The sequence below is a fragment of the Larkinella bovis genome (genome assembly GCF_042655385.1).
In the GTDB taxonomy this organism is placed as follows: domain Bacteria; phylum Bacteroidota; class Bacteroidia; order Cytophagales; family Spirosomataceae; genus Larkinella; species Larkinella bovis.
Window position 1 is genome coordinate 922,745 of sequence record NZ_JBHSMA010000002.1, and the last position, 57,671, is coordinate 980,415.

46 protein-coding genes and 1 other RNA gene (2 of these 47 running past the window's edge) are annotated in these 57,671 nt (G+C 51.7%); 24 read left to right on the top strand and 23 right to left on the bottom strand.

Annotated elements, in window-relative coordinates:
- On the bottom strand, positions 1–314 hold the start of the coding sequence (locus ACFPMF_RS10970; RefSeq protein ID WP_379844415.1) for an oxidoreductase. 718 nt of this gene lie to the left of the window's left edge; the window shows 314 of its 1,032 coding nt (coding positions 1–314); the start codon lies at positions 312–314; the stop codon falls past the left edge of the window.
- A gap of 126 nt (positions 315–440) precedes the next feature.
- On the opposite strand from ACFPMF_RS10970, the gene tsaE reads away from it, so the two are divergent.
- From tsaE to ACFPMF_RS10985, 3 genes are all read left to right on the top strand, one after another.
- Positions 441–851 (top strand): tRNA (adenosine(37)-N6)-threonylcarbamoyltransferase complex ATPase subunit type 1 TsaE, encoded by a 411-nt coding sequence (gene tsaE / locus ACFPMF_RS10975; RefSeq protein ID WP_379844418.1) that lies wholly within the window; start codon positions 441–443, stop codon positions 849–851.
- Between the two features lie 111 nt (positions 852–962).
- Positions 963–2,174, top strand: a complete 1,212-nt coding sequence (locus ACFPMF_RS10980) for an alanine dehydrogenase (protein WP_379844421.1) — start codon at positions 963–965, stop codon at positions 2,172–2,174.
- Positions 2,175–2,247: 73 nt separating this feature from the next.
- Complete coding sequence (locus ACFPMF_RS10985) at positions 2,248–2,655, top strand: hypothetical protein (protein WP_379844424.1); 408 nt, start codon at positions 2,248–2,250, stop codon at positions 2,653–2,655.
- Between the two features lie 122 nt (positions 2,656–2,777).
- Here the strand turns inward: ACFPMF_RS10985 and ACFPMF_RS10990 are convergent, their stop codons facing one another.
- From ACFPMF_RS10990 to thrA, 3 genes are all read right to left on the bottom strand, one after another.
- Positions 2,778–4,289, bottom strand: coding sequence for a capsule assembly Wzi family protein (locus tag ACFPMF_RS10990; protein ID WP_379844427.1), 1,512 nt, complete (start codon positions 4,287–4,289; stop codon positions 2,778–2,780).
- A gap of 197 nt (positions 4,290–4,486) precedes the next feature.
- On the bottom strand, positions 4,487–5,416 hold the full coding sequence (locus ACFPMF_RS10995; protein ID WP_379844430.1) for a homoserine kinase: 930 nt from the start codon (positions 5,414–5,416) through the stop codon (positions 4,487–4,489).
- 157 nt (positions 5,417–5,573) lie between these two features.
- Positions 5,574–8,036, bottom strand: a complete 2,463-nt coding sequence (gene thrA / locus ACFPMF_RS11000; RefSeq protein ID WP_379844433.1) for a bifunctional aspartate kinase/homoserine dehydrogenase I — start codon at positions 8,034–8,036, stop codon at positions 5,574–5,576.
- 283 nt (positions 8,037–8,319) lie between these two features.
- Here thrA and ACFPMF_RS11005 point away from each other — a divergent pair, with 283 nt between their 5' ends.
- The 5 genes from ACFPMF_RS11005 (at position 8,320) to ACFPMF_RS11025 (ending at position 12,985) form a co-directional block, all read left to right on the top strand.
- Entirely contained in the window at positions 8,320–9,423 is a 1,104-nt protein-coding gene (locus ACFPMF_RS11005; RefSeq protein WP_379844435.1) for a vWA domain-containing protein, read from the top strand.
- Between the two features lie 8 nt (positions 9,424–9,431).
- Complete coding sequence (locus ACFPMF_RS11010) at positions 9,432–9,632, top strand: hypothetical protein (RefSeq protein ID WP_379844438.1); 201 nt, start codon at positions 9,432–9,434, stop codon at positions 9,630–9,632.
- A 5-nt stretch (positions 9,633–9,637) separates the two neighbouring features.
- Positions 9,638–10,027, top strand: coding sequence for a type II toxin-antitoxin system death-on-curing family toxin (locus tag ACFPMF_RS11015; protein ID WP_379844440.1), 390 nt, complete (start codon positions 9,638–9,640; stop codon positions 10,025–10,027).
- A 92-nt stretch (positions 10,028–10,119) separates the two neighbouring features.
- A complete protein-coding gene (locus ACFPMF_RS11020) occupies positions 10,120–11,652 on the top strand; it encodes a P-loop NTPase family protein (protein WP_379844442.1) in 1,533 nt (510 codons plus the stop codon).
- 277 nt (positions 11,653–11,929) lie between these two features.
- On the top strand, positions 11,930–12,985 hold the full coding sequence (locus ACFPMF_RS11025; RefSeq protein WP_379844445.1) for a porin family protein: 1,056 nt from the start codon (positions 11,930–11,932) through the stop codon (positions 12,983–12,985).
- Positions 12,986–13,041: 56 nt separating this feature from the next.
- Here the strand turns inward: ACFPMF_RS11025 and ACFPMF_RS11030 are convergent, their stop codons facing one another.
- A complete protein-coding gene (locus tag ACFPMF_RS11030) occupies positions 13,042–13,362 on the bottom strand; it encodes a heavy metal-binding domain-containing protein (protein WP_379844448.1) in 321 nt (106 codons plus the stop codon).
- A 368-nt stretch (positions 13,363–13,730) separates the two neighbouring features.
- On the opposite strand from ACFPMF_RS11030, the gene ACFPMF_RS11035 reads away from it, so the two are divergent.
- Complete coding sequence (locus ACFPMF_RS11035; RefSeq protein ID WP_379844451.1) at positions 13,731–14,282, top strand: lipocalin-like domain-containing protein; 552 nt, start codon at positions 13,731–13,733, stop codon at positions 14,280–14,282.
- A 496-nt stretch (positions 14,283–14,778) separates the two neighbouring features.
- Here the strand turns inward: ACFPMF_RS11035 and ACFPMF_RS11040 are convergent, their stop codons facing one another.
- The 3 genes from ACFPMF_RS11040 to ACFPMF_RS11050 form a co-directional block, all read right to left on the bottom strand.
- On the bottom strand, positions 14,779–15,456 hold the full coding sequence (locus ACFPMF_RS11040) for a uracil-DNA glycosylase family protein (RefSeq protein WP_379844453.1): 678 nt from the start codon (positions 15,454–15,456) through the stop codon (positions 14,779–14,781).
- A gap of 101 nt (positions 15,457–15,557) precedes the next feature.
- A complete protein-coding gene (locus tag ACFPMF_RS11045; protein WP_379844455.1) occupies positions 15,558–16,376 on the bottom strand; it encodes a serine hydrolase in 819 nt (272 codons plus the stop codon).
- Positions 16,373–17,314, bottom strand: a complete 942-nt coding sequence (locus tag ACFPMF_RS11050; RefSeq protein WP_379844457.1) for a 2-hydroxyacid dehydrogenase — start codon at positions 17,312–17,314, stop codon at positions 16,373–16,375. The genes ACFPMF_RS11045 and ACFPMF_RS11050 overlap by 4 nt, the downstream gene beginning before the upstream one ends.
- Before the next feature lie 139 nt (positions 17,315–17,453).
- Between ACFPMF_RS11050 and pdxA the strand changes: the two genes are divergently transcribed.
- Together pdxA and ACFPMF_RS11060 are read left to right on the top strand one after the other, a co-directional pair.
- The gene (gene pdxA / locus ACFPMF_RS11055; protein ID WP_379844459.1) at positions 17,454–18,605 is read left to right on the top strand and encodes a 4-hydroxythreonine-4-phosphate dehydrogenase PdxA; all 1,152 of its coding nucleotides are present in this window, start codon (positions 17,454–17,456) and stop codon (positions 18,603–18,605) included.
- A gap of 6 nt (positions 18,606–18,611) precedes the next feature.
- Positions 18,612–19,502 carry a YicC/YloC family endoribonuclease gene (locus ACFPMF_RS11060; protein ID WP_379844462.1) on the top strand — a complete coding sequence of 297 codons (891 nt, stop codon included), beginning with the start codon at positions 18,612–18,614 and terminating at the stop codon, positions 19,500–19,502.
- A 43-nt stretch (positions 19,503–19,545) separates the two neighbouring features.
- Here ACFPMF_RS11060 and ACFPMF_RS11065 read toward each other — a convergent pair whose 3' ends face one another.
- Positions 19,546–20,604, bottom strand: a complete 1,059-nt coding sequence (locus ACFPMF_RS11065; RefSeq protein WP_379844464.1) for a saccharopine dehydrogenase C-terminal domain-containing protein — start codon at positions 20,602–20,604, stop codon at positions 19,546–19,548.
- 68 nt (positions 20,605–20,672) lie between these two features.
- Between ACFPMF_RS11065 and ACFPMF_RS11070 the strand changes: the two genes are divergently transcribed.
- Positions 20,673–21,272 carry a DNA-3-methyladenine glycosylase gene (locus tag ACFPMF_RS11070; protein ID WP_379844466.1) on the top strand — a complete coding sequence of 200 codons (600 nt, stop codon included), beginning with the start codon at positions 20,673–20,675 and terminating at the stop codon, positions 21,270–21,272.
- Positions 21,273–21,307: 35 nt separating this feature from the next.
- On the opposite strand, the gene ACFPMF_RS11075 is transcribed toward ACFPMF_RS11070, so the two are convergent.
- The gene (locus ACFPMF_RS11075; protein ID WP_379844468.1) at positions 21,308–23,224 is read right to left on the bottom strand and encodes a CocE/NonD family hydrolase; all 1,917 of its coding nucleotides are present in this window, start codon (positions 23,222–23,224) and stop codon (positions 21,308–21,310) included.
- A gap of 159 nt (positions 23,225–23,383) precedes the next feature.
- Between ACFPMF_RS11075 and ACFPMF_RS11080 the strand changes: the two genes are divergently transcribed.
- Positions 23,384–25,723, top strand: a complete 2,340-nt coding sequence (locus ACFPMF_RS11080) for a TonB-dependent siderophore receptor (RefSeq protein WP_379844470.1) — start codon at positions 23,384–23,386, stop codon at positions 25,721–25,723.
- A 9-nt stretch (positions 25,724–25,732) separates the two neighbouring features.
- Positions 25,733–26,893, top strand: a complete 1,161-nt coding sequence (locus tag ACFPMF_RS11085) for a PepSY-associated TM helix domain-containing protein (RefSeq protein WP_379844472.1) — start codon at positions 25,733–25,735, stop codon at positions 26,891–26,893.
- Between the two features lie 83 nt (positions 26,894–26,976).
- Here the strand turns inward: ACFPMF_RS11085 and ACFPMF_RS11090 are convergent, their stop codons facing one another.
- Positions 26,977–28,596 (bottom strand): hypothetical protein, encoded by a 1,620-nt coding sequence (locus ACFPMF_RS11090; RefSeq protein WP_379844475.1) that lies wholly within the window; start codon positions 28,594–28,596, stop codon positions 26,977–26,979.
- Positions 28,597–28,672: 76 nt separating this feature from the next.
- Positions 28,673–29,383 (bottom strand): hypothetical protein, encoded by a 711-nt coding sequence (locus ACFPMF_RS11095; RefSeq protein ID WP_379844477.1) that lies wholly within the window; start codon positions 29,381–29,383, stop codon positions 28,673–28,675.
- A 201-nt stretch (positions 29,384–29,584) separates the two neighbouring features.
- On the opposite strand from ACFPMF_RS11095, the gene amaB reads away from it, so the two are divergent.
- Positions 29,585–31,126, top strand: a complete 1,542-nt coding sequence (amaB, locus tag ACFPMF_RS11100; RefSeq protein ID WP_379844480.1) for an L-piperidine-6-carboxylate dehydrogenase — start codon at positions 29,585–29,587, stop codon at positions 31,124–31,126.
- A gap of 60 nt (positions 31,127–31,186) precedes the next feature.
- Here amaB and ACFPMF_RS11105 read toward each other — a convergent pair whose 3' ends face one another.
- On the bottom strand, positions 31,187–32,152 hold the full coding sequence (locus ACFPMF_RS11105; RefSeq protein ID WP_379844482.1) for an aldose 1-epimerase: 966 nt from the start codon (positions 32,150–32,152) through the stop codon (positions 31,187–31,189).
- A gap of 299 nt (positions 32,153–32,451) precedes the next feature.
- Here ACFPMF_RS11105 and ACFPMF_RS11110 point away from each other — a divergent pair, with 299 nt between their 5' ends.
- Together ACFPMF_RS11110 and ACFPMF_RS11115 are read left to right on the top strand one after the other, a co-directional pair.
- Positions 32,452–33,552: an acyloxyacyl hydrolase gene (locus ACFPMF_RS11110; RefSeq protein ID WP_379844485.1), complete on the top strand. Its 1,101-nt coding sequence runs from the start codon at positions 32,452–32,454 to the stop codon at positions 33,550–33,552.
- Between the two features lie 134 nt (positions 33,553–33,686).
- On the top strand, positions 33,687–34,520 hold the full coding sequence (locus tag ACFPMF_RS11115) for a hypothetical protein (protein WP_379844488.1): 834 nt from the start codon (positions 33,687–33,689) through the stop codon (positions 34,518–34,520).
- Positions 34,521–34,523: 3 nt separating this feature from the next.
- Here ACFPMF_RS11115 and ACFPMF_RS11120 read toward each other — a convergent pair whose 3' ends face one another.
- The 4 genes from ACFPMF_RS11120 to ACFPMF_RS11135 all read right to left on the bottom strand — a co-directional run bounded on the left by ACFPMF_RS11120 (position 34,524) and on the right by ACFPMF_RS11135 (position 37,639).
- On the bottom strand, positions 34,524–35,348 hold the full coding sequence (locus tag ACFPMF_RS11120) for a TIGR02757 family protein (protein WP_379844593.1): 825 nt from the start codon (positions 35,346–35,348) through the stop codon (positions 34,524–34,526).
- A gap of 64 nt (positions 35,349–35,412) precedes the next feature.
- Positions 35,413–35,634, bottom strand: coding sequence for a hypothetical protein (locus ACFPMF_RS11125; protein ID WP_379844491.1), 222 nt, complete (start codon positions 35,632–35,634; stop codon positions 35,413–35,415).
- 110 nt (positions 35,635–35,744) lie between these two features.
- Positions 35,745–36,788 (bottom strand): LysM peptidoglycan-binding domain-containing protein, encoded by a 1,044-nt coding sequence (locus tag ACFPMF_RS11130; protein WP_379844493.1) that lies wholly within the window; start codon positions 36,786–36,788, stop codon positions 35,745–35,747.
- Positions 36,785–37,639: a hypothetical protein gene (locus tag ACFPMF_RS11135; RefSeq protein WP_379844496.1), complete on the bottom strand. Its 855-nt coding sequence runs from the start codon at positions 37,637–37,639 to the stop codon at positions 36,785–36,787. The genes ACFPMF_RS11130 and ACFPMF_RS11135 overlap by 4 nt, the downstream gene beginning before the upstream one ends.
- A gap of 102 nt (positions 37,640–37,741) precedes the next feature.
- Between ACFPMF_RS11135 and kdsB the strand changes: the two genes are divergently transcribed.
- Positions 37,742–38,473 carry a 3-deoxy-manno-octulosonate cytidylyltransferase gene (gene kdsB / locus ACFPMF_RS11140; protein ID WP_379844499.1) on the top strand — a complete coding sequence of 244 codons (732 nt, stop codon included), beginning with the start codon at positions 37,742–37,744 and terminating at the stop codon, positions 38,471–38,473.
- A gap of 245 nt (positions 38,474–38,718) precedes the next feature.
- Positions 38,719–40,275 carry a T9SS response regulator signal transducer PorX gene (gene porX, locus ACFPMF_RS11145; protein WP_379844501.1) on the top strand — a complete coding sequence of 519 codons (1,557 nt, stop codon included), beginning with the start codon at positions 38,719–38,721 and terminating at the stop codon, positions 40,273–40,275.
- Between the two features lie 72 nt (positions 40,276–40,347).
- On the opposite strand, the gene ACFPMF_RS11150 is transcribed toward porX, so the two are convergent.
- Positions 40,348–41,028, bottom strand: a complete 681-nt coding sequence (locus tag ACFPMF_RS11150; protein ID WP_379844504.1) for a cell division ATP-binding protein FtsE — start codon at positions 41,026–41,028, stop codon at positions 40,348–40,350.
- 103 nt (positions 41,029–41,131) lie between these two features.
- A complete protein-coding gene (gene fsa, locus ACFPMF_RS11155; protein ID WP_379844507.1) occupies positions 41,132–41,791 on the bottom strand; it encodes a fructose-6-phosphate aldolase in 660 nt (219 codons plus the stop codon).
- A gap of 411 nt (positions 41,792–42,202) precedes the next feature.
- Here fsa and ACFPMF_RS11160 point away from each other — a divergent pair, with 411 nt between their 5' ends.
- Both ACFPMF_RS11160 and ACFPMF_RS11165 read left to right on the top strand, forming a co-directional pair.
- Entirely contained in the window at positions 42,203–42,973 is a 771-nt protein-coding gene (locus ACFPMF_RS11160; protein WP_379844509.1) for a tetratricopeptide repeat protein, read from the top strand.
- Positions 42,974–43,082: 109 nt separating this feature from the next.
- A complete protein-coding gene (locus ACFPMF_RS11165) occupies positions 43,083–43,424 on the top strand; it encodes a transmembrane 220 family protein (RefSeq protein WP_379844511.1) in 342 nt (113 codons plus the stop codon).
- 170 nt (positions 43,425–43,594) lie between these two features.
- Here the strand turns inward: ACFPMF_RS11165 and ACFPMF_RS11170 are convergent, their stop codons facing one another.
- Together ACFPMF_RS11170 and ACFPMF_RS11175 are read right to left on the bottom strand one after the other, a co-directional pair.
- On the bottom strand, positions 43,595–44,596 hold the full coding sequence (locus ACFPMF_RS11170; RefSeq protein WP_379844514.1) for a peptidase associated/transthyretin-like domain-containing protein: 1,002 nt from the start codon (positions 44,594–44,596) through the stop codon (positions 43,595–43,597).
- Between the two features lie 251 nt (positions 44,597–44,847).
- Positions 44,848–48,183 carry a ThuA domain-containing protein gene (locus tag ACFPMF_RS11175; protein WP_379844596.1) on the bottom strand — a complete coding sequence of 1,112 codons (3,336 nt, stop codon included), beginning with the start codon at positions 48,181–48,183 and terminating at the stop codon, positions 44,848–44,850.
- 228 nt (positions 48,184–48,411) lie between these two features.
- On the opposite strand from ACFPMF_RS11175, the gene ACFPMF_RS11180 reads away from it, so the two are divergent.
- Positions 48,412–49,044: a hypothetical protein gene (locus ACFPMF_RS11180; RefSeq protein WP_379844516.1), complete on the top strand. Its 633-nt coding sequence runs from the start codon at positions 48,412–48,414 to the stop codon at positions 49,042–49,044.
- Between the two features lie 37 nt (positions 49,045–49,081).
- Positions 49,082–49,453: a transfer-messenger RNA gene (gene ssrA, locus ACFPMF_RS11185) on the top strand.
- Between the two features lie 199 nt (positions 49,454–49,652).
- On the opposite strand, the gene ACFPMF_RS11190 is transcribed toward ssrA, so the two are convergent.
- Positions 49,653–52,655: a hypothetical protein gene (locus ACFPMF_RS11190; protein WP_379844518.1), complete on the bottom strand. Its 3,003-nt coding sequence runs from the start codon at positions 52,653–52,655 to the stop codon at positions 49,653–49,655.
- 422 nt (positions 52,656–53,077) lie between these two features.
- Here ACFPMF_RS11190 and ACFPMF_RS11195 point away from each other — a divergent pair, with 422 nt between their 5' ends.
- Positions 53,078–53,542, top strand: a complete 465-nt coding sequence (locus tag ACFPMF_RS11195; protein WP_379844520.1) for a hypothetical protein — start codon at positions 53,078–53,080, stop codon at positions 53,540–53,542.
- A gap of 91 nt (positions 53,543–53,633) precedes the next feature.
- Here the strand turns inward: ACFPMF_RS11195 and ACFPMF_RS11200 are convergent, their stop codons facing one another.
- On the bottom strand, positions 53,634–57,671 hold the 3' portion of the coding sequence (locus ACFPMF_RS11200; RefSeq protein ID WP_379844523.1) for a tape measure protein. Its footprint extends 939 nt past the window's final position; 4,038 of the gene's 4,977 nt are visible here — the last part of the coding sequence; its start codon lies beyond the right edge, outside the window; the stop codon is at positions 53,634–53,636.

Genomic DNA, 57,671 nt, shown 5'->3' on the forward strand with positions numbered 1-57,671 from the left:
CGTGCCTGGTCGGACGTATTGGCGAACGGTTTTTCAATCAGTACGTGTTTGCCGGCTTCGAGCGCGGCTTTGGCGTACGAGAAATGGGTATCGTTGGGTGAACCGACAATGACCAGATCGATGGCCGGATCGCGGAACAAATCTTCGTGGCTGCGAACGGTTTGAATCGACGGATCGAACGCTTCGGCCTCGTTGCGGTGCCGTTCGACGACTTTGACGAGTTTAAAATGGGGATTAACGGAGAGGAAAGGGGCGTGAAAATACCGGCCCGACAGGCCGAAACCAATTAAGCCCACCTGGATCGTACGAGACATAGGAATAGGAAGCGAAAAGTTGAGGGGCGAAGTTGCCGAATTTTGGCCAGAAGGTCAACTCTGGGCAGGAACCTGCCGGAGACGAAGAAAAATGCTATCTTTGGAATTGGAATTTATTTCGTGAAAATGACCCTGCACCTTCGGAGTCTTGCTGAGTTGGAAATCGTTGCCGGACAATTGATTGCTGCCGGGCGCGATCGTCCGGTCTGGTTATTTGAAGGGGCGATGGGGGCCGGCAAAACAACGCTGATCAAGGCCATCTGCCGGGGGCTGGGCGTTCGAAATACCGTCCAGAGTCCAACTTTTTCGATTGTTAATGAATACGTTACAGATTCCGGTGAACCGGTTTATCATTTTGATTGTTACCGGCTGCGCAACGAGGATGAAGCGCTGGATAGCGGTTTGGAGGAGTATATTGATTCGGGCGAGCGCTGTTTGATCGAATGGCCGGAACGAATTGCCGGACTGTTACCGCCCGATGCCTGGACGATTCACCTCCGGGTCGAAAACGACGAACGCGTAATTGAAACCAATTGACTCAGAATATGGATTAGTACTGACGGACGCGCCCATCGTTTGCAAAAATTCTGACCGGTTTTTGCAGCATCTGGCCATTCGTTGCTCCTGATTCATAAAATCCCGTTTATAGTGACAGGGTTTGAACAATTAGCAAAACAAACGGCACTCTATCCGCAGGAAGCTCCTGCTGCTGTCAAAAAACAAAGTGGTAGCCTGATGATTGGGCTGCCCAAAGAGGTCTCGTTGCAGGAAAACCGCATCGCTCTGACGCCCGAAGCCGTAGCCATTCTGGTGCGGCACGGCCACGAAGTGCTGGTTGAAAAGGGCGCAGGAGCAGGCGCTAAGTTTTCGGATAACGACTACAGCGAAGCCGGGGCCATCATTGCCCCATCGCCCAAGGAGGTGTACGATGCCAACCTGATTCTGAAGGTAGAACCGCTGGTCGATCAGGAGTTCGACTACCTCAAAACCGGCAGTACGCTAATTTCGGCCGTTAATTTGCCCAACCACGATAAGAAATATTTCGAACGGTTGAACAGCAAGAAAATTACGGCGCTCGGGTATGAATACATCGAAGATAAAGTGGGTGGAATGCCAGTAATCCGGGCGATGAGCGAAATTGCCGGAAGTACGGTGATGCTGATTGCCGGTGAATACCTGAGCAGTGCCAACAACGGCCGGGGGGTCATTCTGGGCGGAATTACGGGCGTGCCGCCGACGAAGGTCGTGATTCTGGGGGCGGGTACGGTCGCGGAATATGCTGCCCGAACGGCCCTGGGCTTAGGAGCCGAAATTAAGGTGTTTGACCAGCATATCTACAAACTCCAGCGGCTGAAATACGCCATTGGGCAACATATTTATACCTCCATTATCGAAACCGATACCTTGTCGGAAGCCATTCAGCGGGCCGATGTGGTGATTGGAGCTATGCGGGCCGATGACGGACTGAGTCCGGTGGTGGTGACGCAGGATATGGTGTCGCAGATGAAGCTCGATGCGATAATTATCGACGTGTCGATCGATCAGGGCGGTAATTTTGAAACCTCCCGCATGACGACGCACAAAGACCCCATCTATAAGTTCCAGAACGTAATTCATTATTGCGTACCGAATATTGCTTCACGGGTGGCCCATACGGCCAGTCTGGCGTTGAGCAACATTTTTCTGCCTTTCCTGTTAAAAACCGGGACGATTGGTGGGATCGAAGAAATGATGTTTGCCAACCGCTGGTTTATGAAGGGCGTGTACAGCCATAACGGTCTGCTAACCAATGCTTACATCGCCAAAAAATTCAACATGCGGTTCAAGGATTTAAGCCTGCTGCTGGCCGCACGAATTTAACAGTCGTTTAAAGTTTGACGTTTAGCGTTTAAGGTAACACGTCAAACCTTTAAACTTTAACGTTAAACGAAACATGATTCACCATAGCAACGAAAACACGCTTCTTGACGACGCGAACTCGCCGGAGATAAACCGGAAGCTGATGAGCGCCGTTTCAGCGGATTTTATCAAAGTGGCCGATACCTTGCGGGAAGCGTCGTACCAGATTCGGAAACGTGGTTTTTCCGAAAACCCGGTTTTTATCGTTACCCGCCAGATTGTCGATATCGGGCAGTTGCTGCTCGGACCGAACGAACTGGCCGGAAACACCTGGACCTACCGGGCGTCGCTGCTCGACGAGTTTGTGCAACGCCGGCTGGTGGGCGAGGAGTCGGTTGAATTGTTCAAGGAAAACTACAAAAACCCGGACGAATACTGCTGCCTGTTCGTGATCGACGGCGATTTTGCCGGTTTTATCTTCATTCCGTTTCCGGAGGATTAAGGGCGGGAACACGGTTTTCGGTTTATCCCGGGCCGCCGATACCGTGCGGTTTCCCGCCGGGACTGACGCGTTCGTATTCGCCTGCGTCAGCTACTGAAAACCGGATACCGTAAACCAATTTTCTATTTCCCGATCCGGTATTTGCAATACGCCCAGGTTTTGCGGATTCCGGCGTAGACGGCTCTGCTGTTGGGGAATAAGTCGCCCTGGTCGGCGGCTGCGGAAAAGGTGACGAGCATACCGCGCTGGTTCAGCGGTAATTCCAGCATCATGAGGGTTGAAAACTGGCGGATGGTGCCGGGAAAGGGAATATCATACGTCCCGTAGTTTTCGCTGTAGGAGAATTTAAACTGAAAACCGCAATTTTGGGCAAATTTTCCCTGGATTCCCGTATGATAGGCCCGGACGCGGTTATTCGTGAAAAAACCGTACTGTGCCAGATTCGGCCGGGTGTCGGTAACAGGCGTGATGAAGGGCGTACCAATGGTGCGGCCAAAATACGACCAGCCGTCGCGGTACTGCCCGTGGTTGAAGTAATTGTCGCGTCCCCGGAGTTTATCGGGATCGGCAAAGACGCTACCGCCCTGGCTTTTTGTGTACAGAAATTCAACCACCGCGCCGGTAATCCGCAGGCCGGAAGGGGCCGGATTCAGGTTCCGAAACCGCAAACCCGTCAATCCATCTTCAATATTGGATAAATAGTACAGGGAGCCGTCTTCGTAAATAAACTGGTGGTAAAGGAGCAGCGACAGTTGCCTGGAACGGTATTCAAGGCCCAGATCAATGGTGCCCAGGTGGTTGCCAATGCGGTTTTCGCGGTCAAATTTGCTGTAGCGCGTAGAATCGACATTGACTAACCGCCCCAGGCTATTTCCCATGATCACATAGAGGTAGTCCTGGAACCGGGCCGGAAACCGGCCGTTTTTTACCATCGATTCCGGTAAGTCCTTGGTAACTCCTCCCCATTGCACCTGGTGATTGAACCCGGCGTAAAGTTTGACCGGCCAGCGGGGTTTCCCCAAACGCGCATACAACGATTTCTGGTGCAGATAGTACTGCTGGACTTTCTGCTGGTTCCCAAACCAGCCGTGGGCGAAATTCCCGCGGAACGAAAGAATTCCCCTCGTAAAACCGATCGGCGTGTAATCGGGTAAACTGATCTGCACTTTCGGCAAGGGGAGGGCATTGCCCGACCAACTGTAGGAGCCCGAACTCAGGGTAGAATCGACCAGACCACCTACTTCCCGTCGGCGTCCGGCCAGAATTTCAAAGATGCCCGCCCGTATTTTCACGTATGCTTCGGGGAGGATTAATTTGTTTTTTGCTTGTGCATCAAAATTATAAACCGCATCAAAACCGTATCCTATGCCAAATTTATCCTGGTGTTTGGGCGAAGTAAAATCGGAGAGGGGGTAATACCGGTAATCCTGGTGAAGCCCGGCCCGGATGGTCGCAACGGGAATGATGTTGGGAACAATCCCGTATTGGTTGGTCCGAAACCAGAATGGGGTCTGTTTGGCCGACGAATAAAAACCGCCCAGTTCGGCAAAAAAATGGCTGGGCCGGGTTTCAATGACGGGCTGGCTAAAACTGAGCAGCGGGCAAAATAGAAATAGGAGTAGTGCTCTGATCATTGCTCATCGGAATAAGGGATTATGCCGTATGGAGCACGGAAGGGAGCTATACCGGGAATTGTATCAATAATGACCTGATAATCAGTGTATTGATGGATACAATAAATCGTGGTCAGCGAATAAACGATCCGCAGCTTTACCCTGGAATGTACAAACGACAATGATTTGTGTATGTACAAAAATTGTTCCAGTTTTGGTTAGCCAAGTACTTTTGGCCCTTCCTGATTGATGCCTGAAACGTAGAGTTCGCTCCCGATTCCGACCGTATGGAAGGCCGCCTGCATGCTGTTGCCGACTCGTTGGGCGGTTTCGTAATCCCGGCTAAGGGCAAACATGGAAGGACCTGACCCCGAAATGCTGCAGCCCAGGGCACCGGCTTCGAGGGCGGCCTGTTTGACTTCGCTGAACTCGGGAATCAGAATGGCCCGGATCGGTTCGATGATCACATCGACCATCGAGCGGCCGATCAGATCGTAATCCGGTTTCATTAGTCCCGCAATCAGCCCGGCGACATTGCCCATCTGAATGATGGTATTTTTCATCGAAACCTCGTTTTTCAGGATGTGCCGGGCGTCTTTCGTATTGACTTCAATCTCCGGATGGACGATGGTGGCGTAGAGCTGGGCCGGCGTATTGATGGTGATGATATCCAGTGGACTATAGCTCCGAATAACCACAAAACCGCCCATCAGTGACGGGGCCACATTGTCGGCATGGGCCGAACCGCAGGCCAGTCGTTCGCCCTCCATCGCAAACGGAAGCAGATCGACCTGTTTGAGCGGGCGGCCCATCAGTTCGTTGATGGCAAAAACACCCGCAACCGCACTGGCGGCACTGGAACCCAGTCCACTGCCGAGTGGCATTTTTTTGTGCAGGATTACTTCAAGTCCCTGGTCGGAGTCGATGTGTTGCAGGTACGTCTGAATGGCAATCCCGGCCGTGTTGCGCTCGGTTTGCTTGGGCAAACGGCCTTCGTCGCCGACGATGGCTTTAATCCGGACACCCGGCTGCCGGCTTTTTCGGACAATGATTTCGTCGCCGGGACTATCGACAGCAAAACCGAAGATATCAAATCCACAGGCGACATTGGCGACTGTAGCAGGGGCAAAGACTTTTATTGACTCCACAGTAGTTGAGTTATTGCATCGGCAATAACGATTTCAAAGTTGGACTGACTGACGGGCAGCCAGAGGGTTTCATTTTTTGCCGAACCCGTATCCTTCGACACGGGGCAGCACGGTTTTTAGGCTATGCCAAAGATACAAAATCAGTCGGCTATTTAGTTCACGCTAAATAACTACCGATGCTGACCACATCGGCGAATACACCGGTTGCGGTCACTTCCGCGCCCGCGCCGGGGCCTTTGATCACCAGCGGCCGTTCCTTGTACCGTTCCGTCGTGAACGAAATGATGTTGTCGGCGCCCGAAAGGGAATAAAACGGGTGGTCGAAACCGACCGACCGCAATTCGATCGTTACCTTGCCGTTTTCAAACGTGGCTACGTACCGCAGTTTTTCGTTCCGGCTTTCGGCGCCCTGCAACAGGGTTTCGAAGTAGGCATTGTTGCGCTCCAGTTCGTCGAAAAAAGCCGGAATACTCGGGGCCTGGATGCAGCTTTCGGGCAACAGGTTATTGATCGTCACATCCGATGGTTCCAGTTCAAAACCGGCTTCACGGGCCAGAATCAGAATCTTGCGGGCCACATCCATGCCGCTGAGGTCTTCGCGCGGGTCGGGCTCGGTGAATCCTTTTTCTTTTGCTTCCCGGACCACGGAAGCAAAGGAAACACCCGGCTGGAAGGTGTTGAAAATATAGGATAAAGTCCCGGACAGAATGGCTTCGATTTTCAAAAACCGGTCGCCGGACGTCATCAAGCCCTGCAGGGTGTTGATAATCGGCAAACCGGCTCCGACGTTGGTTTCGTACAGAAACTTAACCCCCCGCCGAACGGTCGCCCGTTGCAGCCGTTTGTAGTCGGCATACGAACCGGAATTGGCCACTTTATTCGGGGTGACAATCGAAACGTTGGCGTTCAACAGGGGTTCGTAAAACAACGGAATGTCTTTGTCCGCCGTACAATCGATGAACACGCTGTTGGGCAGGTTGTAATCTTTCAGCTTGTCCACGAAAGCCGGTAAGGAGGTGGTGACGCCCTCCGTATCCAGCCGTTCTTTCCAGGTGCCGAGGTCGATGCCTTTCGGATCAAGCAGCATTTTTTTGGTATTCGAAACGCCCACCAGACAAATCCGCAGGGATTTTTCGGTGCGGAGGTATTCGTACTGGGCCTGAATCTGTTGCAGCAACGTCCGCCCGATCAGCCCCGCGCCTACCAGATACAGGTTCAGAATCCGGGCCTCCGACTGGAAAAAGACGTTGTGCATGGCGTTTAGGGCCTTCGAGAGGTTGTTCTTGTTGATCACCACCGAAATGTTAATTTCGGACGATCCCTGCGCGATGGCGATGATGTTGACCCCGTTTTTGCCGAGCACCGAAAATAGTTTCCCGGCAATCCCCGAGCTTTTTTTCATGCCTTCACCGACGGTGGCAATGATCGACAGATCGCGCTCGATGCTGATGTTGTCGATGTGGCCGTGTGTGATTTCGGTCGCAAATTCGGCTTCCAGAATTTCCCGAACCCGGTCGGCGTTGCGGGGTTCGATGGCAAAACAGATCGAGTGTTCCGACGATGCCTGCGAAATCAGAATGACGCTGATTTTATAAGCCGCCAGTGTGCTGAACAGCTTGGCCGACACCCCGGCTACCCCGATCATCCCGCTGCCCTGGATATTGACCAGCACAATGTCGTCGATCGACGAAATCCCGGTAATCGTGAAATCGCGCCGATCGGCGGTACGGCTGATCACCGTGCCTTCATGATCGGCGTTGAAGGTGTTCAGAATCCGGATCGGAATGTTTTTGGCAAAAGCCGGTTGCAGCGTCGGCGGATAGATAACCTTGGCCCCGAAGTGGCTCAGTTCCATCGCTTCGGCGTAGGTAATCGTCGGAATATTGAACGCGTTCGGTACTTTGCGCGGATCGGCCGTCATCATGCCGTCTACGTCGGTCCAGATGTCGATATAATCGGCGTTCAGGGCCGCTCCCAGAATGGACGCCGTGTAATCGGAACCGCCCCGACCGAGTGTGGTGGTTTCGTTATTGGCCGTTGAACCGATGAAACCCGTAACAATGGCCAGGTCCGTGCCAATGGTTGAGAAATAATCGTGGATCAACTGCTGCGTAGCCACTTCGTCCACTTCGGCCATACTGAACTGGGCGTCGGTTTTAATCAGTTGCCGGGCGTCGCAAAACCGGGCCGGAACCCCCTTGCTTTTCAGGCATTCGCTGATGACCAGGCAGGACAGGCGTTCACCAAAACTCATGACCAGGTCCATCGTCCGGTCCGACAATTCGCGGATCAGCGAAACCCCCCGCAGCAAATCTTCCAGTTCGTTGACGATGCCGCGAACGGTGGCAAACACCTTGCTCTGTTCCTTGATCGGAATCAGCCCCTTGATGACGTTGAAATGCCGGTCTTCAATGCCCCGAATCAGTTCGAGGTAATCCGGATTGTTGGTAGCGGCCATGCGACCAATTTCAATCAACTGATTCGTGACACCACTCATGGCCGACAAGACAACGGCCCCGATCGTGTCACCGTTCTGGCGGTGGTTAAGAATGATGGCAATAACTTTCTTGATATTCTCAACTGACTTTACGGATGTTCCGCCAAATTTCAATACGTTCATACAGTGGGATCTTAGTAGGAATGATGGATTGCCTGAACGGCCTTAGGGCAGCAATCCGGTTTTTCGTCTTGATGATGAAGGGAAAAGGAGCGCAAATATAGGGAAAAACCGGCTTTGGTTTTGCAAGAAAACCGGAACGAAAACGACCGGCGAACGGAAGCGGGTGTTCGCCGGACGGGCCGGTCATAAAATTGCCGGAAATTTCGTAGATTCACTAAGCGAACAAATCCACCAAACACGCTGTTCTCTCATTACCGACTGCGGTTCACGATACACCCAATTCATGAAAGGTTTTCAATTTTCCCGCTATACTCCGCCTGAAAAAAAAGAGGGCAGCAAATTCGATCAGTTGCTCAATATTTTTCAGCAACTGCTCCTGATGACGTCGGGGAATGTGGAGCAGGCCCTGGCGTACCTGAACGATCTCGATCGTCGGTACGGGCTGACCGACGACCAATACGGCATCGGCAATTTTGTCGAGGAAATGAAAGAAAAAGGCTACCTGACCGAGCAGAACGAAGACGGAACGCTCGTGATGACGGCCAAGAGTGAACAGACCATCCGGCGGTCGGCGCTGGAAGAGATTTTCGGAAAACTGAAACGATCGAAATCCGGCGGTAACCACCACACCCCGTACACGGGCGTGGGCGACGAACTGAGCAGCGACCTGCGCGATTTCCAGTTTGGGGATACGCTCGAACAGATTTCTATGACCGAGTCGATTCGTAATGCGCAGATTAACAGTGGGGTAGAGGAGTTTACGCTGATGGAGCGCGACCTGGAAGTGGTGGAGAAAGAGCAGAAAACCCAGACCTCGACGGTGCTGATGATCGACGTCAGCCACTCCATGATTCTCTACGGTGAAGACCGTATTACGCCCGCCAAGAAAGTCGGGATGGCACTGGTGGAACTGATCAAACAGAAATACCCGAAAGATACGCTGGACATTATCGTCTTCGGAAACGATGCCTGGCAGATTCAGGTGAAGGATTTACCGTACCTGGAAGTAGGCCCGTACCACACCAATACCGTAGCCGGGCTGGAACTGGCGATGGATTTGCTGCGTCGTCGGAAGAACAAGAACAAGCAGATCTTCATGATCACCGACGGAAAACCGACCTGTCTGAAAGAAGGCATCAAATACTACAAAAACAGCTTCGGGCTGGACCGGAAGATCGTCTCCAAAACGCTGACGCTGGCGGCCCAGTGCCGGCGTCTCGACATCCCGATCACCACGTTCATGATTGCCTCCGATCCGTACCTGAAGCAGTTTGTGCACGAATTCACGAAAGTGAACAATGGCCGGGCCTATTACAGCAGTTTGCAGGGACTGGGGAATATGATGTTTGAAGATTTCCAGCGAAACCGCCGGAAGAATATGAAATAACGACAGCTATGATGACTATTCAAATCCCTTTGGAAGAAGCAGAAATAACTCGGTTAGAGCAAAAAGCACAGTCGCTCGGTTATGAGTCGGTAGATGAGTTAATTCAACAAACGGTGTATCGTTTACTGGAAACAGAAGAGGAGCATAAGGCGCGTTTAATGCAGTATATTGTAGCTAAAAATGCTGAATTGTATCGACGTTTGGCCTAGCGTATATGACTTATCCGAATGTTGAGGATATTGTTTTGCTTCATGGGATTATCATCCAACAATCTGGTGGGCTCGCTGGCATTCGCGATCAGGGTGGGCTGGAAGCTGCGGTTACTCAACCTAAGATGACCTTTGCAGGCGAAGATCTCTATCCGACAATTATTGAAAAGGCATCGGCCCTCTGTTTTTCACTGGTAATGAATCATCCGTTTATAGATGGTAACAAGCGAATTGGACACGCTGCGATGGAATTCTTTTTAATGCGCAATGGATATGAAGTGAGGGCTGATATAGATGAACAGGAGCAGATAATTTTGGATTTAGCCGCTGGTCTATTGGATCGCGAGACGTTCACTCAATGGTTAAAGAAACGGATTGTTGTACTTACTTATTAACACAACCAGGAGATGGTGAAAGAAAAACTAATTCCGGGTGATCCCCGTTATCCCAGCATAAGCCACCATTTCCGACGCTACCCAACGATTTCATGAGCTATTCATCCCTGAAGAGTAAAGAGTTACTAAAAATAAAAACCCTGGGCGAACTGAAAGCCGCCGGTTATAAACCCAAGTCCATTAAACAGGAACTTCGCGACAACCTGATCGAGAAAATCAAGGCGAAGGAGGTTGTTTTTCCGGGCATCTGGGGCTACGAAGACACCGTCATTCCGGATGTGGAGCGGGCCATTCTGTCGATGCACCACATCAATTTGCTGGGTTTACGGGGACAGGCCAAAACCCGGATTGCCCGGCTGATGGTCAATTTGCTGGACGAATACATCCCAGTGCTGGAAGGCTCCGAGTTGAACGACGATCCGCTGCAACCCCTCTCCCGGTTTGCGCACGACCAGATTGCCGGGAAAGGTGATGCCGCTCCGGTTACCTGGCTGCACCGTGACGATCGCTATACCGAGAAGCTGGCGACGCCCGATGTGTCGGTGGCCGACTTGATCGGCGATGTCGATCCGATCAAAGCCGCTACCCTGAAGTTGCCCTATTCCGACGAACGGACGATTCACTTCGGCCTGATTCCCCGGTCGCACCGCTGCATCTTCGTCATCAATGAGTTGCCGGATTTGCAGGCCCGGATTCAGGTGTCGCTGTTCAATATTTTGCAGGAAGGCGATATTCAGATTCGCGGTTTTAAACTGCGCCTGCCGCTCGATATTCAGTTTGTGTTTACGGCCAATCCGGAAGATTATACCAACCGGGGCAGCATCGTGACGCCCCTGAAAGACCGGATCGACAGCCAGATCGTGACGCACTATCCGAAGTCGCTGGCGGTGGGTAAAAAAATTACGCAGCAGGAAGCCATCGTCAAAACCGAGCAGAAAGGCATGGTGAAAACCAACGACCTGATTACCGACCTGATCGAGCAGGTGGCCCTGGAAGCCCGTGAAAGTGAGTATGTTGATGCTAAAAGTGGCGTCTCGGCGCGGTTGACTATTGCGGCCTTTGAAAACCTGCTGTCGGCGGCCGAACGCCGGGCGCTGTTGAATGCCGAAAAAGATACCTACGTCCGGATTTCGGACCTGTACGGCGTCATTCCGGCCATTTGTGGGAAAGTCGAACTGGTGTACGAAGGCGAAGTGGAAGGTCCGGTCATCGTGGCCCAGAACCTGATCGGAAAAGCCATTCGGACCCAGTTCCTGAACTACTTTCCGAACCCGGAAAAAGCCAAAAAACAGAAGGGCGGCAATCCTTACAAAAAAATAACCGACTGGTTCGGCGACGGCAACGTCATCGAATTTCTGAATGACCTGCCCACCCGCGACTACGAAAACCGCCTGCGGGCCATCGACGGTCTGGACGATGTGGTGGATTCGCTGCATCCGCGGCTGAGCCGCTCCGAAAAACTGTTCATGATGGAATTTGCCCTGCACGGGCTGGCCGAATATTCGCTGGTTGGCAAGAAAGCGATGGACACCGGCCAGCAGTTTAAAGACCTGCTAGGCAGTATGTTCAGCCCCGGAAACTCCTTCGGGGAAGACGATGATGACGACGACGAAGACAGGTTTTGAGAGAGTTAAGAGTTATAAGTTAAGAATTAAGAGTTAAGAGTTGGCTTCGCAGGAATAGAATGCGTCAGCCAACTCATAACTCATAACTCTTAATTCTTAACTCTTCAAAAAAGGCAGTTCGCAGCGCGGGCTGCCTTTTTTGTTGTCGTGAAATGCTACAGGGAAACTACGCAATTCGAAAATCACGTAGTTTTTCTCTAGTCACGCCATATCCAGCGATATAATTTTGCAGCATCAGTAACAACAAATACACATCTACTTAAGCGTCATCACCCCAATGAAAGCATCCTTATTTACCGTCTGTCTGGTCGCCGTTGGTCTGCTGGCCGAAGCCCAGACTGCGAAGCCAAAAACCACGGCAGCCAGTAAGCCTGCCACGGCGACTGTCCAGAAGAAACCGGTGGCAGCAACCGCGCAGAAGAAAACCACGACGACGGCCAAACCAAAAACCACCGCGACGGCGGCTAAAAAACCGGCTCCGAAACCGGTCGTAGCCACAACCCCCGCACCCGCCCCGACGGAAGTTGCTTCAACAACGGCCGTGGCTGAATCCGAACCGGTGCTGGCGCAGCAGTCGGTTGCCGAAACCAAACCGGTGGCGGAAGTAACCGAAAAAGAGTCAACGAAACAGCCTAAAAAAACAAAAGCTGAAAAAGCAGCCAAACCCGAAAAGGTGGCAAAAGTGAAACCGGAAAAACCGGCAAAGGAGAAAACCAAATCGTCATCTTCCGGAAGCGGTTTGTCGGTTGGGATTCGCGGAGGGGTTAACGCGTTGCTGAACGAATTTATCCCGACGGAAGACCTGGAAGGGGCTACCGGACAATCCGAAACCGCCCCCGGTTTTACGGGTGGGGTCGTTATTAACTACGGCATCGGCAATGTTTTCTCTATTCAGCCGGAAATCCTGTACACACGTCGTTCCATGAAATTTGCGGGTGAAGAGGTGGGGCAAAAATATTCCCTGCAGGCATCGGTCAACACCGTGGAGGTGCCGCTTCTGCTGAAATTATCATTTGGTCGGAAAACCCGGTTTTTCATCAATGCAGGTCCGTATGCCGCCTATGCGCTGGACGCCCGTGTGAAGTTTGTCGTGGATGGCCAAACCATGGTGGACGAAACCCAGAAGCTGACGAAAGACGACGACCGGCTTGAATACGGTGTTACCGGTGGCCTGGGCGTATCGATTCCGGCGGGTCCCGGTTCGTTACTCATCGAAGGGCGCTACCACTACAGTTTGGGCACCGATGCCGACCCGAAACCAACCGATTATGTGAGCCAGCAGGTGGCTACGTTTTCCGTAGGGTATCTTTTCCCGCTCGGACGCAGACGATAAACTCCACGGCATCTGCTGCGGTTTTCGAAAACCGCAGCAGGCGGAAACCGGACCGGTTACTCAATCACGACCGCCGTTCCGTTGGCGCTGACCATCAGCAGCCCGCCGTTTCCACCGATTGTTTGATAATCCAGATCGACGCCAATGATGGCATTGGCACCCAGCCGCTGGGCCTGCTCGATCATTTCTTTCATGGCAATGCTTTTGGCTTCGCGCAATGCCTGTTCATACGCGGAGGATCGGCCGCCCTTGATGTCGCGTACGGTTGCAAAGAAGTCCTTGATAAGATTGGAACCAATAATGGCTTCCCCGTTGGCCAGACCGAGGTATTTAGTGACCCGTTTGCCTTCGATGGATGAAGTAGTTGTTACCAGCATAAGTTGATCTGAGTGTAACCGCCTGATGACTCCTGATTTTGAGATGACGCGGTAAGCCAAAATTAAATACCGGGAGTAAACGGTTTTACAGAGTTACACAGAAGATAATTTTTTAAGTATGGGGTATTTGTTTTCCCGTACAGGCGGTAATCGGTAACAGTGGGTTAAGAGAGCGAAACCGCCTATCCGGTTTTTGCATTGCCCGTGAACGAAACGAAGTACCAAACCGTACAAACATTTCATCCCGCGGATGTAACTGTTGAAACCTAAAGATACTCATTTCATAAGAAAGCCACTGGCTGACCGCACCAATTTTGCTCAATTTTGAATCACAAACCAATTTTTTAAACAAATAACAAAAAACACCCATGAAAACAACAACACTTTTGAACCGCATTAACTTTCGTTTTAACTGGTCGCTGGCACTGTTAGTAGCCCTGCCGCTGTGGTTTGCCAGCTGTAGCAAAGACAAAGACGCCGATGGCAACCCGGATGTGAAACCGAATTCAGTAGAGGGAAGCTGGAAAATTTCGGGTATGAAACTCAATGTGCAGGTCGATCTGGGGAATGGGACGAAAACAAATGACTTTTTCGTGATGATGAAAGCGATTCCCGGTTTCGACGGCGATGCGCTGATTGCCTGTCTGACGGATACCAAGATGACGTTCAACGGAAATGGTACGATTACGGGAACACCCTCGCCAAAGTGCAATTTTGATGGCGCTGATGATTATAATCCGATCGAAGACAAATCAACCTGGAAAGTAGACGGAAATAAGCTGACGATTACCAGCGGAGGGGTTCCGGAAGTTTACGATCTGGTGATCGACGGAAACACCATGAAACTGTCATCCCCCATCGAAGATATGAATGATGACGGTAAAGAAGACATTATGACGATGGAGTTGAAGAAAGCATAAATAAACTCAGTTGTTAGAACAAAACCGCCTGCCGAGTCATCGATGGGCGGTTTTTGCTATAAACTGACTAAATCAGGTGTAGTGGTCCTATAGATGCGCTGCAGATGATACTTATCAAAAACTTGACTTATCTTAAGGATAGAGCTCGTTCAACAAGCTATTTTTTATTCCCCAAACCTCTCCATATTGATTGAGAGGAGTTTGGGGAATAAAATTGATGATAACTTAAAGTTACAGTATTGTACTTTTTAAATATTCTCAAAACCGGCAAACTGTAGCGAATGTTGTGAACCTTCACACCCCCAGCAATGTCGCAAAGTAGCTGTCAGTATGGGAATTTTCAGGGGCAAAAGAATTTCAATTTAGCAGCCTGTCAGCCGATTTTGCATTTTGAAGTGAAACGAAGAGGACTTGGGGCCGCATTCTGCTCAGGACTCAATTGTAATAAACTTGACTGGCTCTGAAAATGGGTTGGCTGTTTTTGAATATAACCAGGTTAGAGAATGCAATCCGCCAGCGTCCTCACATACGTGTCCACGTACGAATCCATGTCCCGGCTGCGGTATTGGAGGATGTAGCGCGGGTGGTCGAGGGTGACAATCCGGCCGAAAAAACCGTGTTGCTGGTTGAGTTTTTGCAAGAACGCTTCGTTTTTGCGGCCCAGACAAACCGCCACATTCCGGTTGCAGCCAAACGTAAGCTGTTGCCGGACCGCTGAAACAATGTCCGGCCAGAGGGTGGCGGTGGTGGCTTTGTCGTCGTAAAAATTGTAATTCTTCCCGCCTTTTACCAGCGCCAGCGGAAAAAGGGAGGTGAGGAAAAACCGCCCGTAAAAGGCTTCGGCACCCCCAAACGCTTCGACAATCTGGTACACAAATCGGCTTGACAGCTCCGGCGTGGGCGGCAGGTTGTTGTCGATACCGCAGTATTTTTGCAGGTTCTGGGGCGTTGTAAACGAGATGCCGGTGACGCCCGCGCCAAACCGGCCGGGGTTGATGCCCAGGATGTAAACCCGGGGCGTTGGATCGGCAAAAAAGCGGGAATAAAACGCCCGGACGATGGCCTGCACGTCCGGCTGACGATACGGATTCAGCGCACTGACACCCGGCGGCAGGCTGGTCGGTTCGCTCAGGTTCAGGTAATACGGAATGGCGCGGTCGGCGAAAGTTTCCACAATGATGCCGTTGCTAGGTGGATCTGGAATGGTCCGGGTTGTTAGCAGCCGTCTGGCTGTACACTAGAAACTAAAAATCACACCGCTGGTTTGAAACGGAGTTACTGATACTGGTTATAACAAATCCGGGCAATGTCGCCAATGATCCGTTCGGCCTCCGGGGTGGTGGTTCCCTGCACAAAAACCGCTAACAGAAACGGCTTGGTCACGTAAAAAAGGCCGACATCACCCCGCACGTACGTCAGTTCGCCGGTTTTGTGCGCAATAATGGCTGATTTGGGTAAAAAACGCCGAAATGTGGTGGTATCCTGATTGGCTTTTAAAATGTCGATCATCTGGGCGCAAAGCGCCGGCGTCGCCACGTCGTTCCGGTAAATCTTCTTCAATAAAAGATTCATTTCGCGGGCGGTCACCCGGTTTTCGCGCCCTTGTCTAGCCGCCAGCGTATCCATCATGACCCGGTTTAAGCGGCTTTCGGTCAGGCCCAGGTTCCGCATACGCTGGTTGATGGCATCCATGCCCAACGCCCGAATCAGGATGTTGGTGGCCGTATTGTCGCTATGGGTCATCATCAGCGTCAGCACCTCGCGGTAGGTGAGTTGGCTTTGGGCGGGGTAGGTCTGCAAAACGCCGGAACCACCGGTTTTTTCGGCTTCCTGCAACACATGAATTTGCGCCAGATCGAACCGGTTGGCCTTTACCTGCTCCATGGTTTCGATCATGATCGGGATTTTGATGACGCTGGCCGAGGGCGTTACTTCGTCGGCCAGGTGGTCGAAACGGGAACCATCCGTCAGCGATTCCAGGGCTACGTGGACGCGCGCCGGGGCAGGTACTTTTTGCAGGTAAGCGGTCAGTTGTTCAGGAAGTGTCTGGGCGGTTGCCAAAGTGGGTAGAAGCAGAAAAAGGAGCCGTTTCATCGTAACGCTTTCAGTTGGCGAACCAGCACTTCATTGATCCGGACGTAGCTTTCGTGCGTCCACCCCGCCACGTGGGGGGTCAGCAACACCTTGTCCGAATGCCGAAGATAGTCAAAAGCGGCCTGTTGATCGGGGGTCAGCTTCGCTAATTTTTCGTTTTCCAGTACATCCAGACAGGCCCCGCGCACCTTACCGCTTTCCAGTCCGCGGACCAGGGCCGAGAGCGACACCACTTCGCCCCGGGCAATGTTAATCAGGTAAAACGGTTTTTCGAACCGGGTAATGAAGGCATCGTCGATCATCATCCGGGTTTCTGCCGTGAGCGGAATGTGCAGACTCAGCACGTCAGCCTCTTCCATGATTTGTTCCAGTTCTGCTTCCTGGGCGTAGGCTCCACCGTAGTGGGTCAGGTATTTATCGTAACACAATACCCGGCAGCCAAAACCGCTGAGCCGCCGGGCGGTGGCGTGCCCGTTGTTCCCAAAACCGACAATCCCGACCGTCAGGCTACCGAGTTCGTAGCCTCGGTTTCCTTCGCGGTCCCAGAGGCCCTGCCGTACCTCGCGATCGGCTTTGGCAAGGTTGGCCAGGAGGCCCAGCAGCATCCCAACCGTATGTTCGGCCACGGCGTCGCGGTTGCCTTCGCCCGCGTGGAAAACCCGGATGTTGCGGGCTTCGGTGATGCCGAGATCGATCAGGTCCAGGCCCGCACCGGCGCGTCCGATAAACTGCAGGCGGTGGGCGGCTGCTAACACTTCCGCATCGACGGTTGTTTTACTCCGGATCACCAGACCGTCGTAGTCGCCGATTTGCTGAATTAAGTCGGTGCGTGAAATTTTGGGGTCATACCGGTAACGAAATCCTGCCTGATCGAGCATCGAAAACAGGGAAGGATGCATCTCGTCGGCAATCAGGATTATGGGTTGTATCTGGGACATCCGTAGGGATTTTGTAACTTGCGGAATCATTCTTAACTAACGATGAATAATGAACAATGAAAAATAACGTTTCTGGGTTCCAGTACGATTAAAACTTCATTGTTCTACTCATTTGAAAAAGGCGAAACTACTAACTTAAATGGAACCGCGCCAATCGGAGAAGCAGCACGAACGTCAACCGGAACCCCAACCGCGTCGGCCCGTCATTGGGATCACGCTCGGTGATTATAATGGCATTGGGCCCGAAGTTATCCTGAAGTCCCTGCAACACAATCGGTTGCAGAAAATTTGTACACCGGTTATCTACGGTTCCATGAAGGTGCTGAACCGGTACAGGAACATGTTGCAGCAGGGTGGTTTATCGCTCAAAGACTGGAACCTGAACGGAATTCAGCACGTCGGACAAGCCAACCCGAAGTTTACCAACGTCATTACCTGCTGGAATGAGCAGGGTGGGGGCGACCGGCAGAATCAGGAGGTGCAGCCGGGCAAAGTGACGCCCGAAGCCGGGCAGGCCGCGCTGGCGTGTTTGCAGCGGGCCACCGAAGACCTCAAAGCCGGGCATCTGGACGCGATTGTAACGGCACCGATCAATAAACACAACATCCAGACGGAAACCTTTACCTTTCCGGGCCATACCGAATATTTTGCCGAAGCCTTCGGGGTGAAAGAGAACCTGATGTTTCTGGTGAGTGAAACCCTGCGGGTGGGGGTTGTAACGGGTCACATTCCGGTGGGACGCGTCCGGTCGAATATCACCAAGGACAAAGTTTTGCAGAAGCTGCAATTGATGCAGCAGTCGTTGCGGGGTGATTTCGGGATTCGGAAACCGCGCATTGCGGTGTTGGGTCTGAATCCGCACGCGGGGGAAGAAGGCTTGCTGGGCAATGAAGAACAGGAAATTCTGAAACCGCTGATTCAGGAACTGCGCAACAAGGGCCAGTTGATTTACGGACCGTTTGCCGCCGACGGTTTTTTCGGCACCCGTTCCTACCGCAAGTACGATGCGGTGCTGGCGATGTACCACGATCAGGGATTGATTCCGTTCAAAACCATCGCGTTTGACGAAGGTGTCAATTTTACGGCCGGAATGCCGTTCGTCCGGACGTCGCCCGACCACGGGACGGCCTACGATATCGCCGGGAAAAATCAGGCCGACGAAACGTCGATGACGCAGGCCATTTACGTCGCCTGCGATGTGGCTAAGTACCGGAAGGAAATGGCGGAAATTGAGAAAAATGCCCTGAGTAAGAAAACAATCAGTGGAAAAATAAGTGAGCAGTCTGCTTAACACACTATGCTAAAATCGATGACGGGATTCGGTAGCGCAACCCAGGAAGCCAACGGGTTGACGGTTACTGCCGAAGTGAAAACGTTAAACTCCAAGTTTCTGGATATTTATTGCCGGCTGCCGCGCGTATACTCCGATAAAGAGGTTGAATTACGAAATCTGCTCACTCAGCGGCTCGAGCGCGGCAAAGTCGAGCTATCACTGAATGTAACCCGCCTGACCGATATTCGCCCCGGGGTAACGGTCAACCGGCCGTTGGTGGAAGCGTACGTGAACGATCTGCGGAACACGTCGCAGTCGTTGCTGCTCGATGTGTCGGACAGCGATCTGTTTAAACTGGCCTTACAGCAACCCAACGCGTTTAATTCGGAAGTTTCAACGGCCTCAGAAACCGCTGCCAGCGACTGGGAACATATCCAGTTGACGGCCCTGGAAGCGATCCGGAAGTGCGACGAGTTCCGGCAGCAGGAAGGCCACGGGCTGGAAAGCAAGTTTCGGGAATACATTCAGATCATTGCGGACCGGCTGACGCTGATCGAAGTGCAGGATGTGAAACGGATTCCGGCCGTGCGCGAACGGGTCCGCAACCTGGTAACGGAACTGATGGGCAGTGACGAATTCGACCAGAACCGGTTTGAGCAGGAACTGATTTATTACATCGAGAAATTCGATATTTCGGAAGAAAAAGTCCGGCTGAAAAACCACCTCAGCTATTTTCTGGAGGTCCTGGCGGCCGAGGAAGCCAACGGCAAAAAACTCAACTTCATTGCGCAGGAAATCGGCCGGGAAATCAATACGATCGGTTCCAAAGCCAACGATGCGTCGATTCAGCGGCTGGTCGTTCAGATGAAAGACGAGTTGGAGAAAATCAAGGAACAGACGTTGAATGTAATCTGATTCCCCATCTGATCGCGCCATGGGACAATCGCCCCGGGCGCGATCAGGTGGGACCAAAAAACGCCCCGTTTGAGGTGGTTAACAGCAAGTCAAACGGAATTTCTTCCTGCTTGATAAAGCCCTGTTGCGGTAGCAAACCGTCGGCCACGAGTTCAACCACGGCGGCTACCGAGCTGGCGGTGGTCCAGGAGATGGCCCGCCAGGATTGCCCGTCGATGTCCCGGGGGTGATAGGCCCGGAAAAATTCTTCACGCTCCAGCACGGCTCCTTTCCAGCCTTCCACCACCGCGTACACATACACCACATCGGATTGCACCGGCGGTTTGGCTTCGGTCAGAATCTGCTCGACCAACGCCCGTTTGTCCTTGAGAATCAGTTCGTACAGCAAAAAGCGCATCAGTTTGGCGTGGCCGGGATACCGAATGGTTTTGTAGTTGAGCGTATCGACGAGCCCGGCGTAGGTTTCGCACATGGTTCCCAAACCGCCCGAGGTGCTGAAGGCTTCGAATTCCTGCCCTTCAATATTGATCACTTCGATGCCGTCGAGAGCGGGTACGGTTTTGAAAACGCCGTTTGCAATCACCTCGCAATCGTTCAGGTATTCATTGATCACTCCGGCGGGCGACCACGTAAAGGAATACCCCAGCAGACCGTTGGGGTAGCGGGGCAGTGCCCCGACGCGCAATTCAATATCCCGCAGTTTGGTAAACCGGTTTGCCAGGTCGGCCCCCACGATTCCGATCAGGCCCGGTGCCAGGCCGCACTGGGGCGCCATGACGGCTTTGGCGGTTTCGGCCATCTGGCGGATGGCGGTGGTCGTCGGGACGTCTTCCGTCAGGTCGAAATAATGCAGCCCCAGCTGCCAGGCGGTTTTGGCAATCGGCAGGTTCAGGTTATAGGGAAGGCAGGAGACCACTCCGTCGAAATCCGCCAGGATCGTCAGGAGCGTGGCTTCGTCGGTTACGTCGCCCGGGATGACGGGAAACGGAAGCTGATACGCCGGTTGCACTTTATCAAAACCCGTTACGGTGAAGCGTTTATTGAGCAGGATGCCGACCAGCGAGCCGACTTTTCCCATCCCAACGACCAGAATTTTTTTCATAGGTGTGTCAATACAAAGTTGAAGGGGCAACGTTAGCAAGGTACTAAGTTTTTCTACAAATTGGATTCATGAAACTGCCTCTTGAATTTTATCAGGAACAGGATACCCTCACGCTTTCGCAGCGGCTGCTGGGCTGCGAACTGGTGCACGAAAGCCCCGAAGGAACCACCGCCGGCATTATTGTCGAAACCGAAGCCTACCTGACCGGTGATCCGGCCTGCCATGCCTACCGGCGCCGAACCGCCCGGAATGCGGCCATGTTCGGGCCGGCCGGTACGTTGTATGTTTACCTGATTTACGGTTTTTACTACTGCCTGAATGTGGTGACGGGGCCGGAGGACGTCGGGGAAGCGGTTTTGATTCGTGCCCTCGAACCCACGGAAGGCATTTCGCTGATGGGCGAACGACGCAACCTGGACCCGTCGACGTCGGCGGGACTGCGGGGGTTAACGAGCGGGCCGGGCAAACTGGTGATTGCGATGGGAATTACAAAAGAGCATAACTTTCAGTCACTGACGACACCGGATGCGGTTTCACCGGTTTATATCCGCCCGCGCCGTCGGACGGCTATTGAAATGGTCACAACCACGCGGATTGGCATTACGCAGGGTGCGGACTTGCCCTACCGGTTTTACGAAAAAGGAAACCGGTTTGTCAGCAAGTGGTGAGGTGACAAACCGGTTTTCAGCCGATAGGGGAGCGCTTATTTTAAGACCTGCACGTCGATGCTGGAACTGTTGTAAACGCGGTGCGTTGCTTTCTGGAAGTCGGCGGCATCAGCTTTGAAAATGTTTTCGACGTACGTCTGCGGGTTCCGGTCGATGAGCGGGAACCACGTACTTTGTACCTGAACCATGACGCGGTGGCCTTTTTTGAAGGTGTGCAGAACGTCCTGTAGCCGGAACGTAACATCCGTACTTTCATCCGGTTTAAACGGCTCCGGCGTTTCAAACGAGTTACGGAACCGCCCGCGCATCGCTTCGGAACGAACCATCTGCTGGTAGTTTCCGAGCGTTACATTCTTGTTGGGCATATACGGGTGGTTCGGCTCGTCGGGCGGGTAGACATCGATGAGTTTCACCACCCAGTCGGCGTCGGTACCCGTCGTGCTTACTTTCAGTTTGGCCATAATTTCACCCCCGAATGTCAGGTCTTCCGTCAGCGGTTCGGTCTGGAACACCAGCACATCCGGTCGACGGCCCGCAAAACGCTGATCCTCCGACATATAATTAAAAGGCGTAAAACCGGCAGTATTATCCTCCGTATACGGAACCGGTTTCATCGGATCGCTGATAAATTCCGAAAAGCCCTGAACATCACCGGTTTGCTGGGATAGCTGACCCGTACTTTTCAGTTTGAAGCTCACCGTCTGCGCTTCGGCCGCGGGCCATTTATCGAAGGTTTTCCAGGTTTTCAGGCCCGTGTCAAACAGGTACGCTTCCGGCAACCCGGTTTTTCCGTCGCCCGGCCCTTTCAGAAAATGATGGAAGAAGTTCGCTTCGATGTTACGCTGGTAGAAGGTCGCAATGCTATCGCCAAAATAAATATTGCTGTGCAGCGTGTGGCCGGTTTCGGCCGACCATCTGCCGTGACCAAACGGCCCCATGACCAGCGTGTTATACGTGCCGGGATTATTCTTCTCCAGCGTTTTGTAGACATTGAGCGGACCGTACAAATCCTCCGCATCGAACCAGCCCCCCACCGTCATCACGGCATGTTTGACATTTTTCAGGTGGGGCAGAATGTTCCGTTTCTGCCAGAATTCGTCATAGTTGGGGTGATTGACGGTTTCCTGCCAGTAAAAATTATCCTTATAGAGTTTGTCGGCATTTTTCAACGGCCCCAGATCATACTGCCACTGAAAACCGTCTTTGATCGACTGGTTGATCATGGCGGGCATGAACCAGCTTTCGGTGGTCGGTTTCGGGTGCTGAATACCAAAAACCGGGTACGTGAACAGATAGGCCTGAATAAACGCGCCGTTGTGGTGAAAGTCGTCGAAGAAAAAGTCGGCAATCGGAGCCTGGGGCGACGACGCTTTCAGGGCCGGATGGGCGTCAACGGCTCCGGCAACGGTGTAAAAACCGGGGTAGGAGATTCCCCACTGGCCCACGCGCCCGTTGTGAAACTTGATATTTTTCAGGAGCCATTCGATGGTGTCGTACGTATCCGAACTTTCGTCGGGCGAACCGGCGGTGGTGGATGGGGCGGTTTTGGCTTTCTTTTTCGAAGCGGCCACCGGAGCCGGATCGGGCAGGTTGGGAGTCATGTTGGTCCAGGTGCCTTCGCTCATGTAACGCCCCCGAACATCCTGATAGACAAAAATATACTTGTCGCGCATCAGCGTTGAAGAGGGGCCCAGGCGGTTTGGGTATTGATCCGGGCCGTAGGGCGCTACACTGTAGCAGGTGCGCTGCATCATAATCGGGTATTTTGCCGTTTCCGAAGCGTCTTTGGGGACGTAAACCGCCGTATGCAGTTTGGTGCCGTCGCGCATCGCAATCGAATACTCGGTTTTCTGATAATGCTGACGAATAAAGTCGGCCTCGGGGTTGGCAGACTGTGCCCGAACCAGTGCCGACCAGACTAGGAGGATGAGTGTAAGGAATTGAACGTTCATGGGAATATTTCCGGTCTAGACCAAACATAGCTAATTTTTTGCAGAAAATGTTAGGAGACATCAAACCGGTTTTTACCTTTGTATTTATAATTAGTCTAAATAAATAATCTATATAGAAGTATGTGTAACTTTTCTCCTGTTTTTCGAACTTTTTCTTTTATGATTGGGCTGTTAATCAGTCTGTTGACTGATCCGCTATTGGCTCAGACTACCGGCAGCATAACCGGGAAAACGCTTGCTGGTGATGCTACCCCACTGGCCGAAGTCAGCGTTCGCATTGCAGGGACCCGGCTGGGGACGCTCACCAACGAGGCTGGCGAATTTGTGATTAACAAGGTACCCGCTGGACAGCAGATTCTGGTCATTTCCCGGGTGGGCCACCAGCGCATTCGCCGGACGGTCACCGTCGAGGCAAACGAAGTAACGCAAGTGCCTGACCTGACCGTCCTGGAAAACGCCGAGCAATTGGATGAGGTCATTGTTGACGGGAAAAGTGCGTATAAAACCGACATCCCGTCTACCAGTTTGCGGTTAAAAACGCCGTTGATCGAACTGCCCCAGAACATCCAGGTGGTGAGCCGGCAACTGCTGGCCGATCAGCAGGTTTTTGATATGCTGGAAGGCGTCTCGCGCAATGTCAGTGGGGTAACCCGGCAGGAACACTGGGACAATTATGCCCGACTCAACATGCGCGGTTCGCGGGTGGCGCCCTTCCGGAATGGAATGAACGTGGAATCAACCTGGGGACCCCTGGCCGAAGATATGTCGATGGTGGAGCGGATCGAGTTTGTGAAAGGGCCGGCCGGTTTTATGATGGCCAATGGCGAGCCCAGCGGTTTTTACAATGTGGTGACCAAAAAACCGACCGGGATCAGTCGGGGAGAGGCCGGTTTTTCCGTCGGCAGTTTCGATACCTACCGCGCCACACTCGATCTGGATGGCAAGCTGAGTCCGGATAACCGCCTGCTGTACCGACTCAATCTGATGGGCCAGTCGAAAGGCTCGCACCGGGATTTTGAATACAATAACCGGTATACCATTGCCCCGGTTCTCAAGTACAAAATCAGTGAACAGACGTCGATTACGGCGGAATATACCTATCAGTATTCGCAAATGTCGGCGATTGGTTCGGCTTATGTCTTTGGGGGCAACCGTCTGGCCGAGTTCCCCCGGAATGCGACGATTGCTTCGGCCAATCTGGACCCGACAGTTATTCACGACCATAGCGCCTTCCTGATTTTTGAACACCAGATTGACCCCAACTGGAAACTGACGGGGCAGCTCGCGTATTTCAATTTTAATCAGGTGGGTAGTTCGCTCTGGGCGGATTCGGCCAAGGCCGACGGACGGATTTACCGGTATGCTGGTATCTGGGATGCGGCTAACGAGAGCAAGTTCGCGCAGCTTTTTGTCAACGGCGAGGTGACCACCGGGCCGGTTGTCCACCGGATTCTGGGGGGGCTGGACCTGGGGACGAAGAAATACATGGCCGACTGGGGCCAGAGTTTCCCGATGTACGATAGCAGCTTCGTTTTTAATGCCAATACACCGAATTATTATCTGCCGGCTAACCTGTTACCCCGTTTCGATCGGTCGGTGAGCCTGCGGCACCGGGCCGGGGTTAACATCATGACCCAGTCGTTCACCGGACTGTATCTTCAGGACGAACTTCGTTTCTGGCAGGACCGGATTCGGCTGACTCTGGCGGGCCGCCTGACCTCCGTGAAAGATAGTCAGTATGGAACTGGCACCAACGAAACCAGGTTTACGCCCCGCGTCGGGATCAGCGGTTCGCTGACTAAACAAACTTCACTTTATGCACTTTACGATCAGGCTTTTGTGCCGCAGGCGGGTACGGATCGACAGGGCAAACGTTTTGACCCGATTACCGGGAACAACCTCGAAGCCGGTCTGAAGAAAGACTGGGCCGAGGGTCGCTGGAATTCAACGGTTTCGGTTTACCAGATCACCAAAAACAACGTGCTGACCACCGATCCGACCAACCCGAACTACTCGATTCAGTTGGGCCAGACCAAAGCCAACGGGGTGGAAGTGGACGTGCGCGGTGAATTGCTGCCCAGCCTGAACCTGGTGGTGAACTACGCGTATACGGATGCCAAAATCACGAAAGATACGCGCTCGGAGAGCGTCGGAATGCCGGTTCCGGGTTTTAGTAAACACGTTACGAATGCGTGGCTTTCGTATCGTCTGCGCAAAACCGCCCTGCAGGGACTGGGCGTTTCGCTGGGCTATCAATGGCAACTGGATCGCTATGGCTGGTTCTCGGATGCCATCAGCAAGGAACCGACCTTGCCCAACACCTTCAAGCTGGACGGCGCGATCTCGTGGCAAAACCGGCGCATGCACATTGCGTTGAATGTGAACAACATTCTGGATGCCTATCTGTATTCGGGGGCTTATTATGCCTGGAGCAATGCCTATTACTGGCAGGCTGAAGCGCCCCGAAATTTCCGGCTGAGTTTGGGCTATACATTCTGATAAAATCCAATGACGGTAAAACAACTGGTTGGAAAACTGCACCGCTGGCTCGGGCTGGCCTCCGGACTTCTGGTGTTTGTGGTCGCGATTACGGGCTGTATACTAGCCTTTGAGCTGGAAATTAAAAGTATCCTACGACCGTTTCAGTACGTGGAACCGGTTCCGAATGCGACAGTTTTGCCGCCTTCCCGTCTGAAAGCCATTGCCGAAAAACAAGTGCCCGGAAAACCGGCTAAAGGCGTCAATTATGGCGAATGGGGGCGAAGTGTCAATGTGCCGTTTTACGGGGCGGATCCCGATTATTATTACCAGGTTTACCTGAATCCGTACACCGGTGAGGTCCTGAAAGTGGTGGATGAGGAGGGCGATTTTTTCCATTTTATTCTCCACGGCCATTATTACCTCTGGTTGCCGGAGGAGATTGGGCAGCCAGTTGTGGCCTACGGAACGCTCCTTTTTACCCTTATGCTCATAAGCGGACTGGTGTTGTGGTGGCCGAAAAAATGGAACCGGGCCCATCGGGATAAGAGCTTCAAAATCAAGTGGAAAGCCCAGTGGCGCCGGGTCAATTACGACCTGCATAACGTACCCGGTTTTTATGCTTTGTCGTTTTCGCTGATTCTGGCCATTACGGGTATGATTTTTGGCATCGAATGGCTGTCCAATTCGATTTACTGGTCTACCACGGGTGGCAAAACCTTGCCCGTATACCAGCAACCGCTGTCGGACTCCACGGCAACACCACGTTTTGCGGACCCGGTCGATCGGGTATGGCAACGGTTTTACAGGCACAAAACCGCTACCAACAGCCTGTACATTTCGTGTCCCGAATTGCGCTCCGAATCCATTGCGGTTTCGATCAATCACCGGCCCGGAACCTACTACAAGAATGACTATTATACGTTCGATCGCTACACGCTGAAGGAGTTACGGGGAGAAGGGCCGTATTTTGGGGCGTATGGTAAAGCCGACTTTGGTGATAAGCTCCGGCGCATGAATTACGACATCCACGTCGGTGCCATTCTGAGCTGGCCCGGTAAAATCCTGGCTTTCTGCGCCAGCCTGGTTTGCGCTAGCTTACCCGTAACCGGTTTCATCATCTGGTGGGGCCGTCGGAAGAAAAAGGCCGTAAAGCCGCAACGCCGGGTTTCCAAACCGCAGGCGGCATAGAGGAAGGACAGTTTACGGTGGCTGACGCGTTCTTTGTGTGCGTCAGCCACCGTAAACTGAAAACCGTAAACTGTACCTGAAACTTACGGATTGCAGTACTGTTTACTTTCTGATTCCGTCAGGTTGATGGGCCAGTTGGTGCTGGTGACTTTGTAGTTCTTGATGTCGATATCCAGCCGATCGGGAATGGAACCCGCCCGCAGATCATAGGCTTTGTTCAGCTCTACCAGAACCTTGGTGCTGAGGGTGGGCCAGACCATGGTCGGCAGATCCTTCCATTCGTCCTGGCTGCCCGCAGCGCGGAATTGCGAGTACAGCACTTTAAACGGCAGTTTTTCGGGATCGACGCCTTTGGTACCGCACTTGAAATTGAACGAAATCGTCACTTCTTTCCGGTTGTCGGGCGCGGGTGGCGTAATTGGGGTGTAGGGAATGGCTTTCAAATCAAAGGCTACTTCCGTATTCGAACAGCCGTCAATTTCGGGCGAAAGATACACTTTGTTGGCGTTGTCGAACAACCGCAGACGGATTTTGAGCCCTTTCCGCAGATTGGTGACCCGAATCGACGAACCATTGTTGATGGCGGTGGCAAACGTCAACGGATTGCCCGCCCGAACCACCACGTTACCCGCCGGATCGATGGCTTCAACCCGGTAGGCCGGGCTACGGTCGGCGTAGGGACTGAGAAATTTAAAAGTCGGGCCATCCGAACAGACTTCTTCCGTAAAGGCCGCTACCCAAAGCGAAAGGTGTTTGATCTCCGCTACGTATTCGAGGTTTCCGCTGGCGTTCCGCTGCACTTTGCCCGGCTCTTCCTGCGTCCATTTGTTGGAAACTTCATCGAAACTGAACAACGGAATCACATCCCCAACCTGAATGGTACGTCCGACGTTCGGGTTCAGCATCTGATTATTGAGGGCGAATGAAAGCCGGAGGGGCTGTGAAAATGTTTTGGCCAGTTGATATTCCTCGTTATAAACCGTAATCCGGGCACCACCCGCCACCGAAAGCACCTGCTGGTTACCCAAAAAACCGCCTGCGGGGGTTGAGGCATTGATGATGCCGTGTCCGGGCAATTCCGAAACCGCCTTCGACGTATTGCTGTTGTTGACCGGATCCGCCGTAATGGTCAGGGAACCGCCAACCGGCTGCCCCGAAACGTCCTTCACCTCGCTGCCCTGCGGAACCGTAATCGTTGCCTGGGTTACATTGGCTTCCGCTTTGGTCTGAACCGTGGCCGCCGACTGAACGGTCCCGCTTTCGCTGCCTTTGAAGGATTGATGAGCCGGTTCGTTCGCGGCTTTGTTACCGGTCAGTGCGATGGTCAGGTTGCGGACCGTTGTGTTTTCCAGCTGAATCGGCAGAATATGGTCGACCGATTGATCCGATAACGCGACGACATTGAAGCGGATCGGGGCGTTGGTCGTCGGGGTGGTCGAAGGAACCAGGCACAGGAATAATTTTCCGTCGGAGGTTAGTTTGAATTTTTTGGTATTCAGGGTGGTAACCACTTTCTCCGCATCCGGTCCCCCAATTTTGATGGCCAGTTTGTCGGCCGACAATCCGCTCGGCAGCGTATATTTGATCTGCAGGGTCACCGCCAGCGGATCTTTGAGTTTTAAGGCTACATTTTCGACCGGATTCTGGCACGCATCGAGTAACCAGATAGCCAGTACACAAACCAGGGATAACAAGCGTTTCATAACGTTGAGTAATAGATAAAAAGGCGATAGTTTATATGAAATGGTCGTCGACGGACCCGCTGAATGCGGGGCGATATTATTTATTTCTGAATAAGCCGTAGGTTATTAAAAACTGGAGAGAAGGCAGGAAGCGATAATTTCTCATGTTGTTTTCGATGACCGGAATCTGTTCGTCGATGTTCGTCGTTTCCAGAAAACCGGTGTATTGCAGATCGACCTTGGGAGTTCCGATGTAATAACAACCCAATTCCACGGCAAATCCCAGACGCCGGATCGGAGTGGAACGGCCATAGCCCAACCCGGCGTAGCCCAGCACAGGGCTCCACTTCAGGGATGCGTTGATGGTGCCGACATTTTCCTGGGAAATCTGGAGTCCACCAAATTTGACGTCGCCTTCGGCAACGACATTCGCCTTTACGTCGGGTCGCCAGGTATAACCGGCTCCTCCTGTCAGGAAAAAGGGATTGGATTGGAACGGATGCCATTTGACGGAAGCCAGCGCGATGCCCATTACCAGATCGGGCGTAATGTTCAGTTTGCCATCCCCGGCCTTGACCTTGAATCCACCATCATAGGCAAAGTAGCTGACGCCGAGCCGACCCACCAGCCGGGAATCGGTACTCAGCACCCGGGCAACTTGCAGGCCCACGCCCGTCGTACCCAACTGGAGGCCCAGGGCGTACGGGGCCGGTTTCAGGCTCACCGAATCACGGCCGGACTGGGCCGATACGCGGATGCTGGAAACACCCAGGAGACCAATTAAAAAGAGTGTCAATAGTTTATTCATAACGTTGAGATTGGTAATACACAGTCCACTAATGTGAAAATAAGCATTTATCAGACAAAAATGAGGCCAGCCTTTTAAAAAAATGAGGCACTGGTTAGGACAAAATGTCGAATTGTAACATTATTGAGTTTGGATGTAATAATTTTGGCACAACCACCCGGTGTCTTATGAAGCCGGATGGCTGTGGAAAAAATCAGTAGTATGCAACAATTCCTTCAAAAATTAAAAACACAGCCGATGATGTCCGGCACGAGCACGGGACAGGCATTCTGGCATTCGTCAGCGGTCGAAGGGGATGATTCGCTGCTCAAATCGTATTCACCGGTGGATGGGCAATTGCTGGCCGAGGTGTATCCGACAACGGCGGAAGATTATGATAAAGTGGTTCAAATCGCCCAGGCCGCTTTTTTGAAATGGCGAAGTGTGCCCGCTCCGAAGCGGGGTGAAATTATCCGACAGATGGGCGAGCAGTTTCGGCTCTATAAAAAAGACCTGGGCACGCTGGTCAGCTACGAAATGGGGAAGTCGTTGCAGGAGGGCCTGGGCGAGGTGCAGGAAATTATCGACATCTGTGATTTTGCGGTCGGGCAGTCGCGCCAGCTGTACGGCCTAACGATGCACAGCGAACGTGCCGATCACCGGATGTATGAGCAATGGCACCCGTTGGGCGTGGTTGGGATCATTTCAGCCTTCAATTTTCCGGTGGCGGTCTGGTCGTGGAATGCCATGCTGGCCTGGGTTTGCGGCAACGTCTGCATCTGGAAACCGTCGGAGAAAACACCCCTCACGGCCCTGGCGTGCCAGCAGATTATCAAGGATGTGCTGGAGCGAAACGACGTGCCGGAAGGCGTTTCGTGCCTGATTACGGGTGGGCGTGAAGCCGGTTCGTGGCTGACCGAAGACCCGCGAATTGCCCTCGTATCGGCTACCGGCTCGACACGCATGGGCAAGGCGGTGGCCCAAACCGTGGCCGGTCGGCTGGGCCGGTACCTGCTCGAACTGGGCGGGAATAATGCCATTATCGTGTCGCAGTACGCCGATTTGAACGTTGCCATTCCGGCCATCGTGTTCGGCGCGGTCGGAACCGCCGGGCAACGGTGCACGTCGACGCGACGGCTGATCATTCACGAATCGATTTACGAGGATGTTAAAAACCGGCTGGTAAAAGCTTACGGGCAGTTGCGCATCGGTAATCCGCTGGATGAAAAAAATCACGTTGGGCCGCTGATCGACCCGTCGGCGGTGGCGGCTTATCAGTCGGCATTATTTCAGATCAAGGAGCAGGGAGGGCGGTTGCTGATCGACGGCGAAATGCTGGAAGGACCTGGTTTTGAATCGGGCTGCTACGTGCGGCCGGCCATTGCCGAGATGCCCGCCCAGACCGAAATTGTGCAGCACGAAACGTTCGCACCGATTCTTTATTTATTAAAATACAGGAGCCTGGATGAAGCCATTGCGTTGCAGAATGGGGTTCCGCAGGGGCTATCGTCGGCGGTTTTTACGCTCAATCTACGCGAAGCCGAACAGTTTCTGTCGGCTGCCGGATCGGACTGCGGGATCGCCAACGTAAACATCGGCACATCCGGGGCCGAAATCGGGGGCGCTTTCGGGGGCGAAAAAGAAACCGGCGGGGGGCGCGAATCGGGTTCCGATGCCTGGAAAGCCTACATGCGCCGTCAGACCAACACCATCAATTACGGCACCAGCCTGCCGCTGGCGCAGGGCATCAAGTTTGAAATTTGATGCAAAGCGATGCTAAACGATGAAGGATAAAACCATTCATCGTTTAGCATTTATCATTCCTTAGCTCACCCACACTTTAATTGTTCCGTTCGCCGTTTCGTTGGGGGCCAAGCGAATAAGGCCCTCACCGTTGTTCAGCGCATTTACATTACTGGTGAGCGGTTCAATGGCAATGTTGTCGCGGCCGATCGGGGTGTATACCACCAGATACCCGAATTTCCCTGGGCCGGTTTCCTGCCAGACATTTAACTGCAAGCCCTGCGCTGCGGAGCGTAAAACCGTGGTGACCCCCTGGCTGGTGTTGTTTTCCACCACAAAAGCCGCATCCAGTTCGCGCTGGTGGAGGGAAAGATCGCCTTGCTCCGTAAACGGTTCTTCACCAACGGGCAATAGATGATCGTCGAGCTGAACCCGTTTGGCGGCCGGCAGCGAAATCGTTAGCTGGTCGACCGGCTCCCCATTCAAGGTGAAGTAAGGGTGCCAGCCGAAACAGACGGGAGCGTTCCGGTTTCCCGTATTCTGAACATCATACCGCACCGACAGGCCGGCCGCTGACAGGGCATACCGAATCCGGAAATCGAACGGAAAAGGATAACCGGGGTACGAGCCGTCGTGGACGTACCGAAGGGTGAGCGCAGCTTCCAGCTCCGTTATTTCCTGCCCAAACAGCTCAAACGGCTGGCCCGCGACAAAACCATGAATGGCGTTATCCTGTTTGGCTTCGTTGAGCGGTAGCGTAAACATTTCACCTTCAAAGGCATAGATGCCGTGCCGGATCCGGCTCGGAAACGGAAAAAGCAGTGCGCTGGCGTAGGCTTCATCAGCCAGGAGCGCTTGTTGGGAGTTGGGTGAATGCAGCAGCGAAATCCGTTTCAGTACATCGTTTCGGCTGGTTTGCCGCAAGACTAACTGCCGAATAACAGCACCGTGGGCCGGTAAAACAGTAAAAAACTCGCCCGTTTCGGTATTCTGGATGACGTATTCGGTGAACGAGCCAAACGGCTGGTGGACAATTTCAAAAGGCATTTTTCGAGGAATTAAGGGATTCTACATAGTATGCGGGCTACTGAAACGCATCCGCCTGGGTTATTCAACTAAACCTGCCCGGGAAGCACTAAGTTCTGACGGACGGACACTTTTTATTTTCGGCACGCACCAAGCCCGAAAACCGGGCTGCAACCGGATCGTGTGTAGCATTTAATGTAGCTAGAGTTGGACGAAATAGGTAAAATTTTTAGTAAGTGGTAGCAATAATTAAAAGATTATTGTTGGTGTATAACTTGTTGAAAAATAAATGATTTATTGTCATTTGTAAGGCAAGCTATATGCTAAGAATTTGTACGATCTTTTTCGGAATGGCGTTTTTCAGTTCACCGGTCTGGGGGCAGGAAAGTACGGAAACTCTACCACCGCACCGGCAATTCGGTCTGGCCTGGCACCAGGGTATATCAAAATCGAATGAGGTTTTGCCGGTTTCGCAGCAGGTCCCCGTGGGCGCTGAACTGTCGTATAGCCAGGTTAGTTTGAGTCGCCGGGCCTGGGAAAACGGCCAGTGTTTTGCAAAGGTAGGCGGTTATATCAATTACATCACCTTCCGGAATCCGGTTCCGCTGGGGCGGACGCTGGGGGCCGGTTTGTTTTTCGAACCACTGATCAATTACAGCCGACCGCTTTATTTTTCCGTCCGGGTGCTGGCGGGGCTGACCTACCTCACCCGGGTGTACGACCCAATAAAAAATCCCACCAACCATCATTTCAGTATGCCGGTCAGCGCGCTGATCGGGACCGGTTTTACGGCTCATTACCGGATGACGGACCACTGGATTCTGACCCTGGGAGCCGTTTATAACCACATTTCCAACGCCGGAACGCGATTGCCCAACCAGGGCATCAACATCCCAACCATCGCCTTAGGGGCTCAATACCAGCTGCGGCCGTCCGTTGTGCCCGACAGTCGCGGGTGGCAACCGGCGCCCTTATCCAGACGGTGGATGAGCCGGGCCCTTCTGATGGGTTCGGTGCGGGTGTTGCCCAAAACCGACAAAAAACCGGAAATGGCGTTACCGGTTTTTGGCCTGAATGTGGTAGGTGGTTTCCGGGTGACGCGCACCCATGCGTTTTCGGCGGGATTTGAACTGGTCGATGATCGGTATTTTAAAGAACAACTTATCACCTGGACGCGAGGCAAGAGGACTGACGCCCGGCAGGCAACCCTGCTGGCTGGTTACGAATTCTGGCAGGGACGCTTCATTTTTGCCGCCCATCATGGCTGGAATATTGTTCGGCCGCAGGGCTACAAACCGGCCACGTATCAACGCTACAATCTGCTCTACCGGCTGCGAAACGGGATTACGGCCGGCATGAGTGTAAAAGCTTACGGGGAAAATACGAAAGGCTTCAGCCTGATGGCGGGTTATAGCCTGTAGGTGGGGGAGAAGGAGGGCCTGCGAACGCACTTCAATGGAACAAATCGATGGGAAGAAATGTGACTTTGGACCGGTTTCATCGTATAGTAGTTAAAAAGGTACCATCTCATCACCCAAGAAAACCACTACTCTCTGTGTTTGCATCTGACGAAATCCTCTCTCTCGACGAAATATATAAATCGCAGAACGAAATTAATCAGCTCAAGCGGGCGCTGGAGCGGCAAGCGCTGTTTGGCGAAGGCCGTTTGCCGCAAAATGAAGTTGATGAGCGCGAGAGACACTATAATTTCCTGTATTTCCAAGTAGCGCAAACCGCCCGGATGACGACGGTTTACGATTTGATCGGCCGGCCAGACTGGCGCTCGACCACCGAACTGACAGACGCCCAGATTAGCCGGGAGGTTGACCGGCTCCTGCTGTTGCTCGCCCAGAACGGCATTGAAATTCAGGTGTCTGATCCCCACGGCAACGCGGATGACCGGCGGCTCTATTCGTTTATCACCCGGATGGTGTTTCCGAAAGAAATTCGGGAAATCCGCTTGCCGGGCACCTGCTACAGCATCGATTATAACTATTACTGCCCCAACCATACCCATGCCTGCATTTTTATTGCCGACGAATTGCTGACCGGACTGTTTAGCCGGAATTATGACCGCCTTGATAGTTGCCTGGCCGGGCACTTCTACTTCAATAGTCATTCACGGGATGAACTGCTTCCGTTCGTGACATCCGCCTTCGAGGCCTATAAAAATCACCTGAGTGGTTGCATTCTGGTCGACTGGACGATTGAAAAAGTTAAGCTGGATATCGCCCGGCGTCGGAGTGAAATTCATTTGATTCTGCATTACGGGGTGTCAAAAAAACGAAAACCGCTTTTCACGGAGCGGGGGCAACTGGTTTGTGAAGGAACGGATGACCACTGGTGGTTTATTCACAGAATCGACTTTCCCGGTTTGCAATTGGCGTAGGCCTTACATTTCGCCTTCAACCCCCAACCCAAACAACGCAAAATCGTATTTTACCGGATCGGCCGGATCGAACTGTTTCAAGGTTTCGGTCAGTTCAAGGGCGGCTTTCCAGTCGGTTTGCGGGCGGGTTAAAAGGCCCAGTTTTCGGGCGACACGCCCCACGTGAACGTCGATCGGTATGACGAGCTGGGACGGATCAAGACGGGTCCAGAGGCCGAAATCAACCCCCTGACTGTCGCGCCGAACCATCCAGCGCAGAAACATATTCAGCCGTTTGCACGAAGAATTACGACCCGGCGTTGACACGTGTTTACGGGTGCGTTCGGGGAAAAAAGGGTCCGCACAAAACCGGTCGTGAAACGTTTCCAAAACCGCACCCACGGGTGGTAGGCCGTGTTTTCCGAGCCCGGGAGTGAAGGCAGATGCGGGCCGACTGAGCGGGAGTGTCCGGCCGTCGGCGGGTACAAAAGCGTCCTCGAGGGTGTCGTGCTGCTGGTAATAGGTATGGAAAAAGTGCAGGAAGTACAGCGTATCCGTTGCGTTGAACGTGCGGTGTTTAAAGGTTAAAAACCGCTTCAGGTCCGTTTCCTGATGGTTCAAAACGAAATCGTACGGAGCGCCGTCCATCCGTTCGACCAGTTCATGGGCTTTCTTGAGAATCACCGGACGTTGTCCCCAGGCGAGAATGGCCGCCCAGAAACCCATGATTTCGATATCCTGTTTCCGGCTGAACCGGTGCGGAATACTGATGGGATCTTTTTCAATAAAAGACGGCTGATTATACTGCTCGACTTTCCGATCGAGTAATTCTTTAACAAAATCGAACATGGGAAGGAGATCAACCGCCCGAAAAGCGTTGGCGGTTTTCATACGAATCAAACGTCAGCGAAAATCAGCGGCTTTTTCCTCCGCTTAATACCCAGACAACCGCCTGTGAAATTCGGGAAAAGATCGAAACGATAACGGAAAAAACGGCGGTAAAAACCGCAATAATCGGGTAAGAAACCGTGAAAACCGCACTCCAGACTTTATAGCCGGGGGTCGCTTTCATCTTCTCGTCTCGTTCCTGGTGCCGCCGGGCAATGCGTTGCGCTTTTTGTTCTGGGGTAAGCATAAATACTTTTAACGCGTTGAAGAATACAAGGGCTGGATTAATAAAGCAATGGAAGGGCTATTTTGTTTTGGTCCATTCCACCATTTTAAACCCCGTAACCACGCCATGATTTAAGGGGCTAGATAACTGACCTCAGCTCGAAAACGCCGATCGGCGGGAGAAAGTTTCTCGAACGCCCGGGCCGAAATCTTGACGATCACCTTTTCGTTGACGCTGGTGGCGGGTAACCGCCCGATCACCTTGACCCAGATCGACTGTTGATTCATATCGTTCCGCACCAGCACCAGCGTTCCGATGGGAGCGGAGCGGTGCAACCCCAGGTATTTGTTTGAATTGCCGGACTGATCGATTACTTCGGCCAGACCAATTTCGGAAATCCGTCGGCTGTTGTCATTGGGCAGCGGGCCGCTGTCGCCAGGGCGAATGATGCGGGGTTCCGAAGGGGCTGAATTGGCGGGTTCGGCAGGCGCCCGGTCCGACTCGGCGGGTCGGGGTGAGTCCTCGTGCGGAGTGGGAACGGTGCGGGGCGGAGCGGGCCGTTCGGTTTTGGGCGAATCGTTACGGGACGTCCGCGATCCCTCAGACGACGAATCGGAACGGTGCGCGATTTCGGCCTTGGGGGATGGCTCGCGTACCCGCCAGGCTTTTTCAGATACAATCAGGGCTTGCCCGCTGACAATATGGTCGGATTGGAGGTTGTTCCATTTCCGAACCTGATCCATCGAAACGCCGTAGCGCGATGCCAGACTGTACAGGGTTTGGCCCGGTTCGACCTGATGAATACCGCTGTTGGCTTCTTTGGCGGTTTCCTGCCGCACCTGCTGTTCTTCGCGTTTGTCTTCTTTTTCCTCCTTTTTAAGGGCTTTGTTGACGGCTTTCTCGGCTTTCCGGGATAGGTTGGTAGCCGGAATCCGCACGACCTGATCGTAACGCACATTGTCGGGCAAACCGGGATTGGCCTCTTTAATGGCCTGAACGGATGAACCGTATTTGCGGACCAGCGAATACAACGTCTGGCCCTGCTCGACTTTGTGCAGTACGTATAGTTTGCCATCTTTCTTCTCCATTCCGAGCGAATCCAGCAGGATCGGATGGGCGTGGGTAACAAGACTGGTCAGCCAGCCCGCTAACAACAGCGGCAACAGTCGCTTCATGGCGTAGGTGTCAAAAAATAACTGGTAATACACGTTGAATTCAGTTGAGTAATAAGCTGGTTTTGCCAAACGCAAAAAGAGCCGGTTCCGACCAACGGCCGGGCGCTGGCGTCGGAAGGCAGCCCGGTGGTTTCGATACCCGGGCCGGTTGGCTGGTGTAACCAGATTGTTTGTCGTCGGTCGGTGATCAACAGCGATGAGCGGAGCCGATCGTTTGGTTCACGATAATAATACGAAAAAATTAGTTTATCGGCAACTTCTAAATAGTCGACGGATTCGATCGGCTGAATCTGGCCCATTTTTTTTAGAAAACGGTCGATGACGGGCCACCAGGGGCTCGACGTCGTGTAAGAAACGGGAAATTGCAAACGCGAATTGTGACCCGCGGGCGGTTTTATCGCCGTTTCGACCGGTTCGCCGTCCGACAGTCGGAAGACCACGACGGGGGAAAGAGTCGTATCGGTCAGGGAAGCGCGTTGCGCCCAGACCAGTTCGGCATTGGCGGCTTTCAGGGTGTGCTGTGGCCACTCCCAGCGAATTTGTCCGGTTTTCGGATCGACGGCCCCCAGGGCCGTGGGAACCGGCAGGCGGTTGTTATCGAATCGATGGTATAACGCCAGGCCGTTCCAGAGGCCGACCAGCGCCGAGTGAAACGGCACCGCCGGTTGAATCTGCGAAAGGAGGGTTCCCGGCGGCAATTCGGCCGTCACGTAGGTCAATCGCTGGGTTTCGTGACTGCGTAATTCGGCCACGAAGCGGGGAGGAGCCAAATCGACCTGTTCAAAAATAAGCCGCCAGACGGATTCCGAAAAGGACAGTTGAAAGGCAATGGGTAACTGATTCTGGCTCACGGGGCGATGCAGGATGGTTATTCCGGGAATTATCAACAGCCCGACGCTGCGGTTTCCGCCGAGTTCGGAGTATCTTGCGCCAAAAATACCGAAAATCGACGAATGAACATCCTCGGAATTATCCCGGCCCGGTATGCCTCCAGCCGTTTCCCGGCCAAAGCGCTGGCCGTTATTGATGGAAAAACCATGATTCAGCGCGTAATGGAGCAATCCTGGAAAGCACAGTCGCTGAGTCAGGTCGTTGTCGCTACGGATCACGAAGCCATCGCCAGCCACGTCCGTTCGTTTGGCGGAGCGGTGATGATGACCTCCGAACACCACCAGAGTGGTACGGATCGCTGTTTTGAAGCGCTGCAGGCTGTGGGTGGAAAGGTGGATTATGTGATTAATATTCAGGGTGATGAACCATTTATTAAACCCGAACAGATCAACCTGCTGGCGTCGGTTCTGGATGGAAAGACGGAGCTGGCCACGCTCGTCAAAAAAATTGAAGATCCGCACCTTCTGACGAGCCCGAGCACGCCCAAAGTGGTGCTGAATGCCCGCAGTGAAGCCCTGTATTTCAGCCGCCAGACGCTGCCCTACCTGCGCGAGCGAAAACCGGAAGAATGGCTGCACTACCACACGTTTTACAAACATATTGGCATTTACGCGTACCGGGCGGATATTCTGGCCCAAATTACGCAATTAAGTCCCTCGTCGCTGGAAAGAGCCGAAGCACTCGAGCAACTCCGCTGGCTCGAAAATGGGTACCGGATTCGCTGTGTTATAACCGAGCTGGACAGCTTTGGCATCGATACGCCGGACGATCTGGCGCGATTAACGCAGCCGTAAAACCAGCCTGACCGGTTAGTGCCGGAAGGCGATACGGTTTTGGTTCCTCGGCGAAACTTTCCGGATGGTAAGTGATAAATAACGCCGGTTTTGGGGAAAGTGAACACTAAAACCGTAACTTGCCGGAGCGCACTGTGCGGGAAGCCGTCTGTTAAAAATGGTTAAAATCGAACCGGCTAAACAGTTTCGGGCGTTACCAAGTTGAACTAGAGTAAGCTATTCAATCAAACACAGCATTTAGTATTATGCAGAACTATTCCATCCTCTGGGCTGACGACGAAATTGATTTATTGAAACCCCATATTCTGTTTCTCAATAATAAAGGCTATTCCATTACCCCCGTCAACAGCGGAGCCGATGCGCTTGAAAAAGTCGATCAGGAGAATTTCGACCTGGTTTTTCTGGATGAAATGATGCCGGGGATGACCGGTTTGGAAACTCTCCAGCAAATCAAGCAGATCCGGCCCAACCTGCCTGTGGTGATGATCACCAAGAGCGAAGAAGAGCACATCATGGAGGGGGCGATTGGTGCTAAAATTGCCGATTACCTCATCAAACCGCTGAATCCGAACCAGATTTTACTATCGGTCAAAAAAATTCTGGACAACAAACGGCTGGTGACCGAACGAACCAACCAGAGCTACCAGCAGGATTTTCGGAATCTTTCGATGATGTATAACGACCGGGTTGATTTTGCCGATTGGGTTGATATTTACAGGAAGCTTATTTTCTGGGAGTTAGAGCTGGACGGGACGCAGGATAAAAGCATGGCGGAAGTCTTCAACATGCAGAAAAGCGAGGCTAACTCGACGTTTTGCAAGTTCGTCATGGATAATTACGAAGACTGGCTGAACGAACCCAAAATGGAAAAACCGGTGATGTCGCACCAACTGATGCGCAAGAAGGTTTTCCCGCTGCTGGAACAGAACAACCCCCTGTTTTTCGTGCTGATCGATAACCTGCGTTACGACCAGTGGAAGGTCATTGAGCCGATCATGGCCGAGTTTTTTACGGTTGAAGAAGAATCTTCCTATTATTCGATTCTGCCGACGACCACGGCCTTTGCGCGCAACGCCATTTTTTCGGGCATGTTGCCCAGTGAAATGGAGAAAAAACACCCCGATCTCTGGGTGAACGACGATAACGAGGAAGCCGGTTTGAACAACAACGAAGACCAGTTTCTGAAACGTCAGATCGACAGCAGCCGCCTGAACATCCGGTTTTCGTACAACAAGATTCTGAATATCAACCAGGGCAAACACCTGGTCGATAATTTCAGTAACCTGATGCAGAACGATCTGAACGTGATTGTCTACAACTTCGTGGACATGCTGTCGCACGCCCGGACGGACATGGCGATGATCAAGGAACTGGCACCCGACGAAGCGGCTTACCGCTCCATTACGCGTTCCTGGTTCACGCACTCGCCTTTGCTGGAATTGATCCGGAAGATTTCTGAAAAAGGCGGGCGGCTCATCATTACCACCGACCACGGGATGATTCGGGTGCAAAAACCGGCCAAAATTGTTGGGTATCGCGATACGAATACCAACCTGCGGTACAAGCAGGGCAAAAACCTGGGCTTCGACGACAACCACATTTTTGTCTGCCGCAAACCGGAGAATTTTTTCCTGCCCCGGATTCACGTGTCCACCGCCTACGTTTTCACGCTGGAAGATTACTTCTTCGCGTACCCGAACAACTACAATTATTACGTCAATTATTACCGGGATACGTTCCAGCACGGTGGCGTTTCGCTGGAAGAAATGATTATCCCCTTCGTCTATTTAAAAGCAAAATGAGTTAAGAATTAAGAATGAAGAGTTATGAGTTAGGCTGACGCATTCAACTCATAACTCTTCATTCTTAACTCCCTATAAGCCTTGCTCAATCACCTTGCCGTCTTCGACGCGGAGGATGCGGGCGGGGTATTTGCGGAGAAAGTCGTAGTTGTGGGTCGCCATCAGAATGGCAGTGCCGGAATTGTTGATGGTCTGGAAAACCTGCATGATCTGCTCGCCCACGGCGGGATCGAGGTTTCCGGTCGGTTCGTCGGCAATCAGAATCATCGGTTCGTTGAGCATGGCGCGGGCTACGACGACGCGCTGTTGCTCCCCACCCGAAAGCTGGTGGGGCATTTTTTTGTGCAAGGTTCCGAGTCCAACCTGCATCAGAACTTCCGAAATGCGGTTTTTCATCTTGGTCTGGTCGGTCCAGCCGGTGGCTTTCAGCACAAACCGCAGGTTGTCTTCCACGTTGCGGTCCATGAAAAGCTGAAAGTCCTGGAAGACGATCCCGATTTTCCGGCGCAGGTAGGGTACATCTTTCGGTTTCAGTTTTTCGAGGGAAAAACCGGCCACGCGCCCCGCCCCGGCCTGTAGCCAGAGATCGGCGTACAGCGTTTTGAGCAACGAACTTTTCCCGCTGCCCGTCCGGCCAATCAAAAACACAAAATCGCCCTTGTTGACGTCAAACGTCACATCTGCCAGGACAATTCGCCCACCCTGGTAAATATCAGCCTGACTCAGCGACAAAACGGGTTCGGTTGAAAACATCTTATTCAGGGAAGAGTGATGAGTTAAGAGTTAAGAGTTAAAGCAGAGCAGTCATTTTTAGAATGCGTCAGCCAACCCATAACTCTTCACTCTTAATTCATAACTATTTCGTTGCCGCTTTCTGGTGATCGGCCAGGAATTTGGCCAGGCCAATGTCGGTCAGCGGGTGGTTGAACAGGGCAGTAATCGCGCTCAGCGGCCCGGTCATCACGTCGGCGCCGACCTCGGCGCACTGGATGATGTGCATCGGGTGACGAACCGAAGCGGCCAGAATTTCCGTGGCATAGCTGTAATTCCGGTAAATCAGGGCAATCTGCTCAATCAGGGCCACCCCATCCACCGAAATATCGTCCAGTCGACCAATAAAAGGCGAAACGTAGGTCGCGCCGGCTTTGGCGGCCAGCAGCGCCTGTCCCGCCGAAAATACCAGCGTACAGTTGGTTTTGATACCTTTTTCGGAGAAATAATTGATGGCTTTGATACCGTCTCGGATCATTGGCACTTTCACTACAATCTTGTCATCGATTTCGGCCAGTTCTTCACCCTCCGCGATCATTTCCTTATAGGTGGTTGCAATCACCTCGGCACTCACATCGCCATCGACAATTTCGCAAATGGCTTTGTAGCGCTGCATGATGTTGTTTTTGCCAGTAATTTTTTCCTTCGCCATCAGGGAAGGATTGGTGGTTACACCGTCTAAAATTCCCAGTTCCTGGGCCTCGCGAATGTCGTCTAGATTGGCAGTATCAATGAAAAACTTCATGTTGTCTAAACCGGAATAACAAAGATATGGGGTGAGTCTGAATCGTTTAAAAAGTAAAGATAAGCGAAGATTTCAATTACCCGGTTTGGGACCGTAAATGGTGAAAAAACCGGTACGAAATGGGGAAACAAAAAAAGGCAAACCGACATCTCACCGCTACGACCGCCTACCCTTGCTTCCGTCAAGACCTGGGGGATTCAGCAGGAGCTGGTAGTGCCTGTTTGCCGGGTGCAAAAGTAAGAGATTGTGCGGGAAAATAAAAACCGCCCGCTACTTTTGTAGTAATTTCATCCTTATTCAGCAACCGGGCGACCTGCTTTCTGATCGGAAGAAAACGGATTGTTCTCACTGTCAGGAAGTTGATGCTGACTTTGCTGTTTACTAATTTGGCCCGACCGGGCAACCTACTTTATGATCGAAACCATTCTGAATGCACCACGGACCCGTGTTTTTTTTACCGGGACAAAAAATACGTTCGTCACCCTTTATGGGCTGGCTTTTCTGCTCATCGGACTGGTATTCCAGGCCTGCACCTCATCGGCCGATAAACTGGCCGAAGCCCGGGCGTTAATGCAACAAGGTAAATTTCGGGAAGCGATTACGCCCTTAAACGCGGCCGTTGAAGCCGACGCGAAAAACCACGAAGCGTTTAACAGCCGGGGCGTTGCTTATTTCGAATTGAAAGATTACGAAAATGCCCTGCTGGATTATGAACAGGCCATTCAGCTGAATTCCGAATTTTACAAACCGTATTACAACCGGGCGAAACTCAAAACCGCCCGGGGGGAAACCGATTCGGCCCTGAAAGACTATGCCGAAGCAATCCGACGGGCTCCCGAAATGTCGGATATTTACCTGGATCGGGGGCAGTTGTACGCCAATTCGGGCAATCTGGAAACGGCCCTGATGGATTTTGACAAGGCCATTCAGCTTGACTCGACGAATTCACTGGCGTATTTTAACCGGGGGAACATCCGGTTTCAGCAGGATGAGTTTGCCCAGGCGCTCGACGATTTTGCCAAAACCGTACAACTGGATCCTAAATTCGGGAAAGCGTTTAATGCGCTGGGGGTTACCCAGGTGATGCTGAATCAGCGCGAAAATGGGTGTTTAAGCCTGAAGCAGGCCAAACAGCTCGGCTATACCGAAGCCGAAGCGTATATAACGGAATACTGTCAATAAGGAGTTGGGAGAGTATTTCCGAATGAACCGGGTAGCCAACCGTCGGACGGCCACTATCCTCACTTTTACGTTTTAGCTTCTCACTCTTACGTTTTAACTCTACACTCTTATGCGTAAAGCAATCGCGATTTCCTTTGGATTAATTTTCGTGCTTTTTGCGGCTTTTCAGTACAACGATCCCGATCCGCAGGTTTGGGTGCCCATTTACGGTTTTGCCGCTCTGGCCTGCTTTCTGGCGTTGGGCAATAAACTCCAGCCGTGGTTCTACGGGGTGGCCGGGGTGTTGTACCTGGGCATGGCCATTTACTGGTGGCCCCCGGTTTTCGAAGGGTTTCTCCTCGATGAAATGGGAATGAAAACCATCAATATCGAACTCGCCCGCGAATCCGGTGGGTTAGGCATCTGCGCCCTTGTGCTGTTTGGGCTGGCCGTTCTGACCCGAAAAAAATAAGTTGGCTTTTTTAAAACAATTCGGTTCCGGGCCGGTTTTATACCCATAAGTTGCTGATAAACGGGGATACTGTGAAAAGTACCCGATTGAAAAATAACCGTTTAGGAAGCGACAAGAAAGCCAGGTGACTCACGTCGTCTGGCTTTCTTTTTGGCTAACGATGCACTCGGTTATTCCATCCGGTCTACTTTGATCTGGAGCGTTCCCCAGTTGCTGCGGCTGGGTAAAACCTGGGCCAGTTCGCTGGCGGTATCGGGCGTAAACAGCAATTTAGCCGATCCGGTCGCCTGTCCGGGCTGTAAGCCAAAATAGGGAGAGGTGTTGGCATACCGGCCCACGGCTTCCAGTTGCAACGGTTTGCCGTCTTTCATTTTTGCCGTCAGCGTGTAGGTGCCCACCGGGACGTTCATAATCAGAATGTTGTAGTTCTGGAGACTCACCTTTTTGTTAATCACGAATTTTTTTGTTTCTCCGTAAAAACCGGGGCCATCGGGCGTGAGCGTAATCTGGATTTCGGATCCTTCCACGAGGTAGTTGGGCGGGATGTAGTAATCCGTTGGATCGCTTACGTTGTAGGTGATATAAAACGAACCACCTGCGTAATTGGTCTGATCGCGCGGTTTCTGGGCCGCGAGGTTTTTACTGTAAGTGCCATACGACAGGAGGACAAAATTCTTCACCAGACCGTCAGCCGACGGAAAACTCCCGAGTTTCCCGTCGGCGGCTGCCAGACTCATCAGGGCGCGTCCCCGGCCGTAGTCGATCGTGTACCCCGCAGCGTAAAACTCGGCGGCACCCCAGGGAACCGTAATTTCATAATACCCGTTGGCGTCGGTTTCGTCGGAAGCGCCGGAGTAGAAGCCGCCGGTCGCGGTGGAACGGACGCCGATGTAGGCCCCCTGCAACGGTTTGCCGCTGAGGTCGGCCACGTAGCCGCGAACCATTCCTTTTCTGGGCGTCAATGCCGGAAAGCTGGGCATTTGGGGCGTGGCATTTTCCATTACATTCACGTAATCGTCGGCCGCATTCAGGGTGAACGAGGCTTCGCCGTTGACCACGGGTAAGGCCGGCTGATTGCCCCACTGGCCGGGTTCGTCGCCGTTAATCGCGGAAGGATCTTTGGAACACCCCACGAGCAGCAGGGCGGCCATACAATACAATTTAGTGTTCATGAAACATAGCTGTTGCTTACTCGGACAAACCTAAGCCCGATTGCATGCTTCCTGAAGTTCTATTCTGTCAATGCCCCAAATGATTGTTTAAGTGACGGAATGGCTATGCGGTTGAGGAAACGGTAAACCGGTTGTAACACAGGGTTCATCAGGGATAATCAGAGGTGATCGGGGTTTTCTCGGATAAATATCTAAATAAAAAAGCCGCCGATTGTTTCAACCGACGGCTTTGGCAATGAAAGAACGAAGCGTTACATCGTTCCGGCGGTGAACTCAATGTCGCTCAGAGCAAACAGCGGTTTGCTGCCCGCGTTCGGGTTGGTATAAACGAAGTACAATGTATGGAGCCCCGATACCGGCGCCTTGATGGCCATGCTGACCGGTTCCATTTTGTCACTTTTCACATCGCCTGAACCGACCAGCGTTCCGGTTGGTGAATCCAGCCGGATTTCCAGCTTGCCACCGGCCATGTACTGCGACGAAGCGGAACCCAGTACGGTTATGCTCTGGATGCCCGTCAGGTCGATGTCACGGAAGGCAAAATAACCGTTGTTTTCGGCCGCAAAAACAATCTCGCTACCGGTTGGCAACTTGAATTTGGAAACGCTTTTGCCTTCGTCATACGAGCTCGCTTTGGCTTTTGCACTGCGGAGGGCAATGGTCGAGGTGCCGGTCAGCGGGCCGATCACATTGCCGCCTTTGTCGGTATAGGTCGCCGAGAACAGGTACGAACCGTCTTTCGCTTTGGGGGCCGTCGTGTACGACCCTTTCAGCGGTTTTTTGTCGACCTGCTTCTTGTCGGCCAGCGACATTACATAGCTCACCATTTCCTTCGCTTCGTCTTCCTTCAGTTGCGGGTGGGCGCTCATGGGCTGTTCGCCCCAGACACCCCCACCGCCTTCGATGACCTTCTTCGCCAGCTTGTTGACGATCTCCGTCCGGCGTTCTTTGGCGTATTTCTTTGCAACCTCCTGGTAGGCCGGGCCAATCGATTTTTTGTCGATGCTGTGGCAGGCTTTGCAGTCGCTGAGTTCGATCAGGCGCTTGCCGGTGGCGAAACCGACGTTGGCCTGGTGTCCCTGCGCCAGCAGCGTTTTGTCGAAGCCTTCCAGGTAATTGATCGTCATGGTCACGTCTTCCGGATTGATTTTGCCCGTCGTGAGGGCACCGTCTTCCTTATCGGCCACCTTGACTTCGTATTCAACCGGTTTGTTGTCGAAATAGAACGTTTTGTTGCCTTTGATGGCGACTTCCACTTTCGGAACTTCGTTGCCAACCTGGATTTCAAGTTTCTTGGTAGAGACGTTTCCGGCCGCATCCGTCACCTTCAGCACCGGCGTATACACGCCCGGTTTGGCGTACGTAAATGTGGGGGAGGGCTGGGTGCTTTTCGGTAAACCCGGTCCAAACGACCACTCGTACTTGATCGCGTCGCCGTCGTAATCCAGCGAACCTTTCGAGTCGAATTTCACGGCCAGGGGCGCGGCACCCACGGTTTTGCTGGCGCTGGCCACCACCAGCGGCTTGCGGTTTCCGGCGTTGTAGGTGATGTGCGACAGGCGGGCGTCGTTATTCTGCGCAAACCAGTTCTGGCCGTATTCCAGCACGTAGAGCGAACCGTCTTTGTGGAACTGCATGTCGATCGGGTGGCTGAATTTGGTGTTGGGCATGAAGGTTTCCATTTTCACGAAATCACCGTCTTTGGTCATCGTCACTGGGTGAATCCAGTCGCGAGTCCAGTCGTAGGCGAAGAATTTGCCGTCGTAATGGCGCGGAAACTTCACCGGACTGTCGGCGTAATCGTCGTAGTAATACACCGGGCCGGCCATCGCATTCCGGCTGCCCTTGCCGACAATCGGACCAAACTCGGGGGAGTCTTCATACGGGTAATAAATGAACGCTTTCTGGGCCGGGGGCAACTCGCGCAGGCCCTGAATCCGCTGCGATGGGTTGATGGGTTTGGCCGGGTCGAAAGCCGGGCCGGACGTGCTGTCGGCGAAGTTGTAATGGCGGTACGGCCGGTTGTCGGCGACGAACAGCGGCCAGCCGTAATAACCGGCTTTGCGGGCCTGGTTGACTTCGTCGTGACCGCGCGGGCCGTATTTTTCGACGTTGTTGGCCGCATCCGGGCCGACTTCGCCCCAGTACAGAAAACCGGTGCGCTGATCGACCGAAATCCGGTACGGATTGCGGTTTCCCATCACGTAGATTTCGGGCCGGGCGTTGGGCGTTCCTTTCGGGAACAGGTTGCCTTCCGGAATCTCGTAGGTGCCGTTATCGAGCGGTTTGATGCGCAGGATTTTTCCGCGCAGGTCCATCGTGTTGCTCGACGTCGTCAGGGCGTTGAAGCCTTCGCGACCCGGGCGGTCGTCAGAAGGGCTAAAGCCGCGCGATTCGAACGGGTTGGTATCGTCCCCGGTTGACAAATACAGATTGCCCGCTTTGTCCCAGGCAATCGAACCGCCCGTATGGCAGCATTTATCGTCGCGTTTCACCGGAACCCGCAGCAGGACCTGCTCGGTTTCGGATTTCAGCTCATCTTTCTCGGCATCGAACTTAAACCGCGACAGGTGCTGGGCCGTATCGGCTTTCCATTTTGCTGCGTCGGGCGAATAATACAGGTATAACCACTGGTTTTCCTTGAATTTGGGGTCGATGTTCATCCCCATCAACCCGTATTCCTGCTTGGTGTATACCGGAATGTTGGCGACCACCTTCACGGCTTTGGTTTTCGGATCGTAGAGCTTCAGGGCACCTTTGCGTTCGGTGAACAGCACTTTGCCGTTGTCGAGAACCACCAGTTCCGTTGGTTCGTCGAGTTTTTCGGCGAGTATTTCCTTGTTAAACCGGTTTTCTTCTGGGAACGGCAGTGTTTTGGCTTTGGCGTAATCGAGTTTCGTGGCCACTACCGACTGAATACCGCCGAGCAGGTGTTTCAGGTAAACCGGGTTGACAAACGTTTCGTCGGGGTGCCCGAAGTTGGTGTAAAACACCTTGCCACCGTCGTAGTCGTGGTACCACGACATCGGGTGGTTATCGCCCATTTTCCCTTCCTTGTACGTTTTTTCGTCGATCTTGACCAGCACATTAATGTCAGGATTGACATTTTTGAAGTCGTAAAACTCGTCCTTGATTTTCCAGCGATCGGGAAAACCGAACATTGAGGTGTGCTCTTTGCTGGTTACGTAAGCTTCGCCTTCCTGCACGTTCGGGTTGCCGGGATGGCTGGCAAAATAACCGCCGACGAGCTTGCCGTACCAGGGCCAGTCGTACTCCGTATCGGCAGCCGCGTGAATGCCGACGTAACCACCCCCGGCCTGAATGTAGCGTTCGAAAGCGGCCTGCTGCTGATCGTCCAGGACATCGCCCGTGGTACTCAGGAAGATAACGGCGCTGTACCGTTTCAGGTTGTCTTCGGTAAACTTCGCGGAGTTTTCGGTGGTATCGACCGCAAAACCGTTCTCCTTGCCCAGTTTCAGAAGGGCTATTTTCCCGGCGGGGATGGAAGCGTGCCGGAAGCCTTTCGTTTTGGAGAATACTAATAATCGTTTCTGGGGTGCCTGGGCCAGCGACCACAGGGCCGACATGGTCAGACAGCACACCAGCATCCAGGACCGGAACACCCGAGAGCGTAACGAGGATTGGGAAGTGTAAGAATACATAGAAGTTTGTTAAAAAAAGCTGTTGCCCGGAAAACCGACTTAGGAAGATTCGGATTTCAAATAGACTTTTCCAAAGCTTCAAAAGTACAAAAAAAAACGTCTGCTACCCACGCTTGTGCCGTATCTTTGCGGGGTACTTATTTACGTTTTTAGATGGAATTTACACACCTGTTGACGAACATAGTCGCCGACGATACCCTGCACGCCCGCTGGTTGAATACCCTCTCGATGATGGAGAACACGGGCGCCCGGAAGATTTCGGCGGCCGAGCCTAAAACCACCGTTGATCTGCTGATGCTCAAACACGCGGCCGAAGAAGCCCGGCACGCCTATTACCTGAAAAAACAGATTCAAAAGCTGACCAAAACCGACTGTCCGACCTACGAACCGGCGTATTTGCTGGCCCCAACCGACAGCCATGCCTATCTGAACCGGCTCGATGTGCAGGTGTGCCGGTATTTGAAAACCGCCCTGGGATTATCGGGAGCCGAACTGAAATACGCGGCTTATTTGCTGGTAACCTACGCCATCGAGGTGCGGGCCGACGAGCTGTATCCGGTATACCAGGAGGTGTTGACCGAAGCGCGGAGTAAAGTAAACGTCCGGTCGATCATTGTGGAAGAGGAGGGGCATTTGGCCGAGATGCTGCGGCAGATGGACACCTTCTTCGGGGATGCCTGGCAGGCCCATGCCGAGCGGGCGGTGGCGATTGAAACCGGTTTATACAACGCCTGGCTGGACAGTCTGATGGCGCTGGAAAAAATCGATGCAGCGAAGGCAAACTAATTTTCGTAGCTTTGTGTTCTTATTCGTACACGTATTTGGGGACGACCGGAATTGACAGCTTGATGAGGCTGCGTGTAAGCATGTCGGGAGTTGAGGGCATTTCCTGTATAACAAACCTTCGAACAATAACTGGCGAATATAACTACGCCATGGCTGCTTAATCCGGAGGATTAGCATTTAGCCATTGTCTCCCCGGCCTCTGTGCTGCTGGCTGGATCAGGAGGCATCGACTCGCAGTACTGGCCCGGTTTATGGTGTTAACAATCGGGTAAGACACAAGCACCTAAGGATGAGGTTTGGCCTGATGCGAGCCTGACCGATTCCCGACAATCCCAATCGCAGCTAAACATGTAGAAAGCACGACGGTTTCCTTGTCTGGACCAGGGTTCGACTCCCTGCGTCTCCACTCTGAACAAATATAACCAACTGAAATTCAGTTGGTTATATTTGTTTTATGAGCGTCAGGTGCACATTAGGTGCACAAAACCAATGATGCTGCCGTTTAAAAATCTTTGATAGTAAAGGTTTTGAAGCAGACATAAATATGCCAGCAGTTACAAATAGGATTCTATACAACTCAATATTTGAGGAAAGGAAGGTTGCTTTCATTAGCTACGACTGTCGAGAATACCATCGTTGATCGTATCAGAGGAAGGCGATTCATTGAGAAGTAGATTTGGCCAGTACCTGTATGCATAGTCGTAGAGTTCTTTGTTATCAAGTGGGCCGCCAGATTTAAATGCTTGTTTAAGAAAACGTTGTTCGGCAGCAATTTGCCCAACACGCTTCAATATTTCTTGGGTTTTGCCATCTTCTTCGAGAAAGGCTCGTCGAGTATTGTCATCAGGGAGGTGACTTAATAATGCTGTACTATAGGCCTTGGCTATTTCGCCAGGATTAAATTTAACCCTATCAGAGTCAAAATTCAATCCAGCAAACGGGCAGGCAAAGCCATGTATGTACGCTTGTTTAAGATGTGTTTGGCATAGCTTGATTTGATTTTCGCCAGTCCGATATGCTAATTTTTTATCATCTTTTGAAGCTTTCATCAGGTATCCGTAAAAACAGGCAACTAGAAAATGAATTTCACGGAAGGACTGATCGCGCGGACGAAACTGTTGGGGCGATGAATCTGTAGTGGCGTGCATATACCGATTGATTTCTCCACGTAAATAACTAATGACTCCACCTTCCTTCTTGTCTTCTTCTTCAATAGCTTGCCGCTGATCGGGTGTAAAGCGATACCATTTAGCTTCTTTGATAAAAGGTCTGCCACTAAATCGTGACAGAACGACCATTTTTCCCTGAATTTGGATAGAGCTATGCCATAGACTCATCCCATATAATATTTTTATACGGGCAAGGTCTACTATATCATTTCGCAAATCCAGAAACAGTTCGAAGAAACCACTATTGGATTCAGATACCGAGAGTCGCAAGGTATTATTCAGGAAATAGGCATTGCCAGTATAAGGTTTCTTATTTGTTGTATGAATTGTAACTTTTCCATTAGGCAGAAATGTTACTAGATTTCGCTCAATTATAAATGCTTCACGGTTTTTGGGATCGTTAGGGTCTGCCTTAAATGTATAGTAATAAAACTGATTGTTATTGAATGGATTAGTGTTAAGTGACTTATCAGTACAGAGTTCCTCCAATTTGTCAAATGCCGATGGACCTTGTAACCGATTGGCTATTTCAGCCCAAAATGGTCCATCTGTACGGATCAAACCATCAGGTTGTTCCGCTGTAAAAAAGTGCAAATCATCTTCGTGGTCGAAGTCGGCTATTGTAACGTCGGTAGTATCCTTTTCTACGATTTTAAAATCAGCTTCTTTAAAATCAGAAATTTTCTTCATAAGCATCCGGCCAGACACAAGCCAGTTGCCCTGTTTGGTTTCGCTACTAAAAATACCTTTCAAAGTGGTGCTTCCGCCTGAACTCGAACTGTCAATCATAAAGCGAATAGGTTCACGGCCAGAACCGTCAAAGAGGTCATGGTGCAAGTAGATCCAAAGTCGACTGCCTCTTAACCGTACAAACCCATTCAAATCACTTGCGTTTTTGTCTTGAGGTTGTCGCAGTAAAACTGTTCCATCGGCGTAGATTCGGATGTAACTGGTTTCAAGTTTTACAGGCCACTTGGCCAGACGCATATAATAGCAGATATAATGCCCTATAAACTGGCTAAAATCATTTCGTTGTTTCTCGACTGTCTGATCGTTCAAAACCTGTATATTGACCATTTGTCCTAGGATGCGGTAGCGAATGTCTTGCGTAGCTATTAATATTTGCTCATCAATGGATGAATTATTATTGTCCGATCGAGAACCCTTCTTAAAATACTGACTAAGGTTTTGCCCTAATTGCTTAATATCTTCTAGGTTGCCAGCATTTTTAATCGTCTGCAAAACAACTGCAGAACTTACTTGGGATGTTCGTTTCTGCGAATACAAAATACTCGAGTAAATACCGTTACGTAATCCATTAATCTCATCCTTAGTTATGCTTATTTGCATCTGGAAAGGTACATCTTGGCTGTTGTTTGCTGAATGTCGCTCCTGTAAAACCACATAGACGGTCTTACCACCATCAATTACGCCTCCTGCAGGCAGGCTGTCAAAAGCTAATGGAACTCTACCTCGGATGAACTCCTGTAGCTGCTCCATTTTTGCTTCTAATAGTGTATGCCCATGCCAATTAAGTGTAACGATAGCTATTGTAGGTTGACGGTCAAGATTTAAATAATGTGCGATACAGTAGTCTGTGTGGTCCGGTTTGAGGGGAATTTCTTTGTGTATTTCTATATTTTCAAAACTAGATGTGACCAAACCCGTTACATTTTTTTTATTGTTTGACGTTTCTAAGAGAGTACTACCAGATATTTTCTTAGTCTTACTTGTTTTTTGGGACTTATAATCATTAGTAGGCAACAATGGGAGACCATTAAAACTGATTGACCAACTGATAAGCTCCTGGTTAGAATGCAGAAATTTTTCAATTGTATCTGGTCCCTGAATGCCTTCATTATTATATGTAATATGATATTCTTCCGCTTGTAAGGTACTTTTTTGATTAATAGTAACAGTAAACGGATTAATCCGTCCAAATTTTTCATTGATCAGAAAAATACAGGGTTTGAAATCAGAAACAATCTTCTTCGATTTCTCTTCAATTGTGTAAGAGGCGCCAGTAGGTCTATCGAGGGCGGTAAATATATTTTCAACCACATCATTGTCGATAGCCTTACCAATCAATTGATTATAGCATTTCTTTAATCTTTCTGTATCGATTGATTTTGATACACCGGCACCTTTTTTTTGGGCTACATGCAGATTGCTGGTAATAAATGACGAAGATCCCTTATTATTTCCTTCATTATTCAACTTATTATACTCGTTAAGGGCGTCTCGAAGGTTTAAAATCCCTCTTAGTTTTGGATTTTGTGGTGTTGAACCTGTTGGTTGTGTCTCTTTTTCTGTGGCTTCATTGTGTGTTTTGGTTTCGTCTTTGGCATATTTATCAATGTAACTAGTAGCTAAAATGATGTGGAGGAGTGTATTACGGATTTGATTGGGTGTTATTGGATCTGTTTGAGGCAATGTCGACATATCAGGTAGAGATTATGAAATAATTATTAATATATAGGTTTATATAAAGTCAAAAATTTAAACTTTTACTATATAAAGTTTAAATTATGCTATATAGTTTAACTTTCAAAGTAGCAGCACCTGCATAAAGCTGCTTTAGAACTATTGAACAGATTAAACTTTCGCCATAGACGAAATAAAAGTTTAAACCAAATATAATTTCGGGTTTAGATCTATATTAGGGTGTAAAATGTATAATAATCAATTTTTTCAGTATAAAATTTTGTAAATATTATTTTGTTGTTATATTTGTACAAAGCAATCTCATTAAATAACAAGATGAATAAAAAATCAGTAATTCACCCGTAACCAATCCAGTGATAATTCTTCTGGCAAGGGACTGAGTACGGATGAAAACACTTCACCGAAAAACATTGTGAGCCATGAAGGAACGTATACCCGCTAAATCAAAACGCCTGGTCAAGCAAATTGTGCCAGGTGTTATTTTGCTGACAATTGCTTACTTGATCTACAAAAGTTTGAATCATTGTCACGAGATAATTTGTGAGTGCAGGCTTGAGGAAAGCACAATTTGGGATTATCTAATTGTCCAAGGAGCTTTATTGGTGATTTATGTGGCAATGCGGATTATCGGACGTCTACGAGAGAAGGCTGTACATTTTACAAAAGAGATTCGCTTTTTTAGCTATGCTTTCTCATTGTTGCCTCTTACCATTAGGCTCTGGGTTAATTTTAGCGAAGAACTCGTTCAGAAAACATTAGTTGAACTGTTGCCGGTTTTAGGAATTGAACTGTTACTTGTGCTTCTGCTTGAGATTTACGATGAATTTCCCCCGGATAAAGGACATGGCGCCAAACCGCGGCCTAGACAAACACCAACTTTTTAAACTCTGACTTAGCACTTTGAGCGGCACTTACCTGTTTCAGGTAAGTGCCGCTCTGCTTTTAAGGTGGTATTATCTGAACTAGTCAAGACTCTTAGCGGCTCATCAGATTCGAAAGATAATTTGTGGTTGATTGTTGACCTTCGACGTACGTTCCAATACCTTGTTTATCAACGGTGATTTTTACTAATTCTTTTCGAGCAAACTCATTGCGCATTAATTTAAATTCATTTCTCATCAATTGAGTCTCTGAAACTAATTGGGATAAGCTTTTCCCAGTGGCACCATTTTCGTTAAACATTCCGGCAGGTAATGCCATTGTTGGAACGGTGCCAAAATTGGAGGGACCTAACAATTCAGGGTATTTTAGCTGGAATTGACTTGTCACCTTTTCAAAAGATATGACACGATTAACCAACTCATCGTTGCTGATGCCGCCCAATTGCCTATTCTGTTTCCTGGTCAATATGCGTTCCCCTTTATCGAGCCAGGCGGGAACGGTATCGACCCCGTTCGGAAACCGGTTTTCGGCATCGACGTACTCGGTACCTCTGGCAAAGGTCAGCGACTCGATTTCACCAACTGCTGCTTTTAGATCGTCAATGGCAGAATTAATTTTACCCTTGTTCCAAAAGTTTCGTTTTCCGTAGAGAATCGCGATTTCAGCTTGAAGCTCGGCAATCTTCATGCGTTTAGTGACTTCAAATATTTCCCGCTGGGCGGACTTGACAAACTCCTTGTATTCGGCATTCGCCCCGATCATGCCAGCAGTAGTTTCCTGTTCCTTCTGGGCAACCTGATCTTTCAGCTCTTTCTGCTTATCCGCCGTTTCCTGTTCGAGCTGCTTGATTTTGTCGGCTTCCTGCGCTTTGGTTTCCTGATTGGCAAGCGAAATCTCTTTCGTCTTATCACCAATGGCGGTCTGGTATTCGGCGTGTTTCTCGGCAATCAGCTTCTCGAAAGCATTCAGAATCCGGGTGCGTTCTTCGGCGGATGTCGCTCGGTCAAGTTCGCGCTGCATGGCCGCTTGCAGGGCGGCAACCTCCCGCGCTTCGCCCTGGGCGAGCAGTTCCCGACGGTAAACGTCGTCTTCCATCAGGCGCAGCTCCTTGTCGCTGTAGAACTGATTCGTGGCGTCCTTCTGTCGTTTGAGCTGTTCCTCCAACGCCTGCGATTCGGCTTCTTTGGCCGCTTTGAAGGCGTCCAGTTCCTGCTGAAGGGCATCAATCTTGGCGTCGCGCAACTCCTTTGCCAGTTCGATTTCACGTTCGACTTTGGCAATGTTCATCGCTTCTTCCCGAGCCAACCGGTCGTATTGGGCGGCAACCATCTCGGCCATGAACTTTTTGATGTTCTGGCCGGAATTGGCGTTGATCTGGGCGACCTGTTGCGCATAAGCCAGCTCGGCATCCAGCCGGTCGCGGCCTTCAGCGTACTTCAACTCTTCCGCGTAATACTGACGAATCAGAGCTTCCTTTTCGGCATAGGTGCCCCGAAATGATTCAAGTTCGGTCGACAGCGCTTCCCGGTTCATCTTGATCATTAAACCGTACATCTCCGAAAACACATCGCGGGTGCGCTGGTAGCCGTCCGCAATGGCCTGATACGTCTCGGCAAGCATTTGATTGTACGCATCGGCAATCGCTTTGGCAACATTGGCGACCATGCTGAAAATGCCCATGGTCGCTTCAAACGATTTGATTTTCGTCTCATCGACGAGCCCCTGCGCTTTGGTAATATCGAGCTTGGTTTTTTCGATATTCTCCCGGTTTTTCTGAATCTGTTCCTCAGATTTCAAACCGGAACTCTGCATCACTTCCAGATAGGTTAGCGTCTGTTTTAGTTGACCGAGCCGATCCTCGGCCAGTTTCTGGCTCTTGCCCGAAAGCTGGTCAATGTTGTTGATGGCCGCCAGCATCGCCCCGGCAAACTGCGTCACGACGGGGCTACCCTGACCGAATAAATCAATCACGGCCTTGATCGCGTGTTCGCGGAATTGCCGCTCCTTTTCGATGTTCTCCCGTTCCTGTTGGGCGGTCTGCTTCCGCAGTTCGGCAACCCGCGCGTCGGTTTCCTTGATCACCTGAAACGTCGCCTGGGCGGCTTCCTTCGTCTGGGCGGTCAGTGCCGACTGGTAGGCTTTATTGTCCGCCAGCGCCTTTTTGTAGGCTTCCCGGTACTCATCGCCTTTTTCACCCTCGGTGAGCCGAATCTGATCGAGAATTTCCTGTGAAGCGTCCCGCTGGATTCGGAGCCGTTCGAGTGCCTGAGCCTTTACCTCATCGGTGACTTTCTTGCCGTATTCGGCAATGATTGCCCGGCGCTCCTCCTCGGTGCTGGCTGTCTGAAGGCGGGTCAGAATCTTTTCGGCTTCCAGTCGTTCGGCGGTCAGCACCTCAATTTGCTCCTGCGTTTCCCGAGCCTTGGAAAGCATGTCGGCATTTTTCTTGTCCTCGATCTCCTTCTCAAGAGCGGCCCGCCGGGGGGCGTATTCGGCCTGAATTTCATCGATAGCCTTCAGTTTATCCTTGACGAGCTGCTTCGATTTCTGCACTTTCTCGATCTCGTACTTTTCTTCCAGGTCGAGCAGTTTCTTCCGGTCTTCCAGCGTCAGTTCACCGTCTTTGGCCTTCAGCTCCCGAATTTCGATCAGCGTTTGGGATACCTTCTTTTTCTTGGCTTTGTCGTTGTCGTCGTCCGCTTGGGATTCATTCGTACGGAACTCGCCGTTGATTTCCGCCAGCTTCGCTTTTTCCTGTTTATTGATTTCGGCAATCTTCTCGGCATTGCCTTTAGCCTGTTGACGCAGGGTTTCGTACAGTGCATTGGTGGCCCCGATTTCGGCAATGCGCTCCTTCTCCTTCTGAGTGATGGCTTTTTTGCTGAAATCGTCCAGTTTGGATTGCGTCTGCTCAATACCATTCACTACCGCATTGATCGTTTCCAGAGAGATTTGCCGGTTTGTGCCGAGTACCCGATCCATCAGACTCCGGCTCTCGTTGCGGAAGGCTTCTGATCCACTGATCATGCCTTTTTGCCACATTTCCAGCAGGTTTTTCAGGCTTCCGCCGATCATGTTCTGCACATCCTGCGGCAATTTGGCAATCAAGGCCGCTTCCTGCTCAAATAACTCCCGTTGTTTGGTGGTCAGCGATTCGACTTTGTAAGCATCCCGCGCCAAATCGATCCGTTCCCGATAGCTGATATTCACCTGATCGAGAATCATTTTGAGCTGCGAATTCGACGTTTTTTCGGAATCCAGTCCCTTGAAGTACTGCGGATATTTTTCAATCAGTGACTCAATGGCCTTTTTCCGTTCGAGGGTGCCGGTCTTGGCTTCCATCGCCCGCTGCGCGGCAAACTGTAGCTCGGTTTGCTCCTGTTTGAGTTTGAGTTGCTGCTCCGACAGCGTATCGTTTACCTGTGCCGTGGCCGCATCGTACGCGGTAATCGCCGTTACCGCCAAACCGATAGCGGCAACTACCAAACCGATTGGGTTCGACGCCATCGCCGCCCAGAGCGTCCGGGCGGCAACCGCCGATTCGAGTTGCGCTTTCGTAAGTCCTTCGGTAGTGCCCCGCGCCGTGATGAGAGCCAGATTAAACGTTCCGGTCGCCAGCGTCCCGGCAATGGTTAGCGCATTCCAGGCGGTTTGGGCTATAGACAGCGCCTTCGTTGCCAGTTCCTGCGCCCGGGTCGCGGCTTGCCAGGACAGGTAGGCCGTGGCCGCTGCCTTGATGTAAGCGACCGTCCGATCAATTGCTTTCTCGGAACCGATCGTTGCGTCAATGAGTTGGTTCAGCGTTTTGATCCCGCTCTTGATCGTACCCTCGAAGTAGTCCCCGATTTTAGCCTTGGCAACGAAGTACTTATCCGCTAAGTTGGCAACCTGACCGCCGAGCGTCTGGGACTGCAACGCCATCAAATTGTAATACCGACCGCCTACCTCGCTGGCATCAAACAGCGCCTTTTTGACCATATCGAAGCTGATCGTGTGGGCTTCGGCCATTTTGATGACCTCTTCGCGGGTTTTGCCCAACGATTGGGCGAGCAGATCGTACAGGGGCACCCCGTTTTCGGCAAACTGATTAAGCTCCTGCTTCATCAGCTTACCCTTTGACTGCACATCCGT

What these genes read in the sequence shown, in the direction of transcription:
- tsaE (WP_379844418.1), top strand. Translation starts at nt 441, where the DNA reads ATGACCCTGCACCTTCGGAGTCTTGCTGAGTTGGAAATCGTTGCCGGA.
- ACFPMF_RS10985 (WP_379844424.1), top strand. Translation starts at nt 2,248, where the DNA reads ATGATTCACCATAGCAACGAAAACACGCTTCTTGACGACGCGAACTCG.
- ACFPMF_RS10990 (WP_379844427.1), bottom strand. Translation starts at nt 4,289, where the DNA reads ATGATCAGAGCACTACTCCTATTTCTATTTTGCCCGCTGCTCAGTTTT.
- thrA (WP_379844433.1), bottom strand. Translation starts at nt 8,036, where the DNA reads ATGAACGTATTGAAATTTGGCGGAACATCCGTAAAGTCAGTTGAGAAT.
- ACFPMF_RS11005 (WP_379844435.1), top strand. Translation starts at nt 8,320, where the DNA reads ATGAAAGGTTTTCAATTTTCCCGCTATACTCCGCCTGAAAAAAAAGAG.
- ACFPMF_RS11010 (WP_379844438.1), top strand. Translation starts at nt 9,432, where the DNA reads ATGATGACTATTCAAATCCCTTTGGAAGAAGCAGAAATAACTCGGTTA.
- ACFPMF_RS11015 (WP_379844440.1), top strand. Translation starts at nt 9,638, where the DNA reads ATGACTTATCCGAATGTTGAGGATATTGTTTTGCTTCATGGGATTATC.
- ACFPMF_RS11020 (WP_379844442.1), top strand. Translation starts at nt 10,120, where the DNA reads ATGAGCTATTCATCCCTGAAGAGTAAAGAGTTACTAAAAATAAAAACC.
- ACFPMF_RS11025 (WP_379844445.1), top strand. Translation starts at nt 11,930, where the DNA reads ATGAAAGCATCCTTATTTACCGTCTGTCTGGTCGCCGTTGGTCTGCTG.
- ACFPMF_RS11030 (WP_379844448.1), bottom strand. Translation starts at nt 13,362, where the DNA reads ATGCTGGTAACAACTACTTCATCCATCGAAGGCAAACGGGTCACTAAA.
- ACFPMF_RS11035 (WP_379844451.1), top strand. Translation starts at nt 13,731, where the DNA reads ATGAAAACAACAACACTTTTGAACCGCATTAACTTTCGTTTTAACTGG.
- ACFPMF_RS11045 (WP_379844455.1), bottom strand. Translation starts at nt 16,376, where the DNA reads ATGAAACGGCTCCTTTTTCTGCTTCTACCCACTTTGGCAACCGCCCAG.
- ACFPMF_RS11050 (WP_379844457.1), bottom strand. Translation starts at nt 17,314, where the DNA reads ATGTCCCAGATACAACCCATAATCCTGATTGCCGACGAGATGCATCCT.
- pdxA (WP_379844459.1), top strand. Translation starts at nt 17,454, where the DNA reads ATGGAACCGCGCCAATCGGAGAAGCAGCACGAACGTCAACCGGAACCC.
- ACFPMF_RS11060 (WP_379844462.1), top strand. Translation starts at nt 18,612, where the DNA reads ATGCTAAAATCGATGACGGGATTCGGTAGCGCAACCCAGGAAGCCAAC.
- ACFPMF_RS11065 (WP_379844464.1), bottom strand. Translation starts at nt 20,604, where the DNA reads ATGAAAAAAATTCTGGTCGTTGGGATGGGAAAAGTCGGCTCGCTGGTC.
- ACFPMF_RS11070 (WP_379844466.1), top strand. Translation starts at nt 20,673, where the DNA reads ATGAAACTGCCTCTTGAATTTTATCAGGAACAGGATACCCTCACGCTT.
- ACFPMF_RS11075 (WP_379844468.1), bottom strand. Translation starts at nt 23,224, where the DNA reads ATGAACGTTCAATTCCTTACACTCATCCTCCTAGTCTGGTCGGCACTG.
- ACFPMF_RS11080 (WP_379844470.1), top strand. Translation starts at nt 23,384, where the DNA reads ATGATTGGGCTGTTAATCAGTCTGTTGACTGATCCGCTATTGGCTCAG.
- ACFPMF_RS11085 (WP_379844472.1), top strand. Translation starts at nt 25,733, where the DNA reads ATGACGGTAAAACAACTGGTTGGAAAACTGCACCGCTGGCTCGGGCTG.
- ACFPMF_RS11090 (WP_379844475.1), bottom strand. Translation starts at nt 28,596, where the DNA reads ATGAAACGCTTGTTATCCCTGGTTTGTGTACTGGCTATCTGGTTACTC.
- ACFPMF_RS11095 (WP_379844477.1), bottom strand. Translation starts at nt 29,383, where the DNA reads ATGAATAAACTATTGACACTCTTTTTAATTGGTCTCCTGGGTGTTTCC.
- amaB (WP_379844480.1), top strand. Translation starts at nt 29,585, where the DNA reads ATGCAACAATTCCTTCAAAAATTAAAAACACAGCCGATGATGTCCGGC.
- ACFPMF_RS11105 (WP_379844482.1), bottom strand. Translation starts at nt 32,152, where the DNA reads ATGCCTTTTGAAATTGTCCACCAGCCGTTTGGCTCGTTCACCGAATAC.
- ACFPMF_RS11110 (WP_379844485.1), top strand. Translation starts at nt 32,452, where the DNA reads ATGCTAAGAATTTGTACGATCTTTTTCGGAATGGCGTTTTTCAGTTCA.
- ACFPMF_RS11120 (WP_379844593.1), bottom strand. Translation starts at nt 35,348, where the DNA reads ATGTTCGATTTTGTTAAAGAATTACTCGATCGGAAAGTCGAGCAGTAT.
- ACFPMF_RS11125 (WP_379844491.1), bottom strand. Translation starts at nt 35,634, where the DNA reads ATGCTTACCCCAGAACAAAAAGCGCAACGCATTGCCCGGCGGCACCAG.
- ACFPMF_RS11130 (WP_379844493.1), bottom strand. Translation starts at nt 36,788, where the DNA reads ATGAAGCGACTGTTGCCGCTGTTGTTAGCGGGCTGGCTGACCAGTCTT.
- kdsB (WP_379844499.1), top strand. Translation starts at nt 37,742, where the DNA reads ATGAACATCCTCGGAATTATCCCGGCCCGGTATGCCTCCAGCCGTTTC.
- porX (WP_379844501.1), top strand. Translation starts at nt 38,719, where the DNA reads ATGCAGAACTATTCCATCCTCTGGGCTGACGACGAAATTGATTTATTG.
- ACFPMF_RS11150 (WP_379844504.1), bottom strand. Translation starts at nt 41,028, where the DNA reads ATGTTTTCAACCGAACCCGTTTTGTCGCTGAGTCAGGCTGATATTTAC.
- fsa (WP_379844507.1), bottom strand. Translation starts at nt 41,791, where the DNA reads ATGAAGTTTTTCATTGATACTGCCAATCTAGACGACATTCGCGAGGCC.
- ACFPMF_RS11160 (WP_379844509.1), top strand. Translation starts at nt 42,203, where the DNA reads ATGATCGAAACCATTCTGAATGCACCACGGACCCGTGTTTTTTTTACC.
- ACFPMF_RS11165 (WP_379844511.1), top strand. Translation starts at nt 43,083, where the DNA reads ATGCGTAAAGCAATCGCGATTTCCTTTGGATTAATTTTCGTGCTTTTT.
- ACFPMF_RS11170 (WP_379844514.1), bottom strand. Translation starts at nt 44,596, where the DNA reads ATGAACACTAAATTGTATTGTATGGCCGCCCTGCTGCTCGTGGGGTGT.
- ACFPMF_RS11175 (WP_379844596.1), bottom strand. Translation starts at nt 48,183, where the DNA reads ATGTCGGCCCTGTGGTCGCTGGCCCAGGCACCCCAGAAACGATTATTA.
- ACFPMF_RS11180 (WP_379844516.1), top strand. Translation starts at nt 48,412, where the DNA reads ATGGAATTTACACACCTGTTGACGAACATAGTCGCCGACGATACCCTG.
- ACFPMF_RS11190 (WP_379844518.1), bottom strand. Translation starts at nt 52,655, where the DNA reads ATGTCGACATTGCCTCAAACAGATCCAATAACACCCAATCAAATCCGT.
- ACFPMF_RS11195 (WP_379844520.1), top strand. Translation starts at nt 53,078, where the DNA reads ATGAAGGAACGTATACCCGCTAAATCAAAACGCCTGGTCAAGCAAATT.